The organism is Rhodomicrobium sp. (genome assembly GCF_047605405.1).
GTDB lineage: Bacteria > Pseudomonadota > Alphaproteobacteria > Rhizobiales > Rhodomicrobiaceae > Rhodomicrobium > Rhodomicrobium lacus.
The window spans coordinates 1-56423 of record NZ_JASGFR010000012.1 but is presented as its reverse complement, the minus strand read 5'-3'; the positions used below and the strand labels follow the sequence as shown (position 1 = coordinate 56423).

Here is a 56423-nt window from a genome sequence, read left to right as displayed (position 1 = left end):
TGCGGGCGAGTGGCGGCGCGCGGTCGGCAATCGCGGCAAGCAGCGCGTCGAGCGCCGTGCGCGGTCCGAAGGCGTGGATCAGCACGCCCTCCGCGTCGTTCGACACATCGCCCCGAAGGCCCAATTCGCGCGCGATCCGCCACACATGCGGACGGAAGCCCACGCCTTGGACAAGACCGCGCACACGGATCGAGATGCCTTCGATGTCCTCCGCCTCCGCCATGGTCAGTGCACCGTGCAGACCATGCAGGGGTCGAAGGCGCGCACGATATGCTGCACGGCGATGGGCGTCGCCTCACCCGGCCGCACCGGCGCGCCGACAAGCGCCGCCTCGCATGCGCCCGGCTGACCGCTTCCGTCGCGCGGCGAGAAGTTCCACGTCGTCGGCGCGATGATCTGGTAGTTGAAGATGCGGCCCTTGCGGATGTCGAGCCAGTGGCCGAGGCTTCCGCGCGCCGCTTCGATCATGCCCGTGCCGCGCGCGTCGTCGGGCATCGGCGCGGTGACGCAGAACGGGTCGTCGGGACGGACCGCCGCCGTCCAGCGCTCCAGCAGGAGAACGAGGCGGGCCACCTCGACGGCGCGGGCAATCACGCGGTTGCGCGCATTACTTCCCGAACGTGTGGACAGGCTCGTGACAAGGGGTTGTCCGTCGACGAGCTGGCGGGCGAAGGCTCCCGTTTCGGCCACGCGGCCTGCAAGACGCGGAGCCTTGCACCAGCTATAGGCGTCGGCCGCGTCGGCGTCGGGCAGCGTGAGCCCGCGCGATGGCGGGCGCGGGCCTTCCGCCGCGCGCACCATCCACGCGCGGGCATGATCTTCCGCGATATCCTCTTCGCGGAGCGGGCCGGTCGCGCCGCCGTCCCAGACGCCGCGCGCGAAGGCCGGTCGGCTGTCGAGCGGATAGGCGCCAAAGCTGAGATAGAGGCCGGGGCCGGGGCCGAGCCTCTCAAGACCGGCATGGCGCGAGAAGGCGAGGAAGGCGCGGAGATCGCCGCCGCTCGCATCCGCCTCCCACGCGTCGAGCGCGTCGGCGCTGTCGAGGGCGGCAACCGCTTCCAGCGCATCGCCGTAGAATGTCGCTTCGAGAAAGCGGCGAAGCCCCGCGATGTAGCCTGAAAGCCGCGTCTGCTCCGCCCGCCCGATGGCGCGCGTCGTGCCGCCCGGTTGCAGGCCGAGCGTGTGCGGCCAGTGCCCCGCGAGCAGACCCATGATCCGCAGGAACGCCGCGCGCGCCGGCAGAAACTCCCGCTGCGCATCCCCGCCCATCGCCTGAAAGCGCGCCGCCGCCTTCGCCCATGGCTCGCCTGCGTAAATCCCGCGCGCGAAATCCGGCATGAAGAACAGATAGAAATGCGTGAGGTGATCCGCGATGTTCTCGGCGGCGAGGACGATGTTTTGCAGATGCGCGCCGTTTTCGGGCGGCCTCAGTCCTTGCGCGTTTGCGAGCGCCGCCGCTGCCGCAATCGACTGCGATACCGAGCATATGCCGCAGATGCGCGGCACATAGACGAGCGCGTCGGCGGGCGCCTTGCCGACAAGGATCTGCTCGAACCCGCGATAGAGCGGAGAATTCACGTAAGCCGCCGCGATGCGCCCGTCCTCCACGTCGAGGCGGATTTCGAGGTCGCCCTCCACGCGATTGAACGGCCCTGCGACGAGGCGTGTCATTTGGGTTTCCCCGACGCCTTGCCGGGCGGGACAGCGATGCGCTCCGCGAGCGCGTTCCTGCGCAGCCGTTCCGGCGTAGCGGCCTTGGCGAGCGAGGCCAACGCCACGAACCATGCCTTCGGCATGTCGGTCGGCAGGCCCACGGGAATGCCGCCGCGCTTGGGTGTTTCGAGGAAGGGCGCCTCGCGTTCGCCGAACCGGGGTTCGGTGCAGCCGATGCACGGATAGCCGCCGCGGATGCAGGAACCCTCGCCGTTCCATGCCCGCATGTTGCAGTCGCCGTGAACCTGCGTGCCGATGCAGCCCATATGCTCCATCAGGCAGCCGAGCTGCCCCGGCTCCTTCGCGCTTGCCTTGTATTCGTAGAATTCGTTGCGGGTGCAGCCGTGATGGACGAGGTGATCGGCGTAGAAACGCGGGCGCCCGAATGCGTCGAGGTCGGATGCGCCGAGCGTGCCGTGGCCGAGTTGCACGAGCGTTTCAACGATCCAGCCCGGATGGGTAGGGCATCCGGCGATGCTGATCGGCGGGAGGCCGGAGCGCGAGCGGAAGGCCGGGCCGAGAAGGCCGCCCGGCTCCGCGCCGTCGAAGGCGAGGCCGCACGCCTCGGTGACGTTGTCTCCCGCCGCCGAAACGCCGCCAAAAGCCGTGCACGAGCCGATGGCGACGACATGGCGGGCGATGGGCGCAAGCTCCTCCACAAGCCGCATCACGGGCTTGCCGGTGCCGGGCTGAAGATGAAAGCGTCCCGTGCCGGAAGGCCCGCGCAGGATCGCGCCTTCGACGCAGAGGATGTCGAGCGGCTGGCGGCCTGCGAGGATCCCGGCGATGAGCGCGTGATGGTCTTCGCCCGAGGCTTCGCAGAGCGAAGGATGGGCAAGCACATCGATGCGGCCAAGGTCGAGCGCCGCGAACAGGTCCGGACTGTCGGCGTTGAGAAGCGACATGGAGCAGCCGCCGCATCCGCCGGATTGCAGCCAGAGCAGGGTATGGCGAGCGGGCTCATCCGCTGCCTCCCGGGCGGCGATCCCTGATGCATCGGGCGGCAAATCACCCGGCATGCCGTACTCCTTTCGGCAAGGTCAGCGTGAACACAGCGCCGCCGCCTTCGTGGTTGGCGGCCGCGAGGCTTCCCCCGAAATCCTGCGCCAGCCCGAAGCTCAGATAAAGGCCGAGGCCGAGCCCCTTCCCGACGGGCTTCGTCGTGAAAAACGGCTCGAACAGCTTTTGCATGCCGTCTGGCGCGATGCCGGGACCGTGGTCGCGGACGCGAAGCACGACGACGTTGCCATCCTCTGTCGCGTCGATCTCGATCACCGGATGCGGATCGCCGTCCATCGCGTCGAGCGCGTTCTGAATGAGGTTGACGAGGATCTGATGGATTGCCCCGCGCGGCGCATGCACTGTCAGCCCCTCAGGCACCCGGATCGCCACCTCCTGACGCGAGCGCGCGATTTTCACCACCCAGTTCGCCGCCGTCTGCACCACGCGCGCAAGCTCGAAATCCTCCGGCGCTTCCGCCTGATTCGCCGAAAAGCGCCGCAGATCCTGCACGATCTCGCTTGCGCGCGTCGCGCCTTCCAGCGTGCCGTCGAGCAGCGGCTCGATGTCGGCGAGGATGCGGTCGATCTTGAGATCCTTGCGCAGCGCCGCAAGCGCATCGCCGGAAAGCCCCGCGTTCATCGCTTCGAGATAGGCGCGGATGCGCATTCCGTATTTCTTAAGCGCATGCATGTTCGCGAAGACGAAACTGATCGGATTGTTGAGTTCGTGCGCGACACCCGCGACGAGACGGCCGAGCGCTGCCATCTTCTCCGAAAAGATGAGGTGTTGCTGGGCTTCCTGAAGCTCTCGATGGGCGATGTTGAGCGATTTATAGGCGCGGCGCAGTTCGCCGAGCGGGCGGCCCACCACGACGACGCCCGCGAAGCGGCCCTTGTGGTCGAAGCGCGCCGAGCAGTTCATGGCGAAGGGCCACGGCGCGCCCGCCGCGTCGCGCAGGGACAGTTCGCAATCCGTCACCGCGCCGTCCTCGCGGGCACGGGCCAGCATGTCGTCCACGAGGCCGGCGCTTTCGGCCGCGAACAGCGATGCGAAAGGCTCTCCGGCGAGACTCGCCTCGCGACGCCCGGTGACGGCTTCGAGGGCGCGGTTCACACGCGCGATGCGATTGCCCCGGTCGCACACGGCGAGCACATCGGCCATGGAGGCGAATACGCTCGCCATGAGCGCCTGCGCCTCTTCAAGAGCAGCGTTCTTGGCTTCTAGCTCGACCTGATTTTCAACAAGCTCGGCATAGACCGCATCCATCTTCTGGATGACTTCGATCCACGCGTCCTCGCCTGCCTCGCCGTCGCCGAGCGCTCCCGTCACCCCGGCCCGCACAACGAGGCTGCGGCTGTCTTCAGGGCGCTCGGGTTGTCTCAGCATCGGCTGTCTTCCTCATGCGCGTGTCTTGGGCGCGCGGATGCTCAGGCCCGCTTCTTGGCGGGCTCCAGCGGCAGCGCCTCGATCTTTTCGAGGCCGTAGCGTTCGAGCTTGGCGCGAAGGCCCACGCGCGACAGGCCAAGTTCCTTCGCCGCGCGGCTCTTGTTCCAGCGGTGCCGGATGAGGCTTTCCTTCAAAATCTGGGCCTCGACCGACTCGATGCGCTCGCGCAGCGTGCCTTCGAGACCGGCGAGCGAAAGATCGACGCCCGCGAAATCGAGCTTCGCAGGCGAGGGGCAGGCCGCGGCCTGCTGCACCCGCCGGGACAGGTGCTCTGCGCCGATCACGCCGCCCTGCGGCCCCATGATCAGCGCGTGCTGGATTTCGTTCTGAAGCTCGCGGACATTGCCGGGCCATGAGTACGCCTTGAGGCATGCCACCGCTTCCGGCGACAAGCCCTTGACGCACTTGCCGAGCTGCTTCTGTGCCTTGTCGAGGAGCGCGCGCGCGATCGGCGGGATGTCCATCAGGCGCTCGCGCAGGGGCGGAAGGTGAATCGTGACCGGCGCAAGACGGTAATACAGATCTTCGCGGAAGCGGCCCGCCTGCACCTCGGCTTCAAGGTCGCGGTTCGTGGCGGCGATGACGCGCACGTCGATGTTGCGGGTCTTCTGCCCGCCGACGGGACGGATTTCGCCCTCCTGAAGCACGCGCAGCAGCTTCGCCTGAAGGCGCGGCGACACTTCACCGATCTCGTCGAGGAAGACCGTGCCGCCGTCGGCGCGCTGGAAAAGGCCGATATGGTCTTCGACCGCGCCGGTGAAGGCGCCGCGCTTGTGGCCGAAAAGTTCGCTTTCGAGGAGTTCATCGGGCAACGCCGCGCAGTTTTCGACCACGAACGGCTTGTTCCAGCGAAGGCTCTTGTAATGAAGGGCGCGCGCGATGAGTTCCTTGCCGGTGCCCGATTCCCCGGTAATCATCACCGACACGTCGAAGGGCGCGACGCGGCGCATGCGGTCGCAGACGTCGTTCATCGGGCTCGACTTTTCCCGAACGATGCCGTCGTCGCCCGCGTAAAGCTCGCGCAGGTCCGCACGGCGCGTGGCGACGACCCGCTCCGCCCGGGTGGAGGACATTCTCAGTTCGACGGCCAGAAGCTCGTTTTCGCGCTGGAGCTTGTAAAGCCGCGCGGCGTTCTTGAGGGTGAGGGTGAGGCTGTCGGGTTGCCAGGGCTTCGTCACGTATTGATAGATGCCCGCCTCGTTGATGCCCTGAATGATGTCGTCCGCGTGGGTGTAGCCCGAAATGATCATGCGCACGACGTCTGGCCAGCGCTCCCGCACGTTTTTCAGAAATTCGACGCCCGAAATGTCCGGCATCCGCTGATCGCACAGCACCACCTGAATAGCCTCGTCGGCGAGGATGGCTTCGGCTTCGCGCGCGCTTGTCGCTTTCTTGACGTCGAAATCGTCTTCGAGGATGCGTTCGAGGGCCTCGACGCTGCGAACTTCGTCGTCGATCACGAGCACGGGCGGAAGCGCGGTCATGGCGCTCTCCGGGAGGCGCTTTGACACAAAAAGGGCAGATGACGAGGACAGTCTTGCATCAGCATATCCTTGGGAGTGGATCGCCCGCGAGCCAATCTACCATGCGGTTTCCGCCGAACCTCGTACGCATTTGGACGAAGGCGTGAGGGTCGTGCGTGACCTCGCCGATGATGGCGGCGTCGCGCGCGAGGGGATGCGCGCGCATGACAGCAAGCAAGAGCTGTGCCTTTTCCGGTGGCGCGATGGCGATCAGCTTGCCCTCGTTCGCGATGTAGAGCGGGTCGAGGCCGAGAAGTTCGCACGCGGCCGAGACATCGGGCTTGATCGGGATCGCGGCCTCGTCGAGGTGAATGCCCACGCCCGATTGCTGCGCGATTTCGTTCAGCGTCGCGCCGAGGCCGCCACGCGTGGGGTCGCGGAGCACGCGGATGCCGGGCACGGCTCCGACCATGTCCGCGACGAGCGTATGAAGCGCGGCGCTGTCGGAGAGGATTTCCGTCTCGAAGGTAAGGTTCTCGCGCTTGGACAGCACAGCGATGCCGTGATCGCCGATGCTGCCCGAAAGCAGCACCATATCGCCGGTAAGGGCGCGGTCGCCCGAAATCTCGACGCCATCGGGCACAATGCCGATGCCGGTCGTCGTGATGAAGACGCCGTCGCCCTTGCCCTTTTCGACCACCTTCGTGTCGCCGGTGATGATGGGCACGCCCGCCGCGCGGCTCGCTTGCGCCATGCTGGCGACGATGCGGTCGAGATCGGCCAGGGGAGAGCCCTCCTCAAGCACGAACGCAGCCGAAAGATAGAGCGGGCGCGCGCCCGCCATCGCCACATCGTTGATCGTGCCGTGAACGGCGAGTGAGCCGATGTCGCCGCCGGGAAAGAACAGCGGCGCGATAACATGCGCATCGGTCGTCATCACCATGCGGCCCGCCGCGACCGGAAATGCCGCCTGATCGTTGCCTTGCGCCAGAAGCGGGTTGTCGAGGTGGCGGCGAAAAAGCGTGCGTATCAGCTCGGCGGTGGCGCGGCCGCCCGCGCCGTGGATCATCTCCACCGCGCCCGTCAGCTTGCCTTCGCGCGCGCCGAACCGCGCCTCGATCACGCTCATCGAATGGCGCTCCGCTGTTTCGTCAAGGCTCGGCCCGCCCCGGAGGGACGTTGAAAAAACGAGGTCATGCGGCCTCCCGCCGGAAACGGCCATAGGTCCAGTAAGCGGCGCAGGCACCTTCGGACGATACCATGCACGAGCCGACCGGGCTGTCGGGCGTGCAGCCCTTGCCGAACAGCTTGCAGTCGACGGGCTTCTTCGCGCCGCGCAGGATTTCCGCGCATTCGCAGGACTTTGCGTCCGGCGCGGAGCGCGTGACGATGGAAAAACGCTTCTCCGCGTCGAATGCGGCGTAAGCGTCGCGGATCTTCAGGGCGCTGTCGGGGACCGCGCCGAGCCCGCGCCACTCGAAGCTCTCGCGGCGCTCGAAAACCTCGTCCACGATTGCGCGCGCCTTCAGGTTCCCGTCGCGCGTGACGACGCGAATATACTGGTTTTCGACCTCGGTGCGCCCCTCGTTCAGCTGACGGATCGCCATGAGCGCGGCCTGCATCACGTCGAGCGGCTCGAAGCCCGCGATCACGACGGGGCGGCGGAAGGTCTCGGTGAAATATTCATAAGGGCGGCTGCCGATCACCGAACTCACATGCGAGGGGCCGATGAAGGCGTCGACATCGACGGCGGCCGCGGTGAGCAAATGATTGAGCGCGGCGGGCGTCAGCACGTGATTGCAGAAGACGGAGAAGTTTTTCAGCCCCTCGACCCTGGCGGTGCGCAGCGCCACGGCGGTCGGCGGCGTGGTCGTCTCGAAGCCGATGGCGAAGAACACGACCTCGCGGCCGGGATTGTCGCGCGCGATGCGAAGCGCGTCGTCGACCGAGTAAACCATGCGCACATCCGCGCCTTCCGCCTTCGCCTTGAGCAGGCTCCACCGCTTCGACGCGGGTACGCGCAGCATGTCGCCATAGGAACAGAGGATGACGCCATGCTCCTCGGCCAGTTCCAGCGCGTTGTCGATGCGCCCGATGGGGAGCACGCAGACGGGGCAGCCGGGGCCGTGCACGAAGCCGACATTTTCCGGCATCAGATCCTGCACGCCGTAGCGAAAGATCGCGTGCGTATGGCCGCCGCAGAATTCCATGATGGAATAGCGCCGCGCCGGGTTTGCCTCGCGCGCGATTGCGGCGGCGAGACCCTTCGCCAGCGCTTCGTCGCGGAACTCGTCGACGAACTTCATCGCGCGGCCTCCCCGAATTCGGCGATTTCCGCGTCGAGGCCGGCTTCGCGCATCATGGCGATCGTGCGCGCGGCTTCGTCCGGCGAAACCTTGTGCAGCGCGTAGCCGACATGGACGAGCACGAACTCGCCCGGCTTCGCGTTCTCGATCAGCGCGATGGAGATCTCCTTGCGCACGGGGCCCAGCGCGACGACGGCTGTCTCGGCGGCGTCATTCACGGACACGATTTCAGCGGGGATGGCGAGACACACCGGATCATGCTCCCGGCGCTTCGAGGCCGGTCAGCGCGAGCGTGCGCTGCGCGCGCAGCCAGTCCGCCCAGGCGTCCATGCCTTCGCCTGTCTTTGCCGAAACACGCAGGATCCTGATGCGCGGATTGATGGCGCGCGCGTTGGCGGCCAGCGCGTCGGCGTCGAAATCGAGATGGGGAAGCAGGTCGACCTTGGTGATGAGCATCAGATGCGACGTGCGGAACATATCGGGATATTTCAGCGGCTTGTCCTCGCCCTCGGTGACGGAGCAGAGCACGACGCGCGCTTCCTCGCCCAGGTCGAACATCGCGGGGCAGACGAGATTGCCGACATTCTCGATGAACAGCACCGCGCCTTTACCGAGCGCTAGGTTCTCGGCGGCGTGGCCCGTCATGTGCGCATCGAGATGGCAGCCCTTGCCGGTGTTGATCTGGATCGCGGGCGCGCCGGTCGCGCGGATGCGCTCGGCGTCGTTCGTCGTCTGCTGGTCGCCTTCGATGACCGCAACGGGGACATCCGCCTTGAGCCGTTCGATGGTTGCGACGAGAAGCGTCGTCTTGCCGGAGCCGGGCGACGAGACGAGGTTCAGGGCAAGGACGCCGTCGCGGGCGAAACGGGCGCGGTTTTCCCGCGCGAACGCGTCGTTCTTCGACAGCACATCCTGCTCGATCTTCACCACGCGCGCCTTGTGGTCATGCTCGTGAGAGTGCGAATGCACGTGTTCATGATGATGATCATCGCCGCCATGGCTGTGGGCGTGGCTGTGGTGGTGGCCGTGTCCATGGTCGTGGTGATCGCCATCGCCATGCTCTTCACCCTCGCCGTGCTGGTGATCGTGGTAATGATGATGCGTATGCGGGTGAGAGTGCGTCACCCCGTCTTCGTGGGTGTGTTCGTGGGCATGGTCATGGGCGTGGTCGTGTTGGTGAGGACCGTCATGATCGTGATCATGCGCGTGATCGTGGTCCCGCGCGTCGCCGTGTCGTCCACCGTGCGCCGCGTTTACGGACGCCGCTTCGATCTTCGTTTCGCCGTCTCCGCATCCGCACGTCCCACACATCAGTCGACCTCCAGCTCTCTTATTCTTAGTTCGTCGCCGCCCGTGATCTGCACCTGATAGCTGCCGCAATTCGGGCAGGCTCCGCTACGCTCCTTTATGATGACGCTTTCGCCGCAGGCGAAACACCACGCCGCCGCTGTTGTCTCCACGATATCGAGCGTGGCGTTTTCTGCGATGGTGCCGCGCGTTGCCGCGTCGAAGCAGAAACGCAGCGCCTGCGGTTCGACGGTGGCGAGCGGCCCGACTTCCAGCCGCACGACGCGGACGCGGGAATAATGCTGCGCCGCGGCCTGCTCTTCGAGAATACGCACCACTCCTTGCGCCAACGCCATCTCGTGCATCAGTGCACTCTCACTTCATAGCCCACGCAAGGGTCGACGGCGGTCACAAAAAGGCGAGCGATTCTAGCGACATCGTGAGCGTCGCCGCGCGCGATGCGGGCAAGGCCCCGCGCCGCAGCGCCCTCGGGGTGGAAGTTCCATTCGGTGGGCGCAAGAATACGGTAGCGGGAAACCTTGCCGCCGGCGAGTTCCACGGCATGCACGAGGCGGCCGCGCGCGGCTTCGACCTGCGACAGGCCGACGCCGGGCATCGCTTCGCTTCGCGAGGGCTCCGCGATCTCGGGGCCGTTGAGCCTCGCCACCGTCTCGCGCAGACGCTTCGGCACGTTCGCGAGTTCGACGAGGCACGCCGCGAGCCGTGCGCCAAGGCCGAAGCCTTCGCTCGTTTCCAGCGCGCGGATCAGCGGATGATCGATCGAGCGGGCAAGCGGCGATGTCTCGCGCGGCACGCCTTCCCAGTCCGGCGCGGCAACGAAGTGGGCTCGGTTGTCGTCGAAAAGCCTTGCGGCGAGGCGGTCGCGGTCGAAAGAGGGGAGGGGCGAGACGGGCGCAGCACCCGCGTCGAGCAAGCCATCTGTCGCGATCTGATCGAACAGGCGCTGGGCGATGGTATGTCGAGGGGCGGCCCAATTGATGAGATCGTCCTTCGTTTCTCGCGCACGCCAGATCCGCAGCGGCTCGGCGAAGATAGCGCGTTCGAGGAGCGCTTCGCAGGCCGCTATGTCATTCTCGACGGCGTCGCTCTCATAGACGAACGTTCCGCCGAAGCGGAGCGCCGCGCGCGCCTCGTCGAGATGGCGCGCGAGGTCGCGTTCCGCCTGCATGGCGGCGCGAAGCTCGTTGGCGGGGGGAGGCTGCGGAGCATCCAGGAACTGCGACCAGTCCATGAGTATGCGAAGCGTATGCTCGCGCGCGGCTTCCGCAAGCACGCGCATCTCGCGCACGCGGCTCGTGGTCGGCGGCACCGCGATCCCGCGTGCTTCCTCAAGGGCCTTTGCGGCGGCGACAGACTGCGCCGCCTTGCACGTCGCGTACAGAAGCGCGACCGTCTGCGCGATTTCGCTCGGGCTGTGGCCTGTGAACTGGCGTGTGATGGAAAGCGGGCGACTGGATTCGATGCGCACGCAGTGACCGAGCGGCGCGCGGGGATAGATGTCGATTTCGATCCGGCCTTCGGCCGTCATGCCGCGTCTCCTTTCGTAGAGCCCTCGCTCGAACGGTCACCGTTCTCCGATGAGCGGCCGAAAATGAGACCTCGCCGCGAAAGCTGGGGCTTGCGGCGTGACGCTTCCGCGTCGGGATGATGCCCGCTGTCGAGCAGCGCAGCCAGCGCCGCTTCGGCGGCGATCAGCGCGGCCTTCTGGTCTTCGAACTGCGTGACCGGCGAGAACAGCGAGCACATGCGATAGGGGCCAAGTCCTGCCTCGCCGCCCGCGATGAACTCGAACGTGCCGGCTGGCAGCGCGTGGGATATTTTCGCGCCGCTCGGCGACTCGGCCCAGCTTTTGGCGTCATCGGCGGTCTTCGGCAGCAGCATGGCGTTGATGAACCAGGGCGTGACAAGCACCGCGAGCCACAGGCCGCCCACCTCGCTCGGGCCGACTGCGGCGACGGCCAGCCGCGGGTTCAACAGCGGCACGTCCGCCATGCGCGTGGCATGAATGCGCGAAAAGACGGTTTCGAGACGCTGCGCAATCTCCGCCGCCTCGACCGCATGCGCCTCACTCATCGCCCGCTCCCAGCAGCAAGAACTTCTCCTTCGGCGCGTCGCAGACCGGGCACGACCACTGCGCGGGCAGCGCGGCGAACGGCGTGCCGGGCGGGATCTGCCATTCCTCGCAGCCTTCGGCGGGGTCGTAGACGTGCCAGCAAATGCCGCATTCAAGCCGGGCGTCATCGCCGAGCTTCGTCACATCGCCGCCGAAAGAGCCTGCGAAGAAATGATCCTTCACCGGTAAACCCCCAGAATTTCCGCGAGACGGTCCGCACTGTCTTCGAGATCCTCGCGTGCGGCGCAAGCCACATCGGGCACGCGGCAGACCTCGATGGTGTTGAGGATCAGGATTTCGCGCGAATTGAAGTAGCGCACCCACCATGCGTTCCTGACGCCGGTGGACGAGATGCGGCAGTTGCCATAGCCGCGCGACAGGATGGTAACCGCGCCCTGCCCGAGCCGGGCGTCGAGATAGGCGAGATCGCCGTCGCTGACGGGCAGCAGCGAAAGGTTGATGGCGTGGGTCGGTGTGCCGGGAGCGAAGGCCGCGAGCTTGTCGACGAGTTCGGCGGCGATTGCGGGCGCGTTCATGAGGTCGTCTTCGGCGACCGTTTCGATTGCGTGCAGGCTCGGTGCGCCGCCATCCTGCGCGGCGGCAAGAACCGACAGCGGGAATTCGCCCACCTCGATGGCGTCGGCGATCAGCGCGCCATCGTTGCCGACGACATGGATGCGCCAGACGCCCGCCAGCACCGATTCCTGCGCCTGTACATGCGCGCCTGCAACAATGCTCACCTCGCCTTCGCCGAGCATCTGATCGACAAAGGCGCGGTTTTCGGCGTCGAGGTCGAGAAGATCGACGGTGATCGACGCGCCGGGAGCAGGCGCAGCCCGAAGCGCTGCGAGCGCCTCGTCGAGTTTTTCGAGCGCGGGCGCGTGGGCGGCCGCCACATCCGGCTCAGGGATCTGCGGCATGGAGAAGGTTGCCATGCCCTTCGGCAGTTCCATGAAGGCGAGTTCTCCGTCCTCGTCGTCGGGCTGGCTGCCGGGGCCTGCGAGCGGGCGCGGGATGCTCATTCGGAATGGTCCTCCGCGAGGGGCGCGCTGCCGTTCGCGGCAGGCACGCAATGGTCCGGGAATTTGTAAGGGGGTGGGGCGGACGGGTCGCTCGCCAGGATCGCGCGAATCTCCGCGATGTAGTCGGGCCAGTTCAGAACGCGCGTGATGGCGCCGAGATATCCGTCGCCGCGCAGGAAGACGAGGGCAGGGAACGCATTGAAGCGAAACCGAAGTTGCAGCGCGCGTTCGGCCGATTTCTCCACGAGCGCGGGGGCGACATGGGGAAAGCTCTTCAGAAGTTCCGGGAGGATGACGGCAACGTCGGCGCTTTCGACAAGCCGGTCGGTGTCGCCCGGAAAGAACAGCACGCTGTCGGCGTGAACGGCGAGAAACGCGTCGAGCGTGGCTTCGGTGACGGTAGCGAAGCCGTGGCGGGCGGGAAGCGCTTCGATGAGGGGCGAAGTCATCAGGCCGCGTCCTCCGGCCCGGGTTTGCGAAGGTGCTCGGGGAGCTGCGGCTCCCGCCCGATGAGGTCGGCGAACAGGTGATCGATGGAGGTTTCGCCCTGCATGACGAGCGCGAGCGCTTTCAGCGCGTCTGCTGTCTGGCGGGCATGCTCTTCGCTGATGACCTCGCGCGCGGCGTCGAGGAAAGTCAGCACCCATGTGCCTTCGGGCTGTTCGCCCACGAGGATCATGTCGATCTCGCGAAGCTCGGCGCCAGCGTTACCCTCGGCGCGGCAGAGCGCGAAGCGGTCTTTCGGCTGGACGACCTGCATGGGAATGCCGACGCACATCAGAGCTGGCCCTCCCGGTCGGCCGCAACCCTTGCGGCTGCCATGGCAAGCACGCGGTCGTCTCCTACGCGGCAGGCGTCGTCCTCGCCGGGGCGTTCCTCTTCGTAGCGGGACAGTACCATGCGTTCGCAAGCAATGGTATCGGTCTCGCGCAAGGGCGTTTCGCGGCGCTGCGCCTCGATGCCGAAGCGCGCGAGATAAGCGAGTGCGTGATCGATTGCCGCCGGGATCCGTGCCTTCACCTCTTCGCGCAGGCTGCCGCCATAGTCTTCCAGTTCCACGGGCTGAACCCCGATCAGAAACAGGTGCTTCGGCAGCTTGCCCAGAAGGTCGGCGGTGGCGAGCACTTCCTGAAAACCCGTCTGGTGGAGGCTCATTTTCTTGGCCCCGAGAAATTGCGGGACGTCATCGTTTTCCGCGAGTTTCAGAGTGGCGGGCGGCAGGCCGTAATCCACCGCGTCGAACACGACGAGAATGTTGGTGCCGGTGATGTGATCGAGGAGATAAAGCCCTTGCGTGCCGCCATCGAGGAGCCGGACATCTTCCGGGAACGCGTATTCGCGGTTCAGCGCTTCGACCGCGCGAACCCCGAAACCTTCATCGGCCCACAAAAGGTTGCCGATGCCGAGAACCAGCACCCTTGCCATGTTGCTCCTTAGATTTATCCTCGTTCTTAGCGGATGAGGGGTGCGTCAGCAAGCTTCAGGCCAAATTGCCGCGCTGCTGCGGCGTTTTATACTCTTTGCGGCGGAAGCAAAGGGCGGCCTGCTCCAGGCGGCGCCGGTCATTCCGTAAAAATACAGAAAACGCAATGGTTTAGGATCGAAATCCGCGCGGAGTGGCCAGTTCACATATTCGGGACGGCTCTCACGCGCCCGTCGCATTTCATGAAAAGACACGCCTGTTTTTCTGCTTGCGGGGTGAAGTGGAAACAGGGCTTCCACAATATCCCGGCGCCGGTCGCATTCTTTGCGCGACAAAAGTATGAAATGGAACGCGCCCGCAAAAAAAGCGCGGGACAAGCCCGCGCCAGTTTCACTCAGGTCCTTGAGAAGGTCAGGCGCGGTCCATGTCCTCCGGCTTGCCGGGCGATTTGAAGGTCCGGTAGCCCGAGACGATGGTGCTGAAGATGCTCTGATGGCCGAGCAGCTCGTCGCGCACCGCGCCGTAGACGTGGATCATCACGAAGATGAGGATCGACCACGCCGCGAGGTGGTGGAAGGTGTGGAGGTTCTGGCTGTTTCCGAAAATCGGAACGATCCAGCTCGTGAACAGCGTGTACTGCCACGATCCCATGCCCGTGCCTTCACCGTAGAGCGCAAGCCCTGTAAAGATCATGAAGGTGATGCCCCACAGGAACATGAAGTGCATTGTCAGCGCGGCGAGCGGATTGTGGCAGACATATTTGCGGCCTTCATTTTCAAGGAAGCCGTAACGCTTGATCTCGTTCCACGTATTGTTCCAGAACTTCGCGCTGTTGAGCGGGATGATGAAGATTTCCCGCGCGTGCTTGTTGCCGACGAAGGCCCAGTAGGTGCGGGCGGCCATTCCGATGATGAGGATGTACCCGGCGGCGAAATGCGTGAAGCGGATATAGCCCATCAGGAAATGATCGCTCGCTTCCCCTGAAAGGGTCGGCGGCGGGCTGCCGATGAAGTAGCCCGAGATGAGCAGCGCCGCGATGGCGAAGGCGTTCACGAAGTGCCAGATGCGGACCGGAAATTCGTAAACATAGATCGCGGGCTGAAACCCGTTTCCGTTCCCGTCCCCGTTGGGTTTCGGCGCCTGCGGTGGCGGCGGATCGAAGTCGGTGGCGATGACCATGGCTTGCTCCTACATCACGGAGAGGACAAGGGGGAGAACGGTGGAACCCTTTTTCATTTGATCTCTCCCTTAGCGGACGGTGACTTCGGCCAGTTCGCGGCCGTCTTCGCTCATGACATGGGTGGAGCAGGCAAGACACGGGTCGAAACTATGCAGCGTGCGCAGGATCTCCACCGGTTCTTCGGCGCGTTCCACCTTCGTGTTGAGAAGCGCGGCTTCAAACGCGCCGATGTTACCCTCGTTGTCGCGGGGGGAGCCGTTCCACGTGGTCGGCACGACGCACTGATAATTCTCGATCTTGCCGTTCTTGATCTTGATCCAGTGGCCGAGCGCGCCGCGCGGCGCCTCGGTGAAGCCGACGCCCTTGACCTCGGCGGGCCAGGTCGACGGATCCCATGACGCGGTGTTGGCGGTGGCTGTATCGCCCGCCTTCACATTGGCGATGAGCTTGTCGAGGAAGTAGCTCATCTTGTGCACCGCCCACTGGCATTCGAGGCCGCGCGCCGCCGTGCGCCCGAGCGTGGAGAACAGCGCGGAAACGGGCACGTCGAGCGTTTTCAGCACGAGCGTAAGCTGCTCGGTGATTTCCTTGTCGCCCTTCGCGTAGCCGATGACGTAGCGGGCGAGCGGGCCGACCTCCATGGCGTGGCCCTTCCAGCGCGGCGCCTTGATCCAGGAATATTTCGCGCTTTCGTCGATCTCCTGAATGTTCGTGCGCGTGCCGACGAGCTTCGGCCCGAGCTTGAAGTTCGGCTCGGTGACGCCATCCCAGGGGTGAAGGCCCTTCTTTTCGTCCGCGTAGGCGTACCAGGAATGCGGCACGAACTCCTGAATCTCGTTCGGGTCGCGCAGGTCGACGGGGAAGACTTCCTTCAGATTGCCGTTGATGATGGCGCCGCGCGGCTGAAGCAGGCTTTCCGCCGAATAGTCGTTGGCGCGGTCCGGAATGTCTCCGTAGGAAAGCACGTTCTTCGACGACAGGCCGCCGCCGTAGAGCCATCCCTTGTAGAACTGCGCCACCGCGAGAAGGTCGGGGATATAGACGTTTTCGACGAACTCGATCGACTGGTTGATGATGGAGCGCACCATGTTGAGGCGTTCCATGTTGATGGAGGTCGATGCGCCAGGCCCTTCGATGTTGATGACCGACGGCACGCCGCCGACGAGCCAGTTCGGATGCGGGTCCTTGCCGCCGAAGATGGTGCGGATGCGCATGATGTGCGCCTGGAAATCGAGCGCTTCCAGATAGTGCGTCACCGCCATCAGGTTCGCTTCCGGCGGAAGAAGATAGGCGGGGTTGGACCAGTAGCCGTTCTTGAACGGCCCGAGCTGGCCCGATTCCACGAACTTCTTGAGCCGGTTCTGCACGTCGCGGAAATAGCCGGGCGACGATTTCGGATGGCGGGGCGAAACCTTCTTTTGAAGCTCGCTCGTCGCCGCCGGGTCTGCCGAGAGCGCCGAGACGGGGTTGACCCAGTCGAGCGCATGAAGGTGATAGAAGTGCACGAGGTGATCGTGCGTCTGCAGCGTGAGCTGCATCAGGTTGCGGATGATGTTCGCGTTTTCGGGAATCTGGATCTTCAGCGCGTCTTCCACCGCACGCACCGAGGTCAGCGCATGGGTGCCGGTACAGACACCGCAGATCCGCTGCGTGAAGGCCCAGGCGTCGCGCGGGTCGCGGCCCTTGAGGATCACTTCGAGACCGCGCCACATGGTGCCGGTCGACACGGCGTTGCGGATGACGTTGTTTTCGTCGACATTCACCTCGCAGCGCATGTGGCCTTCGATGCGCGTGACGGGATCGACGACGACGCGCTTGCCGCTGTTATCGAGCGTGAAGCCGTTGGGTGTGCTGATCGTCGCCATTATTCGTTATCTCCCTTCGAGCGCGCGTTCTTGATGGCGCTGACGGCGGCGTGAGCCGCGATCGCGGCGCCTACGACGCCGGCGGCTGTCGCCCCGATGACATCCGCGTTTTCTTCGACGCCGAACTGCTTGATGTTGGTAAGGCGGTTATAGAAAGAGCCATTGTCCCAGAAGCCGTCTTCCGAGCAGCCGATGCAGCCGTGACCGGCCTGGATCGGGAAGGAGACGCCGCCGTTCCAGCGCGTCGTGGAGCACGCGTTGTAGGTCGTCGGCCCCTTGCAGCCCATCTTGTAGAGGCAATAGCCCTTCTTCGCGTTCTCGTCGTCCCATGCTTCGACGAACTGGCCCGCGTCGAAATGCGGACGGCGGTAGCATTTGTCGTGGATGCGCTGGCCGTAGAACATCTTCGGGCGCCCCTGCCGGTCAAGTTCGGGGATGCGCTCGAAGGTGAGGATGTAGGTGATGACGGCGGTCATGACTTCCGGGATGGGCGGGCAGCCCGGGACGCGAATGATCGGTTTGTCGTGGATGACCTTGTGGACGGGTACGGCCTGTGTCGGATTCGGCTTCGCGGCCTGCACGCAGCCCCAAGAGGCGCACGACCCCCACGATATGACGGCCTTCGCATTCGCGGCGGCGTATTTCAGCTGCTCGACGAAGGGCTTGCCGCCGATGATGCAGTACATGCCGTCCTCGTTGAGCGGCGGATTGCCTTCCACGGCGAGGATGTAATTGCCCTTGTGCTTGGTAACGATCTCTTCGACGATGGCCTCCGCCGCATGGCCCGCCGACGCCATGATGGTGTCGTCATAGTCGAGCGAGAGCATGGACAGGATCACGTCGGACGCGAGCGGGTGCGCCGAGCGGATGAACGCTTCCGAGCAGCAGGTGCATTCGAGGCCATGGAGCCAGAGCACGGGGATGCGCGGCTTCGTTTCGAGCGCGTGCGCGAGGGTCGGGGCAAGCTGCGGGCCGAGGCCGAGCGCCGCGGCCGTGAGGCTACAGAATTTCATGAAACTGCGGCGTGACACCCCTTGCCGCCGCAAGACATCGTAGAAAGTTTCGTCCATGACCGGCGTTTCCTTCGCGCGATGGTTCGTTTGACCGGCATCCCTCGGCCGTGTCTTCGCGCCATTTCAAGCAACGGTCGTGCCAAAGTTAATTATATCATTAATAACATGCAGTTGGGTTTAGGATTTGGGTCGTGTCAGTTTTGATTTCGTCTATTTCCAGTGTGCACGGCTTGCCAAAGCGGTCACTCTTCTTCCACTTTGTCGCGGGTAGTTTCGCCGCACTCGCGTGTCATGCTATGGGGCTTCAGGCTGGGCAAGGAATGCCGTTCGACCATGATCAAGGCTCCAAATCTCGCGCGGAACGCCGCGTTCTGGGTCGGCACATTCGTGACCGCGCATGTATGCGTCTGGACGCTTTACGGCGTTCTCCATCAGAGCGGGCCGCTTCATCCCGACATGATCGAGGCGTGGCTTTGGGGGCAGGAATATCAGTTCGGCTACTACAAGCACCCGCCGTTGTGGGCGTGGCTCGCGGGCGCGTGGTTCGAGATTTTTCCGCGCAGTAACTGGGCTTTCTATTTGCTGTCATCGCTCACAAGCGGGCTGGGGCTCGTGGGCGTCTGGAAACTCTACGGTGTCTATGCGCGACCCGAGCATCGCTTCGCGGGGCTTCTGCTTCTGGTGACGTCGCCGTGCTACACGCTTCTCGCGCTGAGGTTCAACGCGAACAGCATCCTCCTTCTCGTCTGGCCGTGGGTTGCCTACGCATTCGCGCTGGCGATGGAGCGGCCTGGCGTTCGTAACGGGCTTTTCTTCGGAGCCTGCGCGGCGGCCGCCATGCTGTCGAAATATTACTCGGCGGTGCTGCTGGCGTCGTGTCTCGCGGCGAGCTTCGCACATCCGCAATGGCGGCGCTTCTATCGTTCGCCCGCTCCCTATGTCGCGCTTGCCGGTTTCCTCGTCCTGATGGCGCCGCACGTCATCTGGCTCGTCAATCACGACTTCCCGACGCTCGCCTATGCGGAGACACGCAGGCATTTCACCGACGAGAGTGTCGGCTTCGGTTTCGTCAGCTTCATGCTTTCGGTGTTGCTGTTCAATGCCCTGATCGTATTGCTGATCTACACCGCGCGCGATCGCGATCATCCGAAGCGCGGGGATGTGCTCGACGCGACCCTAGCCCGGTTTGTCGCAATTCTGGCACTTGGGCCTTACGCCCTCTCTCTTGTCGTTGCGGCGGCCTTTCACGTTCGCCTGTCGACGAATTTCGCGATCCCGATCTATTTTCTGGTTCCGCTCGTTCTCCTTCAGGCACTGAGGCCCGACCCGCGCCGCCTGATCCGTCGAACGATTTTGGTCGGCGCGGCGATCTATGCCTTGGCGATGCCCATCGCGCTGATCTCGCCCTATGCCATGGGGTTACTTGGAAAAGAACTCAGTATCGTGCCCGCCGTCGAGATATCGGAGCTGGCGCACGCGGCGTGGGTGGATACGACAGGCGCTCCGTTGGCGACCGTAGCGGGATCGGAGCCTTATGCCATGGTGGCAGCGTTCTACAGCGGCGATCGCACGCGCGAATTCACGGGGTTCAATCCCGGTTTCGCCCCGTGGGTAACCCCATCCACGCTGGCGAGCGGCGGTCTGTTGACGATCTGTCTGCGGAATGACGCGCTTTGCAACCGCCGTGCCGACAGCTACAGTACGGGCGAATCGAAAACTGTCGCCATCACGGTGCGCCGAAAGGCGCCGTTTGCCTCGAAGCGGTCCACGAGTTTTCTCGTGCATATCCAGCCTCCACACGCTCCCGAGCACTTACGTTGAAGATCTGGGACAAATAGTAGCGAATTATACAATCCGCCGACCGGAAAAAACGCAATTTTACGGGCGACACGTTTTTCCCGTCCTCAGAGCATTTTCATACCAAGGTTGCCCCAACATGTGCGAACGAGCATCTGATCCTTCCAACCCGCATGACTGCGGCTTCAGGGAAAGCCATCAGTATACGCTCGTCCAGAAGATCCTCGGCACGATCGATGAGCACTCGAAGGAAGCGAAAGTATCCGCCTGTCCCGCCTGCCTCAGAGACGCGATGATGGTCGTCGCGGCGCTCCTGCACTTCGAGGCCGAGAAGGACGAAAGGACGAACGAGGCCCACGAAGGCGTTGCCGACACATTCGCCGACGTTGCGCGGGAAAGGATGGACGCGGTCGTGGACGCGCTTATCGAACTGGGCTCGGCCAATCGCGTCATGTAAGCCCGACACGAAGCTCCCGATTTGATTCAGTTTTTCTTCCGGTCCTTACAGCTGCTCTAACCCGGATGCGTCAGCATGACGCGGGAAGGCGACGCCGATTCCCATGAGGCACCGCGCGACGCCGCATCTCGAAGCGCAATCGCAAGGTGTAACCATGAGCAGCGCAAGTTCCGACCTGAACGTCCCTCACCAACGTGAGCGCGAGGTCATTCACGATCACTGGATACTCTTTCTCATTCAGGGGTTACTTCTGGCCGTGCTTGGCATTCTCGCCATCGGCGCGCCATACCTTACGACCGTCGTGGCCGTCAAGCTCGCGGGCTGGCTGTTCATCATCGGCGGTATTATCGGCCTCGCCACGTTCTTCACCGGTCGCGAGGTGCCCGGTTCCATCTGGTCGTTCCTCGGCGCGGCACTCGCAATCGCCGTCGGGGTCTACCTGCTGCGGCAGCCGCTTGTCGGCGTCCTGTCTCTGACGCTCGTCTTGGCGGCCTTTTTCCTGGCGCAAGGGATCACGCAGATCTTCGCGGCGCTCTCCCATCGCCGCGTGCTCAGCTCGTGGGGCTGGCTTCTCTTCAGCGGCCTCGTGGATCTCATCCTCGCCGGCATCATCATCAGCGGGTTTCCGCTCGATTCGGCCTGGGTGCTCGGCATCCTCGTCGGCGTTTATCTCCTGCTGTACGGCATTGCCCTGATCATGACGGCTCTCGCCAGCCGCGACGTCAGCCCGGAACAGTTCGAATATCGCCCTTGAGAAACGCGAGAGTCCTGCGTTCGGGCTTGTCACCTGAACGCAGGAGCATGGAAAGCTGGAGGCCCCGGCCGATAGGGAGCCTGCCAATAGGGAACGGCGGGTGGCCGTTTCAGGCTTTTGACAGCTTGGCCAGCTCGTTTTTCAGCGTATCCAGAACCGGCTTGGCCTCGCCACCGAGATTGATCTCGTTGCCGATACGGTCGAGCGTTGAGTTGAGGTCCGGGACGCGTTGTTGCACCGCCAGCGCGAGCGCCTGCCTTGCCTCGGGCGTAAGTTCCTGAGCCCTGGTTTTCAGACTGGCGAAGCGATCCGATATATCGCGGATTTCGCCGATTGCCGCTTGAGCCGACCCTGAATCCTTTATGCGGCCTAGCGCCGTCTGGAGGCGCGAGATGTTTGTCAGGATATCGTTTTGCAGAGCGACGGCCGACGTTCCCGCGACCTGGGACGGCTGGGGGGGCAAAGGCGCCGTGCTGTCATTGATCGCAGCGTTCCGTCCGGCTTCTCCGGTACGGGTCGTTGTCGGCTCGCCGATCTTTGCCTCGGGCGCGGTGGTGCGCGTGTTACGGTTGATCTGCTCGGCTTCCTGCTGCACCCTGTTTTCGTTCGGCCAGAAGTAGAGTGCGGCGCCGGCGATTATGAGCGCCGGAAGAAGCCAATAGGCGAGATTTGCGCTGCCGCCGGTCGACGCCGACTTGCCCTGACGAATATGGGATGTGGACCGGGTTTCCTGGGGTATTTCCTGCCCGGCCCGGATCGCCGAGGCGCTTGGGATGGCGCGCTCGAAGTCGCCTTTCTGACTGACAAGCAGGCTGGCGATGCCCTGATTGTCGAGACCGGCGGTGGCCTGATGGCGCTTCAGGAAGGCAAGCACGACAGGTGCAAGGAAGCCGATCAGCTTTTTCGCGGAGCCTTGGCCAAGGCCGGCATACTGGGCGAGGCGGGACGTCAACGTGTCGAGCGTTCCGCCGCCGATGAGCGACGATATGAGGCTCCAGCCGGTCTGCAGGATGTCACGGTTGGAGCCGAGAAGGCTGCCGATAATGTCGCCGCTGTTCACGGCGTCGCGGCCGACGATATTTTCCGATTGGGAGAGAGCGTATCCGATCCGCTTCGGACCGTCCGAGCCCTGTGCCATGCCCGCGAGGCCCGTCAGAATGCCTGGAATGCCGGCGGAAATTCCTTTTTGAGCTGCCTGCTGTTCAAGTCCAAGCGTCGAAGCCAGTTTTCCCACGATATCGGGAGTAAACGACTGCGTGATGGTCGATAGAAGATTGGTGGCCATTAGAAGCCTCTCCAGTGTTCGCGCAAACAACGATACCTGCAAAGTACAGGCCTGCGCTAAACTCGCTTCTGGCGGCTATCCATGCAACGTCGAACCCAGAATTTCATTATCATGGTCTAAATAAAATCTATGCCCTTCTAGCAATCCGAAACTGAAATGTAAGTATACGCCAAACAGATATTGATGTGAATAGGATAATATTGGCGCCGAAGAGGCCGGAGACTTATTCCCTCTGCTCGACCTTCCGCAAAAAAGAAAGGGCCACGGATGCGGCCCTTTCGATGGAAACAAACCTGCGCCAGCATGAGCGACACAAATCGACAACGTTGCGCTGCGTGACGCTTGGCGAAAGCGCGCCCAACGGATAGGCAAGCGGCTTTGGCCATTCAAAGTCCATGAGGCGCCCCGGAAATTGAAGCTGCCGTCCGCCTCATGAATTTGAACCGGCAACGCACTCGCAATAATGTGTGGCCCGATTTCAAGTCGTCCTATCTGCCAGGCTCACCAGCAGACGCGCCAGCAGCGGTATGGGCCACAGCGCCAGCGGCAGACAGGCCCATAATACGGCGGACGCCATCCGTAATAGGGGCCCCAGCCGCCATAATAGCGCGGACCGCCCCAGCCCCACGGACGGGGCCCCCAGCCCCATGGCCGTGATCCCCAACCCGGACCGCGGTGCCAACCTGGGCCATAGCCCCAACCGGGGCCGCCCCACGGTCCGTGAACCTTGATGACGTCGCTGTTCGCGGCTTCATCGTGAACTGCGAGCACGCCCGCAGCGGCTGCGCCCGCCATCGCCGACGTGTGCGCGACGCTCCACGTCAAGGCTCCAGCAAAAAGCGCAAGCGCCAGATAGATGATTTTTTTCATTCAGGTGGTCTCCGAATGACGGAACCCCCTCGGCATGACCAATCTGGCGAAGGATTGTGGCCTTTCGCCGGTCATATTGTAACGAGCTGTCACGAAGGGCGATAGCTGGTGATCGCCACGACACAGGAGCCACGGGCATATCGCCCAATCCGACCGATCGAGACAGCTTCCGGCGTGGGTCAGTCCGGGATGCGAATGTGAATGTAGCGGAAGGTGGCGAGAAGCCACGGCAGCAAAGCGACCGACAGGAAAACGAGGTTTGTTTCCGCCGCCGCGTCGACCATCGATCGCGTGATCGTCGGCCACGCGATCATGCCGGTAACGATGACTGCGCCAATCACAGCGAAGACCGCAAAGCCGAAGCGAAGCGCGCGCGATACGCGGTTTTTCGTTCCGGTCAGCGTCAGCGCGGCGGCGCCGTAGCCGCCGAAAACGAGCGTTCCGCCAAGCCAGGGCGAGACAGGGATCAGAGCCCCGGCGGCGATGGCGAAAAATATGCCGAGGAAAAAGACGGTCCAACTGTCCGGATAGCCGTCCGGGCGTACCGGGAGAAACGCGGTTTCGTCCTCGTTTTGCGACTTGTCGTCGATATAGTCGATAAGATCCTGTTCCTGACGGGACATATGAAGCTTCCTCGCAAATGGCAGGTTTCGGATGCGAAAATACCGGCGCCCCGAAACGTCACCGTCCTGCCGTGTCCTTTGGCCTTGCGCCGGAGCCAGTTTGCACATGGCGCGAGCGCCGCTGCGCTTGCATGATCCGCGCCAAGGGACTCGATCCGAGCGCGGGGTTATGCGGCGTTTTCGGCGGTAACTCGAAAACATGCCATCCGACCGGATGCCACATCCGCACGTATATGGGCGAATCGACAGACAGCGCAATCGGCGCGGGCGCCCGTTACGCAGTCCGCCGCAATCAGCGTGGCGCCCAGGGGTTCTTTGCCTCCGCGCTATCGTCGGCCTTGAGGTCGCTGCCTTTCGACCCGGCGACCCCGGAGAGGGGGGCGCCTCTCAGCGAATCGTGCGCAAGCGGGTTCACGTCGGATTCGAAAATGAGCTTGATGAGCGCCTTCTGCGCGGGAACCTGCGCATATTCCTTGTAGATGGTCAGGCTCTGGATCGTGAAGGCGAGGCGGTCGGCTTCGTTCGTCTTCAAGCCCATCTTCTGCACGATTTCCGTATCGATGCGCTCGCCTCTGTCCAGAACCCATTCCTGCATTTCAAGGCCGACTTTGGCCAGGATCGCGCGCGCGGATGTGGGAAGCGCTTGATACCGGTCCTTCGACATGATGAGGAAGCCCGGCGTATAAAGGTGATAGGAGAGGGTGAGGTAATTCTGCACCTTGTGGATGTTCTCGCCGTAGATCAGGTCGAGCGTGGATTCGATGCCGTCCAGTTCGCCGCGCTGAATGCCGCCGTAGACATCCTTGAACTCGACGGGTAACGGTTCGACGCCATAGGCCTTGAACATCTTGATGCGCCATTCGCCCTTCGGCACACGCAGCTTGAGGCCCTTCAGGCTTCCGGGCCCTTCCACGGGGCGTTTGTTGTTCAGGATTTGGCGGAAACCCAATTCCCACATCGCGAGCAGCTGATAGCCCTTCGCGTTGGCGGCCGCCTGAAGATACTGCTTCATGGCCTTGTCGCGGAACTGCCGGACATGGGCGCGATTGCGAACGAGAAACGGCATTTCGAACACGCCGAACTCGCCCGCCACGTTCGACATGGGCGTGCCGATGACGGAAATGTCGACCTCGTTCTTCAGCATCTTCTTCAGCACTTCGGCGTCGCCGCCAAGCCCGCTTTTCGGGTGAAGCACGATGCGGATGCGCCCGCGCGACATCGCTTCGACACGGCGCGCGTATTCTTCCGCCGAGATGAAATAGAGCGATCCCTCAGCCCCGATATGAGAGAAGTGAAGTTCCAGCGGCCCCTCGGCAGGAGCCTGAGCGCGCGCGGACGAAATCGCGAAAGCCCCCGCCACCATGCAGACAATCGCCAGCGCTGCCGCGCGCAGTATCGTGAATGTGCCCGTCATAGCCCCTCCCAGTCTCAGCAGCATTTACGATAAGTTTTAGGTAGTCTCAAGCAACACGAGCGCGATTTTGCTCGCCGACCTCGCGCAAGGGGAGGGAACGGGCGTTCGGCGCGGCGCGTCGGGCTGTTCAGCGCGCCAGATCCTTGAGGCCGAAGCGAATGAGATCCTCGGTCCGCGCGTTGTCGCCCGCCTTGTCGAGCGCGGATGAAATCGCGGCATTCGCCTGAAGCGGCGCATAGCCGAGGTTCACAAGCGCGGATACCGCCTCCGCCGCGGGAGAGGGCGCGGCGGAGGCGGGCGTCGCTGCCGATGCGGCGCCGGAGGTTGGCGCGGCGTTGGCTGCGACGCTGAAAGCGAGGGGCGGAGCCTTGTCCTTGAGTTCGTTCACGATGCGAAGCGCCACCTTCGGGCCGACGCCCGGCGCGCGCGTCACGCTCACGCGGTCCTGCATGGCGATGGCTTGCGCGAGCTGTGCGGAATCGAGCGTCGCGAGGATGGACAGCGCCACCTTTGCGCCGACACCCTGCACGCTTTGCAGGAGACGGAACCAGCCGCGTTCGGCCTCGGAGAGGAAACCGTAAAGCTTGATTGCGTCCTCGCGGACATGCGTCTCGATGGAAAGCGCAACCGGTTCGCCGGGCCGCAGCGCACCGAGCGTCCGCGGCGAGCAGGCCACTTCATAGCCGACGCCGCCAACATCGATTATGGCGTGGTCCGCGCCCACGGTGTCGACGATGCCCTTGAGCTTTCCGATCATGACCTCAGCATAACCCGAGTCGGCGACGGCGGCGCGAGCGGGTTTTGCGCTTCGCGTCGGCAGTCCCTGTTTCAATTCTTCTCGATTTCTTGTGCTCTGCGCCGCGAGACGGTGAACGGTAGCCTACATAAGGGGAATAAATCGAAGAACAGGGAGGATCATGAGCGCCGAACCCGAATGCCGGCTCGTAAGGGCCGACACGACCTACGATGGAAAGCAGGGCCTGACATACCGCCGCGGCATCGCGTCGGAAACCGTGGGCGCGCAGGGCATCTGCATGCATCTTCTGACGGTCCCGCCCGGCGGCCGCGCGAAAGTGCACCTGCATGAAAAGCACGAGACGGCCATCTACGTTCTCGATGGCGAGGCGTGGACGCTCCATGGCGACCGGCTTCAGCATCGGACGCTGACCCGCGCGGGCGACCTGCTTTATATTCCCGCAGGCGTGCCGCACCTGCCCGTCAACCTGAGCGACGGGCCGATTTCAGCGGTGATCGCGCGAACGGACCCGAGCGAGCAGGAGAGCGTGGTTCTGCTGCCGGAGCTTGAACCGCTGGCGGAAGACATCATCGCCGCGCTGAAGTCCGGCGACCTCACGCCGGAGCCGAAAGCGCCGCCCGTATAGCGAGCGCGCGCCTGTGATGGGCGTGGCAGATGGCAACGGCGAGCGCGTCGGCTGCGTCGGGCGTCGCGGGCTGCGCCTTGGGCATCAGATAGCGCAGCATCGCGCGGATCTGCGTCTTGTCGGCGTGGCCCGCGCCGGTCACGGTCTTCTTGATCGAATTCGGCGCGTATTCGGCAACGCTGAGGCCAAGCCTTGCCGGGACGAGAAGCGCCACTCCGCGCGCCTGGCCGAGCTTCAGCGCGGCGCGCGCGTTCGTATTGACGAAGGTTTCCTCGATCGCGGCCTCGTCGGGTGCATGAGCCCGCACAATCTCGGTCAATCCCTCGAACAGGGCGGTGAGTCGCTGGCCCATCGCTTCGCCCGCGCCCGTATCGATGGTGCCGCAGGCGACGAATGACAGACGCTGGCTGTCCCAATCCACGACGCCCCAGCCGAGATGGCAAAGGCCCGGATCGAGCCCGAGGATTCGGACGGGAGGTTTCGGCATGAGGGAAATCCGGCTGCAATTCTACCCGCACCGTCTTCTGCGTCGGCCCGTCCGGTCAAGCATAATCATATGCGAGCTTCCGATGGGCCCTCAATTGGAAGGATAGGAAGCAGAGAAACCCTTACCAGTCTTGACGTCTTCCTCGGAAAACCAGATGTTAAAGAAAGGTGGAAGACCATTTTTGGCGGTGCAGGTTACGTAATATTGCCCTATTTTATCTCCACTTCTGTAACCACTTGTTATTCTGATGCAGTTTGGATACCGTTTCAATACCATTAATGCAGCATCTCTCAAAAAAATCTTTTCTTGAGTGGTAAAATCGTACTCGCCGTCGATGTCCCATAAAAGTCCAGCTTTATATTCCGAACTCGCGTTCATCCGCAGGCCACTTTTTTCTACCCAACCGATCTCCCAATCAACTGGTGATCCATCTGCTTCAATAATTTTCGCCTGAAGCCAATCAGGAGTTTCACATAGGCCTGACAAAACCATAGTCGGCCATAGATCTCTGTAATGTGTCGTGCGAAGAGCCCTACTTGCAGTGACATTAATTACTTTCCCTTTATTTTTATCTGGATATATAAAAAAGGGGGTTTCTCTGTGCTCTATAAAAAAGCGTCCGCTAGTAGGCGTGCCCACTTCGCATGCAGCATCGTTTTCTTTGGCAAAAGGAATCATGCCGTTTCCGGTGACGGTCAATAAAAGTACAAAAAAAATCATTGAGCACCAAATGTGCAAGTTTATCACGCCGATGGGTGCTCCATTTTTGCGCCAGATTAGCCTCAATCTTAATGATCACTCTTAAGATCGATTGCTTGCCTCGAGCTGATTTCACTACAAATGATTTAAATTTTTCACGTCTTGGAACAGGAAAGCGACACACCATAATGGGGTCGTTGGTACCGTTGTGAGCAAAACGATCAGACCGGCGTTCTGAACCGTTGCAGGAACTGGAAAGACCGATCCCATTTTTTAGCGGTGTGGGCGGGAACTTCGAGGAAGGGTTCCGGCGAAGATGCGAAGTCGACGCCCGAACACCATGTTGTCATGAGGAAAACTCGCGCGGCTGTTTGCCGTGGCCGCGGCAAAGGGCTATCCCTGCCGCCAGAAGTCGAAGGGGAGACGCATGAAAACCGACACGCCGAAGCCGATCTATCTGAAGGATTACGCCCCCCCTGCTTTCCTTATCGCCGAAACCTACCTCGACGTGACGCTCGATCCCGCCGAGACGCGCGTGAAGTCGCGGCTATCGGTGACGCCCAATCCCGCAGTGAAGAAGCGCGCAACCGAGATAAAGCTCGACGGCGAGTTGCTGCGGCTTCTAGGCGTGTCCATCGATGGGGTGCCGGTCGACGCGTCGCGCCTTGTGGTGACGGCCAGGGATCTCACCATCCGCGACGTTCCCGCCAAGCCGTTCACGCTCGAAATCGAGACGATCTGCGACCCTGCCGCCAACAAGGCGCTATCCGGGCTCTATCTCTCGCGCGGCGTCTACTGTACGCAATGCGAGGCCGAAGGCTTCCGCCGCATCACCTATTATCTCGACCGGCCGGACGTGCTGGCGAAGTTCCGCGTCCGCATAGAGGCGGCGAAGCAGGATACGCCGGTACTGCTGTCGAACGGCAATCTGGTCGCATCGGGCGATCTTCCCGGGGAGCGCCACTTCGCCGTGTGGGAAGACCCGTTCCCGAAGCCCGCCTATCTCTTTGCGCTCGTCGCAGGCAAGCTCGCCATGGTGGAGGATCGCTTCATCACAAGGTCGGGCCGCAACGTCACGCTGCGGATCTATGTCGAACCCGGCAAGGAAGACCGGTGCGGCTGGGCGATGGAAAGCCTGAAGCGGTCGATGAAATGGGATGAGGACCGGTTCGGCCTCGAATACGACCTCGACATTTTCATGATCGTCGCTGTGTCCGATTTCAACATGGGCGCGATGGAGAACAAGGGCCTCAACGTCTTCAACGATGCGCTGATCCTGGCGCGGCCCGATACCGCGACCGACGCCGATTACGAGCGCATCGAAGGGGTGATCGCGCACGAATATTTTCACAACTGGACGGGCAATCGCGTCACCTGTCGCGACTGGTTCCAGCTCTGCCTCAAGGAAGGGCTTACCGTTTTCCGCGATCAGGAATTCACCGCCGACCAGCGCTCCGCCGTGGTGAAGCGCATAGAGGACGTGCGGTGGCTGCGCAGCATGCAGTTCACCGAGGATGCGGGCCCGCTCGCCCATCCCGTGCGCCCTTCGTCCTTCATCGAGATCAACAACTTCTACACCCGCACGGTTTACAACAAGGGCGCCGAACTGTGCCGCGTGCTGCAAACCGTGCTCGGACGCGACGGTTTCCGCAAAGGCCTCGATCTCTATTTTGAGCGCCATGACGGCCAGGCGGTGACGGTAGAGGATTTCGTGTCGGCACTCGGCGACGCGAACGGCGCTGACCTCTCCCCCTATCTCCTTTGGTACAATCAGGCAGGCACGCCGACGCTCGATGCGCGCCTTTCCTATTCGGAGGGGGCCAAGGAGGCGCGGCTTACGCTGAGCCAGACCTATCCCGATCTGCCCGGCCAGCCGAAGCGCAAGGCCGTGCCCATTCCGGTCAAGCTCGGGCTGCTCGGCCCGAACGGCGGAGAGATTCCGCTCGAAGTGGAAGGAAAGCCGGTCGACGGCGGTCTGGTGGTGCTGTCGAAAAAGAAAGAGGTGTTTACTTTCGAGAAAGTGGGCTCGCGGCCCGTGCTGTCGCTGCTGCGCGACTTTTCGGCGCCCGTCAACCTCAACGCGGGCGCGCGCGACAAGGACATGCTCACGCTCATCCGCGCCGATACCGATCTGTTCAACCGCTGGCAGAACGCCCAGGCCTTCGCGCTGAAGCACATCGTCGCTCTCGCAAACGCCATCGCGAAGGGTGAAACCGCGCGGGGCGATCCGCGCTTTGTCGCGGCCGTCGGCGAAGTCGCGGACGACGACACCCTCGAACACGCCTACCGCGCCGCGTTCCTCTCGCTTCCGTCCGAATCGGATGTTGCGCTTGCCATCGGCGAGAACGTCGATCCCGAGGCGATTCATCAGGCGCGAACGCTTTTGCGCGCCACGATGGGCAAGAGCCTCCGCGCGATCCTCGAAGGCGTCTACGAGCGAAGCGCCCCAGCCGAGCCCTACAATCCGGATGCGGAAAGCGCGGGCAGACGCGCGCTGCGACAATCCGCGCTGAGCTTGCTTGCGGCGGGAAAAAGCCGCTTCGGGATCGCGCGCGTGAAGGAGCAGGCGAAGACCGCGACCAACATGACCGAGTCCATCGGCGCTCTCTCGATCCTTTCGCAGGTCGGCGGCGATGCCTACGATCAGGCGCTTCAGCGCTTCCACAGGAAGTGGAAGGACGAGCCGCTCGTCATCAACAAATGGTTCGCCTTGCAGGCGTCGTCGCCGTCGCCGGATACCATCGCGCGCATCGCGGATCTTGTCGCCAACCCGCTGTTTTCAATCCAGAACCCAAACCGCGTGCGTTCGGTATACGGTGCATTCGCGCATGGGAACCAGGTCCGGTTCAACGATGCGGGCGGCGCCGGCTACGACCTCGTTGCCGATGCCGTGATCGAGATCGACGGCTTCAACCCGCAAATGGCGTCGCGGCTCGTCGGCGCGTTCGAGAGCTGGCGAATCTTCGAGCCGAAACGCCGGGCGCTCGCCGGGCAGGCGCTCGCGCGCATTCTCGACAGGAAGGATCTCTCCCCTGACGTATTCGAGATCGTGTCAAAAATCGTTGGCGGGCGCGAAGGCGAAGTGGCAGGCTGAACACAGCGAGTCGCCGCGATTGCCGTTGGAACACCGGTGGTTGCAGCGCCGCCTGTACTACAAAGGGGTGACTCTTTCTTAACTAATCGTGCTCATGTTAAGATCACGGTGACTAAGACTAGGTACGGGGCGAATCTACCGGCGGGAAGACATGGCGCTTCATGAGTTGAGCCAGACCTTTTCCAATGCGCGCGCTGTCGAAGCGCCGCGCACGGTTGTCTCTTCCCTCCAGCCGGACGCTGCGGCGAGTGCACTCGCGCAGATGAGGCAATTGCTGATTGTGCTGGGCGGAACGGGCCTTGCCGCGCTCGGGTTGCTTGCCGTGCTCTGCTTCGGCTCGACGCCGGTCGAGCCGGAGATCGTTGCGTTCTGCCTTGGCGCGGCTGCCCTGTCGCTTGTGTCATGCCTCTGGATGTGTCGGCGCAGCCTCGATCGATCCGAGGCCGCGCGCCTTGCGATCGCTTCCCATGTGCAGGGGGTCGAAGCTGCGGGAGCGCTTGGGCTCCGCTGGAATCTCGTGACCGGCGATCTGGCCTGGGCGGGCGACACGAGCCGCCTTTTCTCAACCGGCGAAAGCTGTCCGACGAGTTTTCGCGACTTCCGCCAGTGGCTTCATCCCGACGACTTCCTTTATGCCTCCATTTCGCAGGCCCTGAAAAACGCGCAGAAGCGCGTCAATTGGCCTGTGCGTATCAAGGATGCGGAAAAGGGCTGGCGCACCTTTCAGCTCAGAGGAGAAATTTCTTCGACGCCTCAAGGCGCTCCAGCCTTCGATGGCCTTCTCGTTCCCGTGGATGCAAGCCCGGTCCCGCAGGGACTCGAGGGTTTTCCGTCATTGCCCGACATCGTGGAATCGCTTCCTATTTCCATAGCGATCTGGGATCGTGAAAATCGTCTCGTGCTGTGCAACCGGAAGTTTCGACAGCTCTACCGCGTCTCGACGGCGGCGGCGCTGCCCGGCACCTCCTACGAGGAGATACAAGCGCAGACACGCGAGGCCATTGCGCAGCGGCCGCCGGAAGGGCGCGGCGTGGTGGGCCGGTTCCAGCTTCAGGAACGGCAGCTCGACGACGGCACCTGGCTCCAGATCGGCGAATACTGGACGGGGGAGGGAACCCTGGTGAGCTTCGGCACGGACATCACCATGCAGAAGCAGACGCAGCACCGGGTTCTCGAACGGGAGCAGCAGATGCGGGCGAGGGTGGACGGCTTCGAGCAGAGCCGCAGACAACTTGAAATTCAGGCGCGGCAGCTTCGCGAACTCGCGGAGTCCTACAACGAAGAGAAGATCCGCGCGGAAGCCGCCAATCAGGCCAAGTCCGAATTCCTTGCCAACGTCAGCCACGAGCTTCGCACGCCGCTGAATGCGATCATCGGCTTTTCGGAAATGATGCGCGACGGCGTGCTGGGGCCAATCGGCAACCCGAAATACGAGACCTATGTCAAAGACATTCATAACAGCGGCCGCTACCTCCTCGAAATGATCAACGACATTCTCGACATGTCGAAGATCGAGGCGGGCCGCTGGACCCTCTCGCCCGAATGGTTCACGATGGGCGATGTGTTCCAGGAATGCCTCTCGGTGGTCAGTCCCGTAGCCATGGAAGGCAGCGTGGAATTGAGCCAGACGGGCAACCCCGGCATTTCGCTTTACGGAGACCGGCGCGCGCTGAAGCAGGTGCTGATCAATCTGCTTTCGAACGCTGTCAAGTTTACCCCACAGGGGGGAAAGGTGTCGCTGCGCGCCTATCGTTATCGCGGCAGCATACGGATCGCAATCGCCGATACGGGTGTTGGTATTCCGAAACACGATCTCGGTCGTCTGGGAAGGCCGTTTGAGCAGGTGAGCAATCAGTTGACCAAAGGACACAAGGGAACCGGGCTCGGCCTAGCGATTTCGCGCTCGCTGGTGGAGATGCATGGCGGCAAGCTCGACATCAAGAGCCGTGTCGGCGAGGGCACGACAGTGACATGCATTCTGCCGGTTCAGGATGAAAAGGAAATCGGGCGCGAGGCTGCGTGACGCTAGAAAAAACGATTGAACCCGCCTCCGACCCCCTGGAACGAACCTCGGACTCCGTTCGCCGCCTCACCGAGCAAAAGCGCGGTCAGCCCGTCACCGTGGGCGAAATTCTCGACACGCTGCAAGACAGCGGCTTTGGCGTGCTCATGATCTTGTTCGCGCTGCCGAACGCGGTGATTCCGGGCATTTCCTTTATTCTCGGCGCACCGGTCGTTCTGCTCGGCCTCCAAATCGCCTCGGGGCGCAAGAAAGTCTGGCTCCCGGAGGTTATGCGCCGACAGGTCATATCGCCGGCCGTTTTCGAGGCGGTGGCAGACCGCGTGGAGCGGTTTCTCGTCTGGATCGAGAAGCGCGCCCGGCCGCGATGGGGCGTGGTGGTCAGCGACGGCGGCGAGCGGCTGCTCGGTCTCTATATCTCCATCGTTGCCGCGTTTCTCATGCTTCCCATGCCCTTCGGCAACATCCTGCCCGCTTTCGGCATAGCTTTCATGTCGGTCGGTATCATCGAGAAAGACGGAAAGGCGGCGAGCCTCGGCGCGGCAATCGGTTTCCTCGGAGTCCTCTATCTCGTCCTGGCATTCGCCCTCGGGCTTCAGGCACTGAAGGCCGTCATCGGGATGCTGTAGATCAGGCCCGGATATTCGCGATTATTCGTGTGAAATAGCGGCCATGAAACAATGGCTTGCGGTATCACATCGCCTTCACGGGAATGCGCGACCCTGTTCCGGCGATGGCGGCTGCGGCTTGCGGCAGCGTCATTGCGAACAGCGCTTGCCTCGCCGGTCGGCTGGTAATCGAGGTGCTTGTACGCGGCCTGTGTGCTCCTCATCACGCTCGCGCGAGCATTAAGTCTTGCGACAAGTTCGGCTTTGCGATTTCCGTTCCGATCGGTAAACACCAATTATACCAAGGGAACTTCGGTGGCGCATTGGGCTTGTCCATCGGTTCGAGCATTAAGTGTGGGGCGTTCTTCATGTCGAGTTTGTTGGATCGGGCCGAGTATGTTCGCGGCCCGGTGGCGCGCCCTGCGGAATTGGGTGTCTCCGCAAAGGGAAGCGTTGCCATCGTCGAGCGCCGCTCGCTTGCCGGTTTGCCTGTCTGGTCGACTGCCTTCGCGCATCTGAGGAAGGACCATCGCTATTACGAGATCGTGGAGGACACGGTCTGTCCGGAATTCCGCTATCGCTATTTCGCTCTGACAGACCGCTTTGGCCGCGTCATGGCGGTGCAGCCGTTCTTCTTACTCGATCAGGATCTCGTCGCGGGGTCCGGGCGGCGGTTGAAGGGCCTCGTCGACCGCGTGCGGCGGGTCTGGCCGCGTTTCCTTACCATGCGCACGCTGATGATGGGCTGCGCAGCGGGCGAGGGACATCTCGCCGCCAGGGATCAGGCCACGCGCGCCAGCGAAGCCGAGGCACTCTCGGCCGATATCGTTCGTCTCGCGCGAGCGGAGAAGGCGTCGCTGATCGTGCTGAAGGAGTTCCCGGCCGAGTATCGCGAGGCGTTGTCCGCTTTTCGCGAAAAGGGCTTCACGGCGGTTCCGAGCATGCCGATGACGCGCCTCGACATTTCCGCATACAAGAGTTTCGACGACTATCTGAACAAGGCGATCAAGAGCAAGCGCCGCACGGAGTTTCGCAGGAAGTTCAAGGCGGCGGAGCAGTCGGCGCCGATCGAGCTTGAGGTTCGCCATAACGCCGGTGAAGCGCTCGATCAGATTTTCGCGCTTTACGAGCAGGTTTACGAAAAGTCGGACATGAAGTTCGAGAAGCTCACGAAGGAATACTTCTCCGAGCTTGGCCGCCGCATGCCGGACAAGGCGCGCTTTTTCATCTGGCGGCAGGAGGGCAGGGTGATCGCCTTTTCGCTCTGCCTCATCGAGGGCGACAAGCTCTACGGCGAATATCTCGGCCTCGACTACACCATCGCGCTGCAGCTCCACCTGTATTTCTACGTGATGCGCGACACGATTTCATGGGCTATCGCGAACGGCTTCAAGGAGATCGTCAGCACGAGCCTCGGCTACGGCCCGAAGCTGCAAATGCGCCACGAGCTTCGTCCGCTCGACCTGTATGTGCGGCACACCTCGCCCATCGCCAACGCGATCCTGAAGCGTGTGCTGCCCTATCTTGAGCCGACGCGCGGCGAAGAGACGTTGCAGAAGTTCCCGAACTACGCGGAGCTTGATCCGACGCTTCGGTGAAATCCCGACGAGCCATAACCGTTTTTGATTTGTTTCCCAATGTAACCATTTGGTTACATTCTTCAGTCGTCAATTGTGCATGATCTCCACCTGGGCACTTCGAGTGGGGAAACATGAAAAACATCATTCTGGTCGCAGTTGCGCTTGGGCTTGCTGCGACGCTTTCGGCTTGCGGAAGCACAGGCATTCAGAACGAAGGGCTTCTGAAGCAGCCGCTTACCGGCGGCCAGTCGCGTGTGAAGATCGTTCGCTCGGAGCAGTTTTTGGCGTCGGGCCGCGGCGCGCGTGTGAAGATCGACGGCAAGGAAGTCGCCGACATCGGCAACGGAGCGGGTGCCATATTGGATGTTCCTGCTGGTCTGCATAACGTTTCCGTCGATGTCTGGGACCATCCCAACGTCTTCAATCTCAGGATCGAAGCCAAGCCCGGCAGGATGTACACACTCCTCATAAAACCGCGAGAAGACGCTGTGATGGCCGGGGCCGTGTTGGGGGTTGCCGGCATGCTCGTTGAGGCGGCGGCAAATGAGAACGGCGGCCTGTTTCAGGTCGAGGTGGTGGACGAGCAGCGCATCGGCTGATCGGCCCCGCCGTTTCTCGACATTTTCCGGGGCGTGTACGACGATTATTCCCGCAAATGATAAGGCTGTGGTCGCGGCGTCGTCTCGGACGCAGCCCTATTTCCTTCGCGCGTGATCGCGGAAGAACTGGTCCTGGAAGATGCACATGCGAAGGGCGTTGTGATATTCGCCCTCCACGAAGAATTCCTTGATAAGATCGCCTTCCTTGATGAAGCCCATCTGCTCGTAAATGTGGATGGCCTTCTCGTTGTCGGCGTCCACGACGAGATAGAGCTTGTAGAGATTGAGCGTCGAGAAGGCGTATTGCATCGCGAGGCTCGTCGCCTTCTTCGCGTAGCCGCGCCCCTGAAACTCCGGCGCGATCATGATCTGGAACTCGGCGCGGCGGTGGATGTAATTGATTTCGACGAGTTCCACGAGGCCGACCCGCTGGCCCTCCACCTCGACCACGAAGCGGCGCTCGCTCTGGTCGTGGATGTGCTTCTCGTAAAGCTCCTGAAGCTCGACATAAGCCTCGTAAGGCTCCTCGAACCAGTAATGCATCATGCTCGAATTGTTATCGAGCTTGTGCACGAAGAGCAGGTCGTCCTTCTCCAGCGGCCTCAGAAGCAGCCCGCCGGTGCGCACGTCGAGCTTGTTCTCCTTCATCGAACGGTTCGACGCCATGAAACCTGCTCCTCAAAACGTTGCAGCCTGCCTCTCATGTAAGAAGGCAGGCCGCACGATGAAGAAGGATGACGACGCTAGAGCGACGTTTCCGGCGTAAAGGTGAAGATCTCCCCCGACGCGGTCGTTTCGGGCGTCAGGAGCGACAGCGCGAGCGGCACGAGCACGTCCGGTGGCGGTAACGTGCTGGGCTCTTCGCCCGGATAGGCTTTCGCGCGCATGTGGGTGCGGATCTTGCCGGGATCGAGGAGGTTCACGCGGATGTTCGTCGAGGCGTTTTCGTGCGCATAGGTCTTTGCCAACGCGTCGAGCCCCGCCTTGGATACCGAATACGGCCCCCAATAGGCGCGGGCGCGCTGAGCGGCGCCCGAGGTGACGAACAGCACGCGGCCCGCTGGCGAAAGCTTCAGAACCGGATCGAGCGTGCGAATCAGCCGCCAGTTGGCCGTGAGGTTGATCTGGAGCGTGAGCGCCCAGTCGCCTTCCTTGATGTGGCCGAGCGGTGAAAGCGGACCGAGCAGCCCGGCATTGCCGACGAAGATGTCGAGCTTCTGCCAGCGCTGGTAGATCGTCGGGCCGAGCGTGTCGATTTCGCCGAGCTGCTTGTCGAGGTCGAACGGCAGGATGGAGAGCGGTACACCACCAGCCGCCCGCACCTCGTCGTCAAGTTCTTCGAGCGCGCCTTGCGTTCGGGCCGTGGCCACCACATGCGCCCCCTGAAGGGCGAGCGCTTTCGCGATGGCGCGGCCGATGCCGCGCGAGGCGCCTGTCACGAGCGCGACTTTGCCGTCGAAGCGCGGCAGGGAAGGTTCGGATGTCACGTTTTCAACCATTCATGAGCTAGATCGGTCCGACCGACTGTTGAACATACAACGCCGAGCCATGCCGGAATTGCGGCACGACCCTGGAGAGCGCTTTCGGGATTGCGTACGGTTTCTGCCGGAAAGCGCGAAGAAACGATATTGGTGCGCTCCCTCATCGGAGGCGCTCGCCTTCAGATCAGACCGCCATCAGCGAAAGCCGGTGCTGCTGACCCGGTTCCGGGCCGTCCCAGTCGCGGAGCCTCGTCGGATAATCGCCCGTGAAGCAATGATCGGTGAATTGCGGCTGGTCCGGGTCGCGGCGCGGCTGTCCGAGCGCGCGATAGGTGCCGTCGACCGTGAGGAAAGCGAGACTGTCGCAGCCGAGAATGCGGCGCATGCCCTCCACATCGTGGTTTGCGGCGAGGAGCGCTCCGGTGTCCGGCGTGTCGATGCCGTAGAAGTCGGGGTATTTGATCGGCGGGCAGGCGATGCGCATGTGCACTTCGCGCGCGCCGTGTTCGCGCATCATGGTGACGATCTTGGTCGACGTCGTCCCGCGCACGATGGAATCGTCGATGAGCACGATGCGCTTGCCTTCGACGCTGATCGACGGCGTCGGGTTGTGCTTCAGCTTCACGCCGAGCTTGCGGATACGCTGCTCCGGCTCGATGAAGGTTCGTCCGACATAGTGGTTTCGGATGATGCCGAGTTCAAACGGGATACGCGCTTCATGGGCGTAGCCGATGGCGGCGGGGACACCCGAGTCCGGCACGGGCACGACGACATCGGCGTCGGCGGGGGCTTCGCGGGCGAGTTCGCGGCCGAGGCCCTTGCGCACATCATAGACGCAATGCCCGCCCATGATGGAATCGGGACGCGCGAAATAGATATATTCGAAGATACAGGGCCGCGCGGGCTGCGCCGGGAAGGCGCGGTGACTGTCGATGCCCTGATCGGAGATTTCGACAACCTCGCCGTTCTCCACCTCGCGGACGAACTGGGCACCGATGATGTCGAGCGCGCAGGTTTCGGACGAGAGGATCGTCGCGTCGCCCAGCTTGCCGATGACGAGCGGACGAATGCCGAGCGGATCGCGGATGCCGATGAGCCGCTTGCGGGTGAGTGCGGCAAGGGCATAGGCGCCCTCGATCTGGCGAAGCGCGTCGAAAAGGCGGCTCATGAAGCCGTCGCGGCGCTCGCGGCTGCGCGCGATGAGATGGACGATGACTTCGGTGTCGGAGGTGGACTGGAAGATGGAGCCGGAGGAGACGAGTTCGCGACGGAGCGTCAGCGCGTTGGTGAGATTGCCGTTATGGGCGAGGGCGCACCCGCCGATGTCGAGATCCGCGAACAGCGGCTGCACATTTCGGAGCGCGGTTTCGCCGACTGTCGCATAACGGACATGTCCGACGGCCATATTGCCGCGCAGATTGTCGATCACGCCCTTGCGGTTGAAGTGATCGCCGACGAGGCCGAGGCGGCGCTCCGCGTGAAACTGCGTGCCGTCGAAGGTGACGATGCCCGCCGCTTCCTGCCCGCGATGCTGAAGGGCGTGAAGTCCGAGCGCCGTGAGCGCTGCGGCTTCGGGATGATTGAAAACGCCGAACACGCCGCATTCTTCGTGCAACTTGTCGTCAGCCAGCCCGAAAGGCTCCGTCGGCAAAGGCGGAATGCCGGCAATCTCGTCCACTTGGCTTCGTCCTTTTAGCAGTCTCCGGCGGGGCCGGAGGGGCGCCCTTCAGAAAGGCCTCAACCCCGTTCAGCTTCGGGCGCGGGCGAAGCTGGCCGGTCACGTTTGAACAGCGACTCTGGGTTGTCGGGCAACAAGGATTTAATGGTATCGCCGGTGCTTTCAATGAGCGGGAGCGAACGCGCTTCGCGCACCCATCGCGGCAAGTTCGGGCGATCGACGATCTGGCTTACGATCAGAAAGGCGATCACGACCAAAATAAGCCCGCGCACGAGGCCGTAGACGAAGCCAAGCGTGCGGTCCACCGCTCCGACGCGGCTGTCGAGCACGCGCTCCGAAATGTTGGCGGTGAGAAGGCTGAACAGGATCAGGCTGGTGATGAAGGCGAGCGCGATCAGCGTCGCATCCGCGAGCATGGGCGTATCGATCATGCCGCGCACGTCTTCCTTGAAGTGCGAGTAGGCGAGCAGCGTCACGATGGCCGCCAGAGCCCAGGACATGATGGACAGCATTTCGCGCGTCAGGCCCCGCAGCATGGCGAGGAAGCCCGAAAAGATCATGATGGCAACGAGTATGATGTCGAGCCCCTGAATCGGCATGAGCCTTCCCTTTCATGCAGATCGCGCCAATTGCATGCACCTTCTACGGCGGTTTACGCGAAAAGAGTAGCCAAATCTTTCAATTGTGGCAGCCGGGTTAATTTGACGGCAAGACCGCTTGCGGAGATTTCTCCCGCCGATGGCAGGTAAGCCTGGCGAAAGCCGAGTTTCTGCGCCTCCTTCAATCGGACACTCATCTGCTGCACGGGACGCAGCGCCCCGGACAGTCCGACTTCGCCGAAATACACCGCGTCGCGGGGCAAGGCAATGCCGGTAAATGCCGACAAAAGCGCGGCGGCAACGGCCATATCGGCGGCGGGTTCGGTGATGCGGAGGCCGCCGGCGACGTTCAGGTAAACGTCCTGAGGGCCGATCTTGACGCCGCAGCGCGCTTCAAGCACGGCGAGAATCATCGCGAGGCGGTTCGTGTCCCAGCCGACGACGGCACGGCGCGGCGCGGCATAGGGCGAGGGCGCGAGCAATGCCTGCACCTCGACGAGGATCGGACGGGTGCCCTCGATCCCGGCGAAGATTGCGCTTCCCGCAGCGTCGCAGTGATCGAGGCTCAGGAACAGCTCGGATGGGTTCGACACCTCGCGAAGGCCGTCGCCATGCATGTCGAAGACGCCGATCTCGTTCGAGGCGCCGAATCGGTTCTTGGTCGCGCGAAGAAGGCGGAGATTGTGCGCACCCTCGCCCTCGAAGGTGAGAACGGTGTCGACCATGTGCTCGATCACCTTGGGCCCGGCGATCTGGCCGTCCTTCGTGACGTGGCCGACGACGACGATCACGGGTCCTTTCGTCTTCGCCAGCGCGATCAGCGCCTGCATGCTCGCGCGCACCTGGCTGACGGTGCCGGGCGCGGATTCGATGCTCTCGGTCCAGAGCGTCTGGATCGAGTCGATCACCACGAAATCCGGGGGCGCGCCCTGCTCGATGGTGGCGAGGATGCGTTCGACGCAGGTTTCCGCCACGAGGCCGAGCGGCGCTTTCGCGAGCCCCAGGCGGTGGGCGCGCAGGCGAATCTGGTCGGTCGCCTCTTCGCCGGAAAAGTAGAGCGAGCCGTGACCCTGTTCGGCGATGGCAGCGGCGGCCTGCAACAGGAGTGTGGATTTGCCGATGCCCGGCTCGCCCGAAAGAAGCACCGCCGATCCCTGCGCGAAGCCGTCGCCGACCGCGCGGTCAAGTTCGCCGATGCCCGACGAGATGCGGCGTACGTCGCGGCCTTCCGCGTCGAGGCTTTCGACGGCACATGCTTTCGCGCGCCGCTTCGCCTTCAGCCCGACGCCGCCGGGCGCGGACACGGCTGCGGCTTCCTGCACGAGCGTGTTCCAGTCGCCGCAGGCGGGGCATTTGCCCTGCCACTTCGGCGACACCGCTCCGCAGGACTGGCAGACGTAATCCGCCGCGCCCTTACTCATCGACATAAACGCGGTGATAGCGCCGCCCGAGCGAGGTCAGCACTTCGTAGCCGATGGTGCCCGTGATCCGCGCGAGGTCGTCCACCGTGGTCTTTTCGCCAAGCAATTCGACGAAGCCGCCGCGATTCAAGAGCGCCTGCGGCACATCCGTCGCGTCGAAGGTCGTGAGGTCCATGGATACGCGGCCGAGAAGCGGAAGCGCGTGTTCGCCGATATGGCCAACAGCGCCCGGCTTCTCGTCGGACGAGGAAAGCGCGCGGAAATAGCCGTCCGCATAACCGACGCCGACGGTGGCGATACGGCTGTCGCGCTTCAGCGTCTCTGTCGCGCCATAGCCGACGGTGAACCCCTTTTCACCATGCCGCACCTGCACGACGCGCCCGAACAGCCAGACGACCGGCTCGAACTGCGACGGCTCCACCTTCTGCGGATTGCCGCCATAGATCGCGATGCCGGGCCTGGCGAGGTCGAGATGATATTTGCGGCGGAGCAGGCAGCCCGCCGAATTGACGAGGCTCTTCGCGATGCCGGGAAAAAGCGACGTCACCGCCTCGAAGCGCTTGAATTGAACCTCATTGAACGGGTGCATCGGTTCGTCCGCGTGCACAAGATGGCTCATGAGCACGGCGGGGCGGAACGGCTGCAACAGCTCCGGCCTGGCGGCCAGCGCATCGGCGGCCTCCGGTTCGAGGCCGACACGGCACATGCCCGTGTCGAACTGGATCGCGGCGGGAAGCCGCGTATCGTGCTCCCGACAGTAGGCGGACCATTCCTCGACCTCGGCGAGGCTGTTCAGCACCGGGCGAAGCCTGGCTTCGCGGTAGACAGCGGACGTGCCCGGCAGGAGCCCGTTCAGGGTGTAGATCGTGGCGTCGTTCGCGAGGGCGCGCAGAGCGAGCGCCTCGTCGAGTGTCGCGACGAAGAAAGTTCGGGCCGTTTCCTTCTGCAGCGCCGACAGAACAGGCTGAATGCCAAGGCCATAAGCGTCGGCCTTCACCACGGCCGCCGTCTCGGCCTTGAGCGAGGCCTCGGCCGCGCGGCGATAGTTTCGCCGAAGCGCCGGAAGCCTGATGATCAGTACACCGTTGGCGGAAGCCGGGGCCTCGGCGAGCGCCCGCTCGACCGCCTCTGAAAATGCCGTGTCCATGCCCGTCGCAACCATGGCTATTCGTACCGCTCGGGCACGCGGCGGTCGTCGGCGAGATCGCCGAAGCGCGTGATGTCGGACTGGAATTGCAGCCGCACCGTGCCCGTGGGACCGTGACGCTGCTTGCCGATGATCACCTCGGCGAGGCCCTGCACCTGATCCATCTCATCCTGCCATTTCTGGTGCTCTTCCACCTTCGTCAGCGAAGGCTCCTTCCGCGAAACATAATACTCTTCGCGGAAGACGAACATCACGACGTCGGCATCCTGTTCGATCGAGCCCGATTCGCGCAGGTCTGACAGTTGCGGGCGCTTGTCGTCACGGTTTTCCACCTGACGCGAGAGCTGGGACAGCGCGATGATCGGCACCGCGAGTTCCTTCGCCAGCGCCTTCAGGCCGACCGTGATTTCCGAAACTTCCTGCACGCGGCCTTCCTGCGAGCGCTTCGCGGAGCCCGTCAGAAGCTGGAGGTAGTCGACGATGATGAGGCCGAGGCCCTTCTGGCGCTTCAGACGGCGGGCGCGCGCCGCAAGCTGCGCGATTGAAATGCCGCCCGTGTGGTCGATGAACAGCGGCAGCGTCTGAAGTTCCATCGCGGCCTGCTGGAGGCGCTGGAACTCGACGTCGGAGATGTTGCCGCGCCGGATCTTCTCGGACGGGATCTGCGCCTGCTCGGCGAGAATACGCGTCGCGAGCTGTTCGGACGACATTTCGAGTGAGAAGAAGCCGACGACCGCGCCATCGACGGCCTCGGTGGTGCCGTCATCCTTCTGGCGCGTGCGATAGGCCTTCGCCACGTTGAAGGCGATGTTGGTGGCGAGAGCCGTCTTACCCATCGACGGGCGCCCCGCGAGCACGAGCAGGTCGGAATTTTGCAGGCCGCCCATCATCTTGTCGAGGTCGGTCAGACCGGATGAGAGGCCCGACAGGCCACCATCGCGCTCATAGGCGCGCGCCGCCATCTCGACCGCTTCGATGGTGGCATCGCCGAAGGACATGAAGCCGGAGCCGTACTTGCCCTTGTCGGCGAGATCGTAGAGCCGCTGCTCGGCCTCCTCGATCTGGCGCTCCGGCGGCTGCTCGATGGGCGAATCGTAAGCGACATTCACCATGTCCTCGCCGATGAGGATGAGTTCGCGGCGCACGGCGAGATCGTAGATCGTGCGGCCATAGGCCTGCGCGTTGATGATGGTGGTGGCGGCGGCGGCGAGGCGGCCGAGATATTGCGCGACCGTGATTTCGCCGATCGGCGGCTCGTTGTCGAAAAAGGTCTTCAGCGTGATCGGCGAGGCGTGCTTGCCCGCCTGAATGAGCTTGCCCATGACCTCGAACAGGCGGCCATGGAGCGGCTCGAAGAAATGATTCGGCTCAAGAAAGCCGGATACGCGGTCGAACGATTCGTTGTTGATCAGCACCGCGCCGAGCAGCGCCTGCTCGGCCTCGATGTTATGCGGGGCCTGCCGGAACGGCAGGGACTCTATGCTTTCCGCCAGGGCGGACCTGGCAGGAACGGCGGAAAGGGCGGGGGAGCGTCTCATGGGCGCGATAAAACCAGATTCGCGATCCGCCCCGAAAGGCGCCCCGCCTTCGATTCGCCATGCGTGCACAGCGGAATGATTCCGCTGGAAGAGTCCTTAACGTTTCGAACCGTGCCTTGACAGTGTAGGCGCCGCAACCCGACTCGGCGCGTGCGGGAGAACGCCCCTCAACTGAAGTTTGACTTGAGGAATTTTCCGCCGGTGATAGCGTGAGCCTCACACTGACATTTTTGTCAGAATAAGACGCAAAAAATAGGGGATGGAGATGATCAAGGGACAGCGCATTCGCGCCATAGCGGGCGCTTGCGTGCTTGCCGTCGCATTGCCGCTTTCGGCCCATGCCGCCGCTGAAGACGCCATCGGCACATGGCGCGATGCGGATTCAGGCGGCATCGTTTCGGTATATTCCTGTGGCGGCGGCATCTGCGTGAAGGTCGTCAAGCCGGGCAAGGGCCGTGAGAAGGACGACGCAAACCCCAATCCGCAGCTCAAGGGACGCTCCATGGCGGGCGTCGTGCTCATGAACGGCGCGACGAAGTCGGGCTCGGACAAGTGGAAGGGCAAGCTCTACAACAGCGAGGACGGCGAGACCTACACCGGATATGTGACATCCGTGAGCAAGGATGAAGTGAAGCTTGAAGGCTGCGTCGCGGGCGGCCTGATCTGTAAGTCGCGGACCTGGAAACGCGTGCAGTAACCCTGTTGGGGGGACGAGTTGCTTCGGGGTGACACGGGGCAGTTCGACCGGGACGGCGCGGGGAAACCCGCGCCGCCTTGCCTTGGGGCTTTTATTGCGCCGCCACCAGCGCCTCGGCCTGAAACGGAAACACGAGCGGCACGAGGATCACCACCATCACCATGACGGCGAGGGTAAAGGGCACGCCCACCCGCACGAAATCGAGGAAGGTGTAGTTGCCGGGACCGACCACCAGAGTGTTCACCGGCGACGACACGGGCGTCATGAACGCCGCCGATGCGGCAAGCGCCACGGTCATCACGAAGGGATAGGGCGACGCGCCAAGCTGCGCCGCAACGGACAATGCGACAGGCGCCATCAGCACCGCCGTCGCGGTGTTCGATATGAAGAGCCCGAGCGCGGCGGTCGCGGCGAAAAGGGCCGCCAGCATCACATGCGGTTGGGCGTTGCCGAGCGCGTCGATCAGCAAGCCGGAAGCGAGGTCGATTCCGCCGGTCTTCTGAAGCGCAAGCGAGAAGGGCAGCATCCCGACGATGACGACAAGGGTCTGCCAGTGGATCGAACGATAGGCGGCGTTCATGTCCACGCAGCGAAACAGTCCGAGAAGAAGGCAGCCCATCAGCGCCGCCTGCACGTTCGGCACGATCCCCGTCATCATCGCGGCCACGACGAGGGCGAGAACCCCGAGGGAGAAGGGCGCGCGCATCGCGGCCGGCACCTGCTCGTCGATTTCGGCGGCCACCTTCAGAATAACGAGATCGTCAGCCGGTGACCGGAGAAGCTCGATCGCGTGCCATGGTCCGGCCACGAGCAGCGTGTCCCCGAGTTTCAGAGGCTCGTCGCGAAGATTGCCGGCAAATGCCTTCTTGCCTCGCTTGAGCCCGACCACAGACAGGCCGTAATGCGTGCGGATCGCCGCCTGGACGATGGTCTTGCCGATGAGTTTCGATGTGGCCGGGACGATAAGCTCGGCCATGCCCACCGCGTGCGACCGGTCGGCGAAGTCGCGGCCTTCGATCGGCAGGATCGTCAGCGCATTTTCATGGGCGAACGCCGCGATGTCGGAGGCGGGGGCGGTCGCGACGAAAAGGATGTCGCCCGATTCGAGCTGCACGTCCGCGGAGGGCTTCAAGGTCTGCCGGTTGAAATACTTGCGCCTTTCGATGGCAATGATGTCGACGCCCGCGGTCGCGCGCAGGCGAAGCTCGTCGATGCGCTTGCCCGCGAGGGGCGAGCCTTCCATGATCGCGAGCCGGTGCCCGCGTCCGGCAAGGCTGTATTCGCTTACCCAGGTCGCGAAGCGGGGAAGCATCGTCGCCTTTAGGTTCGCGTCCATGCGGGAGACGAGCCAGCGCCGCGCGAAGACCATGTAGCCCACGGCCAGAATGAGGATAGGCAGGCCGAAGGGCGTGAAGGCGAAGAAACCGAAGCCCTCATGTCCGTGCCGCGCGAGTTCGCTGTTGACGACGAGGTTCGGCGCGGTCGCCACGAGTGTCATCATGCCGCTGATGAGCGCGGCCATGCTGAGGGGCATCAGCAGGCGCCCCGGCGCCACGCCCGAATTCTGCGCGATGCGCAGGACGACGGGAATGAAGATCGCGACGACGCCGGTCGAACTCATGAAAGCGCCGATGCCCGCCACGATGACCATCAGGAGAGCGATCATGCGTGTCTCGTTCCGCCCCGCGCTTTTCGCGAGCGAATCGCCGAGACGCTGGGCGACGCCCGTGCGCACGAGCCCTTCGCCGATCACGAAAAGCGCCGCGATGAGGATGACGTTAGGGTCGCTGAATCCGGCCAGCGCCTCGTTCATCGTTATGACGCCCGTCAGCGGCAGGGCCGTCATCATGATAAGCGCTACGGCGTCCATTCTGGGACGATTGAGGCTGAACATCGCCACGGTGATGGCGAGTAACGCCAACACAGCGGCCAGATCGGCGGTCATGCGTTGAAAAACTCCGGTTCTCGATTTGCGCGGACGAGGTCGTCCCCCGCGAAGCGCCTGTCGGCACTCTCGATTGCGCTGCGATGGTGACCGCTACGGTCAAGAAAAATGGCCCGAAAGCCGCAAAGCGATTTTCGAGCCATTGAAATCAGCCGATATTTTGTCGCCGGCAAGGCGATACCGGGACCACATACGCCCCGGCCTTGAAGTCGCCAAGCCGTCAGGCCGGGACTTTCGTCGCGGCGAGACCGGAGTGGATCGCTTTCTCCACCTCCATCGCAGCCTTCTCCGCTTTCCAGCTTTGAATGAACGAAAAAGCTTCGTTCAGCATGTGCGGCGTATGGCGGCCCGGAGATTCGCGCAGCGCGCGATCGTAATAGGCTTGCAGCGCCGGGCGATAGCTCGGGTGCGAACAGTTTTCGATGATGAGCTTGGCCCGCTGTTTCGGCGTGAGACCGCGCAGATCGGCAAGCCCCTGCTCGGTCACGATCACCTGCACGTCGTGCTCAGTGTGATCGACGTGGCTGACCATCGGCACGATGCAGGAAAGCTGGCCGTTCTTCGCGGTCGACGGCGTCATGAAGAACGACAGGTAGGCATTGCGCGCGAAGTCGCCCGAGCCGCCGATGCCGTTCATGATCGACGAGCCGCGAATGTGCGTGGAGTTCACGTTGCCGTAGATGTCGGCCTCGATCATGCCGTTCATCGCGATGACGCCGAGGCGGCGGATCACTTCCGGATGATTCGAAATTTCCTGCGGACGCAGCAGAACGCGTTCACGGTAGAAATCGACGTCGCGGTTGAAGTCTTCCACGGCTTCGGGGCTCAGCGAAAACGCCGTCGCGGAAGCGAAGTTCATCTTGCCGCTCTTGAGAAGGTGCAGCATGCCGTCCTGAAGCACCTCGGTATACGCAGTGAGGTTATCGAACTGGCCCTGCTCAAGCCCCGCCATGACCGCATTCGCGGTATTGCCGACGCCCGATTGCAGCGGCAGCAGGTTCTCGGGCATGCGCCCTTTTTTGACCTCGTGCGCGAGGAAGTCCAGGATGTGGCCGGCGATGAGGCGCGATGTTTCGTCGGGCGGCGTGAAAGCCGAGTTGCGATCGAAGGCGTGGGTTTCGACGATGCCGATGATTTTCGAGGGATCGCAGCGGAAATATGGCTCGCCGATGCGGTCGGCCGGCGTCACAAGCGGGATGGGCTTCCGGTGCGGCGGTAGCGCCGTGCCGTAATAGATGTCGTGCATCCCCTCCATGGCGGGGTTGATGCGGTTATTGACTTCAAGGATGATCTTGTCGGCCTGATCGAGCCACGTCTTGTTGTTGCCGATCGATGTGGCCGGAATGAGCCGACCGTCTTCGAGGACACCCGCGACCTCCACGACGGCGACGTCGAGCTTGCCGTAGAAGCCGAACCACACGAATTGCGCGACATGCGACAGGTGGATGTCGATGTAATCCATCTGCCCCGCGTTGATGCGGGCGCGACAGGCCGGGTCGGACTGATAGGGAAGGCGCATCTCGATGCCGTCGACGGCAGCGAGAGCGCCGTCGAGTTCAGGGGCGGTCGAGGCGCCGGTCCATACGCCGATCTTGTAATCGAAGCCATCCGCATGGAGCGCGTTGATGCGTTCGGCGAGGGCCTGTGGCACTGCTTTCGGGTAGCCGGAGCCGGTAAACCCGCTCATGCCTACGTTCGATCCTGCCGGAATAAGAGCCGCGGCTTCGGTCGCAGACATAATCTTGCTCCGAAGCGCACGGTTGAGCACGCGCGATCCTGTCACGGCCACACCTTCTTTTGCTGTTCTTTCGCGATTTTATAGGCCGGGCGTCGAATGGCGCGGGGCCAGCGCCGAAACGCTAGGCTTAGCCAAAAGTCGGATCAACTATACTTCTGGAGAATTCGCGTTTTTGGGATGCAGCCATGCAGAAATGCGCTGAGCAATATAAGGCGTGCGACACGAAAAAGGGCGCAAGATAAAATCTTGCGCCCTAAGGATAAGTCGACGTTTATTGCGTAAGTTACTGTTCGATGGCTTCTTCGCCGTCGAACAGGGTCTCCGCCGCGATGGCTGCCTGCTCGGCAGCGTAGTCTGCGGCATATTCGTCGCGCTCGTGCAGCACGTCTTCGCCCTTGGCCTGACGGAGGGCTTCTTCTTCCGTGCGCGCCACGTTGACGGAGACCTTCACCGACACTTCCGGGTGGAGGCTTACGCGCACTTCATGGATGCCGAGCGTCTTGATCGGGTGATCGAGAAGCACCTGACCACGATCGACGGTGAAGCCGGCGGCCGTCACGGCGTCGGAGATATCGCGCGTCGACACCGAACCGTAAAGCTGGCCTGAATCGCCCGCCTGCCGGATCACGATGACGCGCTGACCGTCGAGCTTCTTTGCGACCGCTTCGGCTTCCTGCTTGCGTTCGAGGTTGTGAGCCTCAAGCTGCGCACGCTCTTTTTCGAAGCGAACGAGGTTTTCTTTGGTGGCGCGGAGCGCCTTGCCCTGCGGAAGCAGGTAGTTGCGCGCGAAACCCGGGCGCACCTTCACGACGTCGCCCATCTGACCCAGGCGGCCGATGCGCTGAAGAAGAACAACTTGCATATCGCCTCGCTCCTATTTCAGCACGTAGGGCAGAAGGCCGAGGAAGCGCGCGCGCTTGATGGCCTTGGCCAGTTCGCGCTGCTTCTTCGCGGACACCGCCGTGATGCGGCTCGGCACGATCTTCCCACGCTCCGAAACGAAGCGCTGAAGAAGACGCACGTCCTTGTAATCGATGACCGGCGCGTTCTCGCCCGAGAAGGGGCAGGTCTTGCGACGGCGGTAGAACGGGCGGCGAGCGCCGCCGCTGGTGCCTTGCATGCTCATTCTTCACCTCCCGCCGCAGCGGTTTCAGACCGAGGAGGACGGGCGCCGAAGCGCTGGCCGCCGCCTTCGCCATCGCGCGAGAAGCCGCCACGATCGCCGCCCTCACGGAACCCGCCGCCGCCGAAGTCGCGACGCGGGCCGCGCGGGCCACGATCGCCGCCACGGTCGCGGTCGCCGCGTTCACGGTCGCGCTCGTCCTGCTTGCGCATCTGGATGGACGGCTTTTCGTCGAGTTCCTCGACCCGCACCGTCAGGAAGCGGAGAATGTCGGTGGAGATGCCCATCTGGCGTTCCATTTCGAGCACCGCCTGATGGGGCGCGTCGATATTGAAGAACGCATAATGCGCGCGACGATTCTTCTTGATCTTGTAGGCGGTCGATTTCAGACCCCAATATTCGGTCTTCGACACCTTGCCGCCGTTCTCTTCGATAACGGCCTTGTAGGTGTTGATAAGACCTGTCACTTGCTGCGCCGTGACATCCTGACGCGCAAGAAAGGTATGCTCGTAAAGTGGCATAACGGCCTTTCCCTGTTGAACGTAAAGTCCGGCGCAGAGCCCCCGTCAAGCCTTGAAAGGCCAGAAGGATCTTAAGCAGAGCAGAGACACGGGAACCACGGCAGCGAAGCCGCCTCGAAAGACGATCCGGTCGAAACGGACATAAGCTTGCGTTTCTTCAGGGAATAGCCTCCCGGTTCCGTTCAGCCTCAAACCGGACGGTGCGCGCACTATAAGAGAAAGCGCGCGCTGTGCAACACCTTTGCTTGTCGGGCGTTGTCTTCGACATTTCGCACTCTGGGTTGCCTGCTGCGGGCGCGAAAATGGCGCGGCGGCGGTTGATCGTGCGCCCTTGACAGCCTGCTTGGAAACGTGTCTCTGGCGCCACGAGCCGTGAACGACTTAACCGCGATCACGCAAAATTTTGTCCGCGATTGACGACGCGAAAACCGCATGACCTTCGCTTTTACATTTCCAGGCCAGGGCAGTCAGACTGTCGGCATGGGCCAGAATCTGGCGCAGAACTTCGCTGTGGCTCGCGCCGTCTTCGATGAGGTCGACGAGGCGCTCGGAGAAAAGCTGTCCGCTCTCATGTGGGAAGGCCCCGAGGCGACGCTGACGCTCACCTTCAACGCGCAACCCGCGCTGATGGCGGTTTCGCTCGCCGCGTTCGCCGTTCTGAAGGATGAGTACGGCTGGGAGGCGATCAAGCCCGTCTACGTCGCCGGGCATTCGCTCGGCGAATATTCCGCGCTTGCGGCCGCCGGCGTGTTTTCCGTCGCTGAAGCCGCGCGGCTTCTCAGATTGCGCGGCACAGCGATGCAGGAAGCCGTGCCGCAAGGGCAGGGTGCGATGCTGGCGCTTCTGGGCGCCGAGATCGAACCCGCGAAGAAGCTCGCGGCCGCCGCTGCCGATGGCGAGGTTTCGCAGGTTGCGAACGACAACGCGCCCGGCCAGATCGTTATTTCAGGCACGAAGGCCGCGATGGATCGCGCCGCGAAGCTTGCGCCCGAATACGGCATTCGCCGCGCCGTTCCGCTGCCCGTCAGCGCGCCTTTCCATTGTGCGCTGATGAGCCCCGCGGCCGACCGGATGGCGACCGCGCTTGCGGCACTCGACCTGAAGGTTCCCGAAGTGCCGGTCGTGACGAACGTTACGGCGGCTCCCGTTTCCGATCCATCTCTGATAAGATCGCTTCTGGTCGAACAGGTCACAGGCGTTGTACGCTGGCGCGAATCGGTGGCGTACATGGTCGACCACGGTGTCGCCACGCTGTTCGAAATCGGCGCGGGCAAGGTTCTGACGGGGCTTGCGAAGCGTATCCGCAGCGAAGCGGATGCGCGCGCGGTGGGCACGGCGGACGACATCAAGTCCTTCGGCGACTGGTTGAAGGCGCGCGGCGAAGGCTGACGGCAAAGCGGGAATGGCCTCTATGTTCGATTTGACTGGGAAATTCGCGCTCGTCACCGGCGCATCTGGCGGCATCGGCGAAGCTGTGGCTGTCGCGCTGCATGCGCAAGGCGCCACGGTGGCGCTGTCGGGCACGCGTCGCGAGAAGCTCGACGAAGTTGCGGGCCGGATCGGCAGCCGCGTGCATGTGCTCCCGTGTGACCTCAAGGACCGCGCGCAGGTCGCCGCGCTTGTCGGCCAGGCGGAAGCCGCCATGGGTCAGCTCGACATTCTGGTGAACAACGCGGGCATCACCAAGGACAACCTGTTCATGCGCATGAAGGACGAGGAGTGGGACGACGTCATCGCCGTCAACCTCACGTCGTCCTTCATTCTCTGCCGCGCGGCGCTCCGTAACATGATGAAGAAGCGTTACGGCCGAATCGTCAACATCGCGTCCATCTCCGGCGTGATCGGCAATCCGGGGCAGGGGAATTATGCAGCGTCCAAGGCGGGGCTCGTCGGTATGACGAAGTCGCTCGCGCGCGAGGTCGCCTCGCGCAACATCACCGCCAACTGCATCGCTCCGGGCTTCATCGAGACGCCGATGACACACGCGCTGAATGAAAAACAGACGGAGGCGATTGCCGCCACGATCCCGGCCGGCGTGTTTGGCAAGCCGGAGGACATCGCCGCCGCTGTGGTGTTTCTGGCAAGCGGGGAAGCCCGCTATATTACCGGAGAAACGCTCCACATAAACGGTGGTATGGTCATGGTCTGAGACCGTGCCAATCACCCGGACAGAAAACTTCTAGGCGCGCAAGTTAAAGATAAGGTGGAAAGTGGGTGGCGATGCCCCAAAAAAGGGCTTCCCCCTCCAAAGCTTCAATGCTACCAGCCACCTCGCGCCCGGGTGCAGTCGAAGTCCGATGTGTTGCGGAATAGAAAGCTACTGTGCTTAATCGAAGTAAAGTTAGGCGCTTGATCACTTGGGGAACCGTGAGGAAAAAATGAGCGATATCTCGGACCGCGTTAAAAAAATCGTCATCGAACATCTTGGCGTCGAAGCCGACAAGGTCACTGAAAATGCCAGCTTCATCGACGATCTCGGCGCGGACAGCCTGGACACGGTCGAACTCGTGATGGCGTTCGAGGAAGAATTCGGTGTGGAAATCCCGGACGATGCCGCTGAGACGATCCAGACCGTCGGCGATGCCATCCGCTTCCTGGAAAGCCATTCCACGAAGGCCTAAGCGGCTCGCAAGAGCGGCGCATGGCGTCCACCGTCGCGGCGGAGGTTTCTGCCTCCAGCCGTTTGACGGTGAAGACGTAGTTTTGCGCGACAGCCTTGATCAGTAAATTCGGAGGGCAAGATGCGGCGGGTCGTTATCACTGGCATCGGGCTGGTTACGCCTGTGGGCACCGGGACGGATCACGCCTGGTCGAATATCCTCGCTGGCAAGAGCGGAGCGCGCCGGGTCACCGACTTCGAGGTTTCGGACCTCGCGTGCCAGATTGGCTGTTTCATTCCGCGCGGCACCGGCGCCGGGGAGTTCAACCCCGATGACTGGATGGAGCCGAAAGAACAGCGGAAGGTCGACGATTTCATCGTCTTCGCTATCTCGGCGGCCGATCAGGCGCTCGCCGACGCAGGCTGGGCGCCCAAGACCGAAGAAGAACAAACCAGCACTGGCGTCCTTATCGGTTCCGGCATCGGCGGCCTCCAGGGCATCGAAGTCGCGTCGAACGTCATTCGCGACAAGGGTCCGCGGCGCATCAGCCCGTTCTTCATTCCGGGCCGTCTCATCAATCTGGCGTCCGGCTACGTTTCCATCAAACATGGTCTCAAGGGACCGAACCACGCCGTGGTTACGGCCTGTTCGACCGGCGCGCACGCCATCGGCGATGCTTCGCGCCTTATCGCGCTCGGCGATGCCGACGTCATGGTCGCTGGCGGGACCGAGAGCCCGCTCTGCCGTCTGGCGCTCGCGGGCTTCGCGGCCTGCAAGGCGCTCGCCACCGATTTCAACAACGATCCCGAACGCGCTTCGCGCCCCTACGACAGGGACCGCGACGGCTTCGTGATGGGCGAGGGCGCCGGCGTCGTCGTCCTTGAAGAATATGAGCACGCCAAGGCGCGCGGGGCGAAGATCTACGCCGAAATCATCGGCTACGGCCTGTCTGGCGACGCGTACCATATCACCGCCCCTTCGGAAGACGGCGATGGCGCCTATCGCTGCATGGCCGCCGCCCTCAAGCGCGCAGGGATCGGTGCGTCGGATATCGACTATATCAACGCTCACGGCACGTCCACGATGGCGGACGGGATCGAACTCGGCGCTGTCGAGCGCCTGCTCGGCAACCATGCTGCAAACGCCGCGATGTCGTCGACAAAGTCGATGACGGGGCACCTGCTCGGCGCGGCCGGAGCGGTGGAAGCGATCTTCTCGGCGCTGGCGATTCGCGATCAGGTTTGCCCGCCGACGATCAACCTCGACAATCCGTCCGTCGAGACCGCCATAGACCTCGTGCCGCACAAGGCGAAGGAAAAGCGTATCGATACGGTGTTATCGAATTCCTTCGGATTTGGGGGCACCAACGCCAGCCTCATTCTGCGCCGCGTCGCCTGACGCGGCTGCGGCCGGGGGCGCGCCCCGCGCCTCGCCCGCTCGTCCGCGCATGCTTGTGGTCTTTCATGTCATCCCGCCTGTGTCGTTGAGGAACGCTCTACACTCTTTTGCCATAATACATTGCTGAATGAACCGTTGGGGTCACTGAGTAGTCGGATCACATGCCGAGCGACTTTTACAACGCGAATGGAAACAACCGCTACTCGAAGCAGAATGCCGCCTATCGCGGCCAGCGGGATTACTCCGTCCTGCCGCGAAGCCCGTCGGAAGCGCTCGAACCCGAGCGCGCACCCGAGCCCCCCGAGGGCAGCCGGGGACGCCGCCAAAACCCTATCGTCGTCTTTCTGAATCGTCTTCTGACGCTCGTCCTCGTCCTTCTGATCGCCGTTGGCACGGTGTCCTACGTCGTGCGTCTGCAGTTCGACAAGCCCGGTCCGCTCGCCTATCCGACCGTATTCGTCGTGCCGCGGGGAGAGGGCGTCAGCGCGATCGCCCGCCGCCTCGAACAGGACGGCATCATCAACGACCGATGGACGTTCTTCATCGCCTCGCGCTATTTCAAGGTTCACGACAAGATCAAGGCAGGCGAATACAACATCAAGGCAGAGGCGAGTCTGCGTGACGTGCTCGACACGCTCGTCGAGGGAAAATCGATTCTCTATAGCGTTTCGATACCGGAAGGGCTGACGAGCTTTCAGGTTGTCGAACGGCTGAAATCGAACCCGGATCTCGTTGGCGATATCCTTGAGATTCCCCCGGAAGGGAGCCTGCTTCCCGACACATACCGGTTTGCGCGCGGCACGTCGCGCGACGAACTCATCCGGCGCATGCAGGGCGAGCAAAAGAAGTTCATCGAAGGGCTTTGGCCGACCCGCTCGCGCGAGCTGGCATTGACCACGCCCGAACAGGTCATCAACCTCGCGGCCATCGTGGAGAAGGAGGCGAGCAGGGCCGACGAGCGTCCACGGGTGGCGGCCGTCTACCTGAACCGCCTGAAGAAGCGCATGCGTCTGGAGGCCGACCCGACCATCATCTACGGCGCCAGCGGCGGCAAGGGCACGCTCGGACGCCCGATCCTTAGAAGCGAGCTGGACGACGAGACGAACCCCTACAACACTTATCGCAACGCCGGGCTCCCGCCGACGCCGATCGCAAATCCGGGCCGCGCCGCCATCGAGGCCGTCCTGAAGCCTGCGAAGAGCGCGGATCTTTTCTTCGTCGCCGACGGCACGGGCGCGCATGTCTTCGCGGAGAATTACGGCGACCATCAAAAGAATGTCGCCCGCTGGCGCGTCATAGAGCGAAACCAGCGCGAGGAGAGGACGGCCGACACGGCCGCCGATGCGGTGGCGCTCGACAAGCTTCAGGGCGTCGACATCCCTCTGCCGCAGCGCAATCCGAATCGCTGATCGCACCCGCGTCTCGCCAACGGGACGCAGCGTCTTTATCGCCCGTTTGATCCGGCTCGCGGACTGCCTTGCGCCCGAAACCCCGTGCAAGCGCAAGGCATGCTCGCCCCGCTTCGGGCCGCAGCGGGGCCACGCGGCGGGGCTTCGAGCATCCGGGCAAGGCGTTGCGGCGGGAAAAGCGGCGTATCGAGAGGCCGGACGATCTTGCGAGCTGGCGAGACGTCCAGCGCTCGGCAGACGCGGGCGCAGCCACCGTCTTTCTCCCGAAAGTCAAAACGTTCCGCTTTCAAAAACGCCGAAGGCGCTCTAAATCGGTCTTGTGTTTCTTTGGAAAGTTCAACGTGAACAGCGATCCTACTGCGACGCCTGACCGGCGCGGCCTTTGCCTCATCCTCTCTTCGCCGTCCGGCGCGGGAAAGACCACGCTCGCGCGGCTTCTTCTCGCCGCCGATGGGGCGCTCGGGCATTCGGTGTCCGTCACCACGCGCCCGCCGCGGCCGCAGGAGGCGGACGGGGTGGACTATTATTTCGTCACGCGCGACCGTTTCGACGGCATGCGCGATGCGGGCGAGCTTCTCGAATGGGCCGAGGTCTTCGGCAATTTTTACGGAACGCCCGCAGAGCCGGTGAAGGCGGCGCTCGCGGAAGGGCGGGACATGCTTTTCGACGTCGATTGGCAGGGCGCGGCCTCCATCGCGGCGCTTCTGCCCGAAGATGCGGTTCGTGTGTTCATCCTGCCGCCGTCCGGCGAGGAACTTTCCCGGCGCATCCATTCGCGCGGGACGGATGCGCAGCATGTCATCGAGGCTCGTCTGGAAGGCGCGGAAGCCGAAATCTCGCATTGGGGCGATTACGACTATGTGCTGGTGAACCGCGACGTGGATGAGAGCCTTGCCGTCCTCAAGGGCATCGTCACCGCCGAGCGGCACCGGCGGCATCGGCAGATCGGCGTCAAGAAGCTGATCGCGCAACTCGCTCCGCCGTCACGCACGCGCTGAGCCTGGAAATTCCGCGCCGGAGTTCACGGCGATGGGCGTTTCCATCCAGAAATCTGTGCGGCGGCGCGGCAAACCCCGCAGGGGCCTAAGTTTCGCCACGAACGGGCCCAATGGCACAGGGGATCTCTTGTCAGGGGGCTTGTTTGTGGCTTCGCATTACGCTTCTCATTGCTTTGGCTTTCATCCCTCAGGGTTGCGCGCGGAAGGATCCCGCCGTTGACAGCCTGATCGGATCGGAGCCGCAGCGGCTTTCCTTCGGCCCGCCTCCGCAGGTGCTGCAAACTTTCATCGAGAAGATGAAGCTGTGCTGGTTTGGCGCGGGCGAGACGCTTGCCGGCTATCGTTACGAGGCCGGCGAGCGTTACCCCGGCGAAGACGCGCAAAGCCCGGAAGGCTATCCGAACGTCAAGCTTTTCGAGCCGGGCGATGGCCCGCCGCTCTTCGAGATCCAGTTCCACAAATACAACGACAACACGCTGATCGTGACGCGCAACTATGCGATGTCGACCGAACTCAGCACGAAGGTGAAGCGCGACATCCAGCTCTGGGCGCTTCAAGGGCGCGATTGCACAAGCTGAGGCGCGTCCTGTTTTGCCGCTCGTGCCAC

56 protein-coding genes (1 of these 56 running past the window's edge) are annotated in these 56423 nt (G+C 63.0%); 17 read left to right on the top strand and 39 right to left on the bottom strand.

The window, feature by feature from the left end; genetic code table 11:
* The 20 genes from hypF to QM659_RS06785 form a co-directional block, all read right to left on the bottom strand.
* Positions 1 to 223, bottom strand: the beginning of a protein-coding gene (gene hypF, locus QM659_RS06880; protein ID WP_415187855.1) for a carbamoyltransferase HypF. It extends 2192 nt beyond the left edge of the window; 223 of the gene's 2415 nt are visible here — the first part of the coding sequence; the start codon lies at positions 221 to 223; its stop codon lies off the left edge, out of view.
* 2 nt (positions 224 to 225) lie between these two features.
* Positions 226 to 1671: a nickel-dependent hydrogenase large subunit gene (locus QM659_RS06875; RefSeq protein ID WP_415187854.1), complete on the bottom strand. Its 1446-nt coding sequence runs from the start codon at positions 1669 to 1671 to the stop codon at positions 226 to 228.
* The gene (locus QM659_RS06870) at positions 1668 to 2732 is read right to left on the bottom strand and encodes a hydrogenase small subunit (RefSeq protein WP_415187853.1); all 1065 of its coding nucleotides are present in this window, start codon (positions 2730 to 2732) and stop codon (positions 1668 to 1670) included. The genes QM659_RS06875 and QM659_RS06870 overlap by 4 nt, the downstream gene beginning before the upstream one ends.
* Positions 2722 to 4101 carry a sensor histidine kinase gene (locus tag QM659_RS06865; RefSeq protein ID WP_415187852.1) on the bottom strand — a complete coding sequence of 460 codons (1380 nt, stop codon included), beginning with the start codon at positions 4099 to 4101 and terminating at the stop codon, positions 2722 to 2724. Before QM659_RS06865 ends, QM659_RS06870 begins: the two co-directional genes overlap by 11 nt.
* Positions 4102 to 4142: 41 nt before the next feature.
* Positions 4143 to 5645 (bottom strand): sigma-54-dependent transcriptional regulator, encoded by a 1503-nt coding sequence (locus tag QM659_RS06860; protein ID WP_303486754.1) that lies wholly within the window; start codon positions 5643 to 5645, stop codon positions 4143 to 4145.
* 58 nt (positions 5646 to 5703) lie between these two features.
* On the bottom strand, positions 5704 to 6753 hold the full coding sequence (gene hypE / locus QM659_RS06855; RefSeq protein ID WP_415187851.1) for a hydrogenase expression/formation protein HypE: 1050 nt from the start codon (positions 6751 to 6753) through the stop codon (positions 5704 to 5706).
* A gap of 64 nt (positions 6754 to 6817) precedes the next feature.
* On the bottom strand, positions 6818 to 7930 hold the full coding sequence (hypD, locus tag QM659_RS06850) for a hydrogenase formation protein HypD (RefSeq protein ID WP_415187850.1): 1113 nt from the start codon (positions 7928 to 7930) through the stop codon (positions 6818 to 6820).
* A complete protein-coding gene (locus tag QM659_RS06845) occupies positions 7927 to 8181 on the bottom strand; it encodes a HypC/HybG/HupF family hydrogenase formation chaperone (protein ID WP_127075874.1) in 255 nt (84 codons plus the stop codon). Before QM659_RS06845 ends, hypD begins: the two co-directional genes overlap by 4 nt.
* A gap of 4 nt (positions 8182 to 8185) precedes the next feature.
* A complete protein-coding gene (gene hypB, locus QM659_RS06840; protein ID WP_415187849.1) occupies positions 8186 to 9241 on the bottom strand; it encodes a hydrogenase nickel incorporation protein HypB in 1056 nt (351 codons plus the stop codon).
* Positions 9241 to 9582: a hydrogenase maturation nickel metallochaperone HypA gene (hypA, locus tag QM659_RS06835; RefSeq protein WP_164729816.1), complete on the bottom strand. Its 342-nt coding sequence runs from the start codon at positions 9580 to 9582 to the stop codon at positions 9241 to 9243. The genes hypB and hypA overlap by 1 nt, the downstream gene beginning before the upstream one ends.
* Positions 9582 to 10766, bottom strand: a complete 1185-nt coding sequence (locus QM659_RS06830; RefSeq protein WP_415187848.1) for a nickel-dependent hydrogenase large subunit — start codon at positions 10764 to 10766, stop codon at positions 9582 to 9584. The genes hypA and QM659_RS06830 overlap by 1 nt, the downstream gene beginning before the upstream one ends.
* On the bottom strand, positions 10763 to 11311 hold the full coding sequence (hybE, locus tag QM659_RS06825) for a [NiFe]-hydrogenase assembly chaperone HybE (protein WP_415187847.1): 549 nt from the start codon (positions 11309 to 11311) through the stop codon (positions 10763 to 10765). The genes QM659_RS06830 and hybE overlap by 4 nt, the downstream gene beginning before the upstream one ends.
* The gene (locus QM659_RS06820) at positions 11304 to 11534 is read right to left on the bottom strand and encodes a rubredoxin (protein ID WP_127075878.1); all 231 of its coding nucleotides are present in this window, start codon (positions 11532 to 11534) and stop codon (positions 11304 to 11306) included. Before QM659_RS06820 ends, hybE begins: the two co-directional genes overlap by 8 nt.
* Entirely contained in the window at positions 11531 to 12373 is an 843-nt protein-coding gene (locus QM659_RS06815) for a hydrogenase expression/formation C-terminal domain-containing protein (protein ID WP_415187846.1), read from the bottom strand. Before QM659_RS06815 ends, QM659_RS06820 begins: the two co-directional genes overlap by 4 nt.
* Entirely contained in the window at positions 12370 to 12822 is a 453-nt protein-coding gene (locus QM659_RS06810) for a hydrogenase-1 expression HyaE (RefSeq protein ID WP_415187845.1), read from the bottom strand. The genes QM659_RS06815 and QM659_RS06810 overlap by 4 nt, the downstream gene beginning before the upstream one ends.
* On the bottom strand, positions 12822 to 13151 hold the full coding sequence (locus tag QM659_RS06805; protein ID WP_303486738.1) for a HypC/HybG/HupF family hydrogenase formation chaperone: 330 nt from the start codon (positions 13149 to 13151) through the stop codon (positions 12822 to 12824). Before QM659_RS06805 ends, QM659_RS06810 begins: the two co-directional genes overlap by 1 nt.
* Entirely contained in the window at positions 13151 to 13798 is a 648-nt protein-coding gene (locus QM659_RS06800; protein WP_415187844.1) for a HyaD/HybD family hydrogenase maturation endopeptidase, read from the bottom strand. The genes QM659_RS06805 and QM659_RS06800 overlap by 1 nt, the downstream gene beginning before the upstream one ends.
* Before the next feature lie 409 nt (positions 13799 to 14207).
* Entirely contained in the window at positions 14208 to 14975 is a 768-nt protein-coding gene (gene cybH / locus QM659_RS06795; protein WP_127075883.1) for a Ni/Fe-hydrogenase, b-type cytochrome subunit, read from the bottom strand.
* Between the two features lie 69 nt (positions 14976 to 15044).
* Positions 15045 to 16841: a nickel-dependent hydrogenase large subunit gene (locus tag QM659_RS06790; protein ID WP_415187843.1), complete on the bottom strand. Its 1797-nt coding sequence runs from the start codon at positions 16839 to 16841 to the stop codon at positions 15045 to 15047.
* Positions 16841 to 17911 carry a hydrogenase small subunit gene (locus tag QM659_RS06785; RefSeq protein WP_415187842.1) on the bottom strand — a complete coding sequence of 357 codons (1071 nt, stop codon included), beginning with the start codon at positions 17909 to 17911 and terminating at the stop codon, positions 16841 to 16843. The genes QM659_RS06790 and QM659_RS06785 overlap by 1 nt, the downstream gene beginning before the upstream one ends.
* 276 nt (positions 17912 to 18187) lie before the next feature.
* Between QM659_RS06785 and QM659_RS06780 the strand changes: the two genes are divergently transcribed.
* The 3 genes from QM659_RS06780 to QM659_RS06770 all read left to right on the top strand — a co-directional run bounded on the left by QM659_RS06780 (position 18188) and on the right by QM659_RS06770 (position 20862).
* On the top strand, positions 18188 to 19675 hold the full coding sequence (locus QM659_RS06780) for a glycosyltransferase family 39 protein (RefSeq protein ID WP_415187841.1): 1488 nt from the start codon (positions 18188 to 18190) through the stop codon (positions 19673 to 19675).
* Positions 19676 to 19790: 115 nt separating this feature from the next.
* Positions 19791 to 20108, top strand: coding sequence for a hypothetical protein (locus QM659_RS06775; RefSeq protein ID WP_415187840.1), 318 nt, complete (start codon positions 19791 to 19793; stop codon positions 20106 to 20108).
* A gap of 154 nt (positions 20109 to 20262) precedes the next feature.
* Positions 20263 to 20862: an HdeD family acid-resistance protein gene (locus QM659_RS06770; RefSeq protein WP_415187839.1), complete on the top strand. Its 600-nt coding sequence runs from the start codon at positions 20263 to 20265 to the stop codon at positions 20860 to 20862.
* A gap of 109 nt (positions 20863 to 20971) precedes the next feature.
* Here the strand turns inward: QM659_RS06770 and QM659_RS06765 are convergent, their stop codons facing one another.
* The 5 genes from QM659_RS06765 to ruvA all read right to left on the bottom strand — a co-directional run bounded on the left by QM659_RS06765 (position 20972) and on the right by ruvA (position 25811).
* Positions 20972 to 22147, bottom strand: coding sequence for a DUF937 domain-containing protein (locus tag QM659_RS06765; protein WP_415187838.1), 1176 nt, complete (start codon positions 22145 to 22147; stop codon positions 20972 to 20974).
* 501 nt (positions 22148 to 22648) lie between these two features.
* Positions 22649 to 23017, bottom strand: coding sequence for a hypothetical protein (locus tag QM659_RS06760; protein ID WP_303486721.1), 369 nt, complete (start codon positions 23015 to 23017; stop codon positions 22649 to 22651).
* Between the two features lie 179 nt (positions 23018 to 23196).
* Complete coding sequence (locus QM659_RS06755) at positions 23197 to 23640, bottom strand: hypothetical protein (RefSeq protein ID WP_303486719.1); 444 nt, start codon at positions 23638 to 23640, stop codon at positions 23197 to 23199.
* Positions 23641 to 23932: 292 nt separating this feature from the next.
* Positions 23933 to 25054 carry a TRAP transporter substrate-binding protein gene (locus QM659_RS06750; protein ID WP_164729819.1) on the bottom strand — a complete coding sequence of 374 codons (1122 nt, stop codon included), beginning with the start codon at positions 25052 to 25054 and terminating at the stop codon, positions 23933 to 23935.
* 127 nt (positions 25055 to 25181) lie between these two features.
* On the bottom strand, positions 25182 to 25811 hold the full coding sequence (ruvA, locus tag QM659_RS06745; RefSeq protein ID WP_415187872.1) for a Holliday junction branch migration protein RuvA: 630 nt from the start codon (positions 25809 to 25811) through the stop codon (positions 25182 to 25184).
* A 160-nt stretch (positions 25812 to 25971) separates the two neighbouring features.
* Here ruvA and QM659_RS06740 point away from each other — a divergent pair, with 160 nt between their 5' ends.
* The gene (locus QM659_RS06740; protein ID WP_415187837.1) at positions 25972 to 26436 is read left to right on the top strand and encodes a cupin domain-containing protein; all 465 of its coding nucleotides are present in this window, start codon (positions 25972 to 25974) and stop codon (positions 26434 to 26436) included.
* Here the strand turns inward: QM659_RS06740 and ruvC are convergent.
* Entirely contained in the window at positions 26405 to 26923 is a 519-nt protein-coding gene (gene ruvC / locus QM659_RS06735) for a crossover junction endodeoxyribonuclease RuvC (RefSeq protein ID WP_415187836.1), read from the bottom strand. The genes QM659_RS06740 and ruvC overlap by 32 nt on opposite strands.
* Positions 26924 to 27013: 90 nt before the next feature.
* Positions 27014 to 27643 (bottom strand): hypothetical protein, encoded by a 630-nt coding sequence (locus QM659_RS06730; RefSeq protein ID WP_415187835.1) that lies wholly within the window; start codon positions 27641 to 27643, stop codon positions 27014 to 27016.
* Positions 27644 to 28049: 406 nt separating this feature from the next.
* Here QM659_RS06730 and pepN point away from each other — a divergent pair, with 406 nt between their 5' ends.
* The 5 genes from pepN (at position 28050) to QM659_RS06705 (ending at position 35523) form a co-directional block, all read left to right on the top strand.
* The gene (gene pepN / locus QM659_RS06725; RefSeq protein WP_415187834.1) at positions 28050 to 30716 is read left to right on the top strand and encodes an aminopeptidase N; all 2667 of its coding nucleotides are present in this window, start codon (positions 28050 to 28052) and stop codon (positions 30714 to 30716) included.
* Between the two features lie 151 nt (positions 30717 to 30867).
* Positions 30868 to 32739: an ATP-binding protein gene (locus tag QM659_RS06720; RefSeq protein ID WP_415187833.1), complete on the top strand. Its 1872-nt coding sequence runs from the start codon at positions 30868 to 30870 to the stop codon at positions 32737 to 32739.
* The gene (locus QM659_RS06715; protein WP_415187832.1) at positions 32736 to 33365 is read left to right on the top strand and encodes an exopolysaccharide biosynthesis protein; all 630 of its coding nucleotides are present in this window, start codon (positions 32736 to 32738) and stop codon (positions 33363 to 33365) included. The genes QM659_RS06720 and QM659_RS06715 overlap by 4 nt, the downstream gene beginning before the upstream one ends.
* A gap of 347 nt (positions 33366 to 33712) precedes the next feature.
* Positions 33713 to 34942 (top strand): GNAT family N-acetyltransferase, encoded by a 1230-nt coding sequence (locus QM659_RS06710; protein ID WP_415187831.1) that lies wholly within the window; start codon positions 33713 to 33715, stop codon positions 34940 to 34942.
* 113 nt (positions 34943 to 35055) lie between these two features.
* Positions 35056 to 35523 carry a hypothetical protein gene (locus tag QM659_RS06705; protein ID WP_303486703.1) on the top strand — a complete coding sequence of 156 codons (468 nt, stop codon included), beginning with the start codon at positions 35056 to 35058 and terminating at the stop codon, positions 35521 to 35523.
* A gap of 96 nt (positions 35524 to 35619) precedes the next feature.
* Here QM659_RS06705 and speG read toward each other — a convergent pair whose 3' ends face one another.
* The 7 genes from speG to QM659_RS06670 all read right to left on the bottom strand — a co-directional run bounded on the left by speG (position 35620) and on the right by QM659_RS06670 (position 43387).
* Positions 35620 to 36189 carry a spermidine N1-acetyltransferase gene (gene speG, locus QM659_RS06700; RefSeq protein WP_127075899.1) on the bottom strand — a complete coding sequence of 190 codons (570 nt, stop codon included), beginning with the start codon at positions 36187 to 36189 and terminating at the stop codon, positions 35620 to 35622.
* A 77-nt stretch (positions 36190 to 36266) separates the two neighbouring features.
* Positions 36267 to 37010, bottom strand: a complete 744-nt coding sequence (locus QM659_RS06695; RefSeq protein WP_303486700.1) for an SDR family NAD(P)-dependent oxidoreductase — start codon at positions 37008 to 37010, stop codon at positions 36267 to 36269.
* Positions 37011 to 37188: 178 nt separating this feature from the next.
* A complete protein-coding gene (gene purF, locus QM659_RS06690) occupies positions 37189 to 38682 on the bottom strand; it encodes an amidophosphoribosyltransferase (protein WP_127075901.1) in 1494 nt (497 codons plus the stop codon).
* A gap of 59 nt (positions 38683 to 38741) precedes the next feature.
* Positions 38742 to 39281 carry a CvpA family protein gene (locus QM659_RS06685; RefSeq protein ID WP_303486698.1) on the bottom strand — a complete coding sequence of 180 codons (540 nt, stop codon included), beginning with the start codon at positions 39279 to 39281 and terminating at the stop codon, positions 38742 to 38744.
* A gap of 53 nt (positions 39282 to 39334) precedes the next feature.
* Positions 39335 to 40702: a DNA repair protein RadA gene (gene radA, locus QM659_RS06680; protein ID WP_415187830.1), complete on the bottom strand. Its 1368-nt coding sequence runs from the start codon at positions 40700 to 40702 to the stop codon at positions 39335 to 39337.
* Entirely contained in the window at positions 40695 to 41864 is a 1170-nt protein-coding gene (gene alr / locus QM659_RS06675) for an alanine racemase (RefSeq protein WP_415187829.1), read from the bottom strand. Before alr ends, radA begins: the two co-directional genes overlap by 8 nt.
* Positions 41865 to 41866: 2 nt before the next feature.
* Positions 41867 to 43387: a replicative DNA helicase gene (locus tag QM659_RS06670; RefSeq protein ID WP_181952110.1), complete on the bottom strand. Its 1521-nt coding sequence runs from the start codon at positions 43385 to 43387 to the stop codon at positions 41867 to 41869.
* Between the two features lie 265 nt (positions 43388 to 43652).
* On the opposite strand from QM659_RS06670, the gene QM659_RS06665 reads away from it, so the two are divergent.
* Positions 43653 to 44084, top strand: coding sequence for a DUF2147 domain-containing protein (locus QM659_RS06665; RefSeq protein WP_415187828.1), 432 nt, complete (start codon positions 43653 to 43655; stop codon positions 44082 to 44084).
* 91 nt (positions 44085 to 44175) lie between these two features.
* Here the strand turns inward: QM659_RS06665 and QM659_RS06660 are convergent, their stop codons facing one another.
* From QM659_RS06660 to rpsF, 5 genes are all read right to left on the bottom strand, one after another.
* Entirely contained in the window at positions 44176 to 46029 is a 1854-nt protein-coding gene (locus tag QM659_RS06660) for an SLC13 family permease (RefSeq protein WP_415187827.1), read from the bottom strand.
* A gap of 220 nt (positions 46030 to 46249) precedes the next feature.
* Entirely contained in the window at positions 46250 to 47767 is a 1518-nt protein-coding gene (locus QM659_RS06655; protein ID WP_415187826.1) for an acetyl-CoA hydrolase/transferase family protein, read from the bottom strand.
* A 283-nt stretch (positions 47768 to 48050) separates the two neighbouring features.
* Complete coding sequence (gene rplI, locus QM659_RS06650) at positions 48051 to 48629, bottom strand: 50S ribosomal protein L9 (RefSeq protein WP_415187825.1); 579 nt, start codon at positions 48627 to 48629, stop codon at positions 48051 to 48053.
* A 12-nt stretch (positions 48630 to 48641) separates the two neighbouring features.
* Positions 48642 to 48893, bottom strand: coding sequence for a 30S ribosomal protein S18 (rpsR, locus tag QM659_RS06645; protein WP_127075908.1), 252 nt, complete (start codon positions 48891 to 48893; stop codon positions 48642 to 48644).
* On the bottom strand, positions 48890 to 49411 hold the full coding sequence (gene rpsF / locus QM659_RS06640; RefSeq protein ID WP_415187824.1) for a 30S ribosomal protein S6: 522 nt from the start codon (positions 49409 to 49411) through the stop codon (positions 48890 to 48892). Before rpsF ends, rpsR begins: the two co-directional genes overlap by 4 nt.
* Before the next feature lie 432 nt (positions 49412 to 49843).
* On the opposite strand from rpsF, the gene fabD reads away from it, so the two are divergent.
* From fabD to QM659_RS06605, 7 genes are all read left to right on the top strand, one after another.
* Positions 49844 to 50800: an ACP S-malonyltransferase gene (gene fabD / locus QM659_RS06635; protein ID WP_127075910.1), complete on the top strand. Its 957-nt coding sequence runs from the start codon at positions 49844 to 49846 to the stop codon at positions 50798 to 50800.
* Positions 50801 to 50822: 22 nt separating this feature from the next.
* Entirely contained in the window at positions 50823 to 51560 is a 738-nt protein-coding gene (gene fabG / locus QM659_RS06630) for a 3-oxoacyl-[acyl-carrier-protein] reductase (protein WP_127075911.1), read from the top strand.
* A 229-nt stretch (positions 51561 to 51789) separates the two neighbouring features.
* Positions 51790 to 52032, top strand: a complete 243-nt coding sequence (locus QM659_RS06625; RefSeq protein ID WP_013418615.1) for an acyl carrier protein — start codon at positions 51790 to 51792, stop codon at positions 52030 to 52032.
* A 120-nt stretch (positions 52033 to 52152) separates the two neighbouring features.
* On the top strand, positions 52153 to 53409 hold the full coding sequence (gene fabF, locus QM659_RS06620; protein ID WP_415187823.1) for a beta-ketoacyl-ACP synthase II: 1257 nt from the start codon (positions 52153 to 52155) through the stop codon (positions 53407 to 53409).
* A 161-nt stretch (positions 53410 to 53570) separates the two neighbouring features.
* The gene (gene mltG / locus QM659_RS06615; protein WP_303486678.1) at positions 53571 to 54818 is read left to right on the top strand and encodes an endolytic transglycosylase MltG; all 1248 of its coding nucleotides are present in this window, start codon (positions 53571 to 53573) and stop codon (positions 54816 to 54818) included.
* 341 nt (positions 54819 to 55159) lie between these two features.
* A complete protein-coding gene (gene gmk, locus QM659_RS06610; RefSeq protein ID WP_303486676.1) occupies positions 55160 to 55816 on the top strand; it encodes a guanylate kinase in 657 nt (218 codons plus the stop codon).
* Positions 55817 to 55959: 143 nt separating this feature from the next.
* Positions 55960 to 56394, top strand: coding sequence for a hypothetical protein (locus QM659_RS06605; protein ID WP_127075915.1), 435 nt, complete (start codon positions 55960 to 55962; stop codon positions 56392 to 56394).
* Positions 56395 to 56423 lie beyond the last annotated feature (29 nt).

Bases quoted from the DNA above. Each gene is read 5' to 3' on its own strand.
- hypB (WP_415187849.1), bottom strand. From the start codon at position 9,241: ATGTGTGGGACGTGCGGATGCGGAGACGGCGAAACGAAGATCGAAGCG.
- QM659_RS06780 (WP_415187841.1), top strand. From the start codon at position 18,188: ATGATCAAGGCTCCAAATCTCGCGCGGAACGCCGCGTTCTGGGTCGGC.
- QM659_RS06875 (WP_415187854.1), bottom strand. From the start codon at position 1,671: ATGACACGCCTCGTCGCAGGGCCGTTCAATCGCGTGGAGGGCGACCTC.
- ruvA (WP_415187872.1), bottom strand. From the start codon at position 25,811: ATGATCGGAAAGCTCAAGGGCATCGTCGACACCGTGGGCGCGGACCAC.
- QM659_RS06770 (WP_415187839.1), top strand. From the start codon at position 20,263: ATGAGCAGCGCAAGTTCCGACCTGAACGTCCCTCACCAACGTGAGCGC.
- fabG (WP_127075911.1), top strand. From the start codon at position 50,823: ATGTTCGATTTGACTGGGAAATTCGCGCTCGTCACCGGCGCATCTGGC.
- rpsR (WP_127075908.1), bottom strand. From the start codon at position 48,893: ATGAGCATGCAAGGCACCAGCGGCGGCGCTCGCCGCCCGTTCTACCGC.
- QM659_RS06755 (WP_303486719.1), bottom strand. From the start codon at position 23,640: ATGTCCCGTCAGGAACAGGATCTTATCGACTATATCGACGACAAGTCG.
- QM659_RS06775 (WP_415187840.1), top strand. From the start codon at position 19,791: ATGTGCGAACGAGCATCTGATCCTTCCAACCCGCATGACTGCGGCTTC.
- QM659_RS06705 (WP_303486703.1), top strand. From the start codon at position 35,056: ATGAAAAACATCATTCTGGTCGCAGTTGCGCTTGGGCTTGCTGCGACG.
- QM659_RS06805 (WP_303486738.1), bottom strand. From the start codon at position 13,151: ATGTGCGTCGGCATTCCCATGCAGGTCGTCCAGCCGAAAGACCGCTTC.
- alr (WP_415187829.1), bottom strand. From the start codon at position 41,864: ATGGTTGCGACGGGCATGGACACGGCATTTTCAGAGGCGGTCGAGCGG.
- QM659_RS06815 (WP_415187846.1), bottom strand. From the start codon at position 12,373: ATGAGCATCCCGCGCCCGCTCGCAGGCCCCGGCAGCCAGCCCGACGAC.
- QM659_RS06660 (WP_415187827.1), bottom strand. From the start codon at position 46,029: ATGACCGCCGATCTGGCCGCTGTGTTGGCGTTACTCGCCATCACCGTG.
- cybH (WP_127075883.1), bottom strand. From the start codon at position 14,975: ATGGTCATCGCCACCGACTTCGATCCGCCGCCACCGCAGGCGCCGAAA.
- pepN (WP_415187834.1), top strand. From the start codon at position 28,050: ATGAAAACCGACACGCCGAAGCCGATCTATCTGAAGGATTACGCCCCC.
- QM659_RS06670 (WP_181952110.1), bottom strand. From the start codon at position 43,387: ATGAGACGCTCCCCCGCCCTTTCCGCCGTTCCTGCCAGGTCCGCCCTG.
- QM659_RS06785 (WP_415187842.1), bottom strand. From the start codon at position 17,911: ATGGACGAAACTTTCTACGATGTCTTGCGGCGGCAAGGGGTGTCACGC.
- QM659_RS06860 (WP_303486754.1), bottom strand. From the start codon at position 5,645: ATGACCGCGCTTCCGCCCGTGCTCGTGATCGACGACGAAGTTCGCAGC.
- rpsF (WP_415187824.1), bottom strand. From the start codon at position 49,411: ATGCCACTTTACGAGCATACCTTTCTTGCGCGTCAGGATGTCACGGCG.
- QM659_RS06800 (WP_415187844.1), bottom strand. From the start codon at position 13,798: ATGGCAAGGGTGCTGGTTCTCGGCATCGGCAACCTTTTGTGGGCCGAT.
- QM659_RS06710 (WP_415187831.1), top strand. From the start codon at position 33,713: ATGTCGAGTTTGTTGGATCGGGCCGAGTATGTTCGCGGCCCGGTGGCG.
- QM659_RS06655 (WP_415187826.1), bottom strand. From the start codon at position 47,767: ATGTCTGCGACCGAAGCCGCGGCTCTTATTCCGGCAGGATCGAACGTA.
- QM659_RS06665 (WP_415187828.1), top strand. From the start codon at position 43,653: ATGATCAAGGGACAGCGCATTCGCGCCATAGCGGGCGCTTGCGTGCTT.
- QM659_RS06830 (WP_415187848.1), bottom strand. From the start codon at position 10,766: ATGACGGCCGAAGGCCGGATCGAAATCGACATCTATCCCCGCGCGCCG.
- hypE (WP_415187851.1), bottom strand. From the start codon at position 6,753: ATGAGCGTGATCGAGGCGCGGTTCGGCGCGCGCGAAGGCAAGCTGACG.
- QM659_RS06740 (WP_415187837.1), top strand. From the start codon at position 25,972: ATGAGCGCCGAACCCGAATGCCGGCTCGTAAGGGCCGACACGACCTAC.
- speG (WP_127075899.1), bottom strand. From the start codon at position 36,189: ATGGCGTCGAACCGTTCGATGAAGGAGAACAAGCTCGACGTGCGCACC.
- QM659_RS06720 (WP_415187833.1), top strand. From the start codon at position 30,868: ATGGCGCTTCATGAGTTGAGCCAGACCTTTTCCAATGCGCGCGCTGTC.
- QM659_RS06865 (WP_415187852.1), bottom strand. From the start codon at position 4,101: ATGCTGAGACAACCCGAGCGCCCTGAAGACAGCCGCAGCCTCGTTGTG.
- QM659_RS06765 (WP_415187838.1), bottom strand. From the start codon at position 22,147: ATGGCCACCAATCTTCTATCGACCATCACGCAGTCGTTTACTCCCGAT.
- QM659_RS06750 (WP_164729819.1), bottom strand. From the start codon at position 25,054: ATGACGGGCACATTCACGATACTGCGCGCGGCAGCGCTGGCGATTGTC.
- radA (WP_415187830.1), bottom strand. From the start codon at position 40,702: ATGAGTAAGGGCGCGGCGGATTACGTCTGCCAGTCCTGCGGAGCGGTG.
- QM659_RS06625 (WP_013418615.1), top strand. From the start codon at position 51,790: ATGAGCGATATCTCGGACCGCGTTAAAAAAATCGTCATCGAACATCTT.
- hybE (WP_415187847.1), bottom strand. From the start codon at position 11,311: ATGAGTGAGGCGCATGCGGTCGAGGCGGCGGAGATTGCGCAGCGTCTC.
- fabF (WP_415187823.1), top strand. From the start codon at position 52,153: ATGCGGCGGGTCGTTATCACTGGCATCGGGCTGGTTACGCCTGTGGGC.
- QM659_RS06730 (WP_415187835.1), bottom strand. From the start codon at position 27,643: ATGATTTTTTTTGTACTTTTATTGACCGTCACCGGAAACGGCATGATT.
- ruvC (WP_415187836.1), bottom strand. From the start codon at position 26,923: ATGCCGAAACCTCCCGTCCGAATCCTCGGGCTCGATCCGGGCCTTTGC.
- QM659_RS06790 (WP_415187843.1), bottom strand. From the start codon at position 16,841: ATGGCGACGATCAGCACACCCAACGGCTTCACGCTCGATAACAGCGGC.
- QM659_RS06870 (WP_415187853.1), bottom strand. From the start codon at position 2,732: ATGCCGGGTGATTTGCCGCCCGATGCATCAGGGATCGCCGCCCGGGAG.
- mltG (WP_303486678.1), top strand. From the start codon at position 53,571: ATGCCGAGCGACTTTTACAACGCGAATGGAAACAACCGCTACTCGAAG.
- QM659_RS06810 (WP_415187845.1), bottom strand. From the start codon at position 12,822: ATGACTTCGCCCCTCATCGAAGCGCTTCCCGCCCGCCACGGCTTCGCT.
- hypD (WP_415187850.1), bottom strand. From the start codon at position 7,930: ATGAAGTTCGTCGACGAGTTCCGCGACGAAGCGCTGGCGAAGGGTCTC.
- QM659_RS06760 (WP_303486721.1), bottom strand. From the start codon at position 23,017: ATGAAAAAAATCATCTATCTGGCGCTTGCGCTTTTTGCTGGAGCCTTG.
- fabD (WP_127075910.1), top strand. From the start codon at position 49,844: ATGACCTTCGCTTTTACATTTCCAGGCCAGGGCAGTCAGACTGTCGGC.
- rplI (WP_415187825.1), bottom strand. From the start codon at position 48,629: ATGCAAGTTGTTCTTCTTCAGCGCATCGGCCGCCTGGGTCAGATGGGC.
- QM659_RS06685 (WP_303486698.1), bottom strand. From the start codon at position 39,281: ATGCCGATTCAGGGGCTCGACATCATACTCGTTGCCATCATGATCTTT.
- hypA (WP_164729816.1), bottom strand. From the start codon at position 9,582: ATGCACGAGATGGCGTTGGCGCAAGGAGTGGTGCGTATTCTCGAAGAG.